General features: G+C 44.2%; 53 protein-coding genes (2 of these 53 only partly in view). 14 read left to right on the top strand and 39 right to left on the bottom strand.

Annotated elements, in window-relative coordinates:
- From IC229_RS08885 to IC229_RS08840, 10 genes are all read right to left on the bottom strand, one after another.
- Positions 1-65, bottom strand: partial view of a phage tail sheath family protein gene (locus IC229_RS08885; RefSeq protein ID WP_190886602.1) — the 5' portion only. The gene continues 1,351 nt to the left of window position 1, outside the view; only the first 65 of its 1,416 coding nucleotides appear in the window; the start codon lies at positions 63-65; its stop codon lies off the left edge, out of view.
- A 5-nt stretch (positions 66-70) separates the two neighbouring features.
- Positions 71-1,159, bottom strand: coding sequence for a hypothetical protein (locus IC229_RS08880; RefSeq protein WP_190886601.1), 1,089 nt, complete (start codon positions 1,157-1,159; stop codon positions 71-73).
- Entirely contained in the window at positions 1,156-1,737 is a 582-nt protein-coding gene (locus IC229_RS08875) for a DUF4255 domain-containing protein (protein ID WP_190886600.1), read from the bottom strand. Before IC229_RS08875 ends, IC229_RS08880 begins: the two co-directional genes overlap by 4 nt.
- An 11-nt stretch (positions 1,738-1,748) precedes the next feature.
- Complete coding sequence (locus tag IC229_RS08870) at positions 1,749-2,612, bottom strand: hypothetical protein (protein ID WP_190886599.1); 864 nt, start codon at positions 2,610-2,612, stop codon at positions 1,749-1,751.
- Between the two features lie 425 nt (positions 2,613-3,037).
- A complete protein-coding gene (locus tag IC229_RS08865) occupies positions 3,038-3,706 on the bottom strand; it encodes an alpha/beta hydrolase (RefSeq protein ID WP_190886598.1) in 669 nt (222 codons plus the stop codon).
- A gap of 6 nt (positions 3,707-3,712) precedes the next feature.
- The gene (locus IC229_RS08860) at positions 3,713-4,243 is read right to left on the bottom strand and encodes a DUF4442 domain-containing protein (protein WP_190886597.1); all 531 of its coding nucleotides are present in this window, start codon (positions 4,241-4,243) and stop codon (positions 3,713-3,715) included.
- A gap of 16 nt (positions 4,244-4,259) precedes the next feature.
- Positions 4,260-4,730, bottom strand: a complete 471-nt coding sequence (locus IC229_RS08855; RefSeq protein ID WP_190886596.1) for a DinB family protein — start codon at positions 4,728-4,730, stop codon at positions 4,260-4,262.
- Between the two features lie 19 nt (positions 4,731-4,749).
- The gene (locus tag IC229_RS08850; protein ID WP_190886595.1) at positions 4,750-5,157 is read right to left on the bottom strand and encodes a MarR family winged helix-turn-helix transcriptional regulator; all 408 of its coding nucleotides are present in this window, start codon (positions 5,155-5,157) and stop codon (positions 4,750-4,752) included.
- A 92-nt stretch (positions 5,158-5,249) separates the two neighbouring features.
- Entirely contained in the window at positions 5,250-6,236 is a 987-nt protein-coding gene (locus tag IC229_RS08845; protein WP_190886594.1) for a bile acid:sodium symporter family protein, read from the bottom strand.
- Between the two features lie 130 nt (positions 6,237-6,366).
- Positions 6,367-7,293 carry a Ppx/GppA phosphatase family protein gene (locus IC229_RS08840; RefSeq protein WP_190886593.1) on the bottom strand — a complete coding sequence of 309 codons (927 nt, stop codon included), beginning with the start codon at positions 7,291-7,293 and terminating at the stop codon, positions 6,367-6,369.
- Positions 7,294-7,349: 56 nt separating this feature from the next.
- Here IC229_RS08840 and rpsU point away from each other — a divergent pair, with 56 nt between their 5' ends.
- On the top strand, positions 7,350-7,547 hold the full coding sequence (gene rpsU, locus IC229_RS08835) for a 30S ribosomal protein S21 (RefSeq protein WP_012924721.1): 198 nt from the start codon (positions 7,350-7,352) through the stop codon (positions 7,545-7,547).
- Positions 7,548-7,830: 283 nt separating this feature from the next.
- Complete coding sequence (locus IC229_RS08830) at positions 7,831-8,724, top strand: tyrosine-type recombinase/integrase (protein ID WP_190886592.1); 894 nt, start codon at positions 7,831-7,833, stop codon at positions 8,722-8,724.
- Positions 8,725-8,780: 56 nt separating this feature from the next.
- On the opposite strand, the gene IC229_RS08825 is transcribed toward IC229_RS08830, so the two are convergent.
- Positions 8,781-10,589, bottom strand: a complete 1,809-nt coding sequence (locus IC229_RS08825; RefSeq protein WP_190886591.1) for an SGNH/GDSL hydrolase family protein — start codon at positions 10,587-10,589, stop codon at positions 8,781-8,783.
- 243 nt (positions 10,590-10,832) lie between these two features.
- Here IC229_RS08825 and IC229_RS08820 point away from each other — a divergent pair, with 243 nt between their 5' ends.
- The gene (locus tag IC229_RS08820) at positions 10,833-11,507 is read left to right on the top strand and encodes an EboA domain-containing protein (protein ID WP_190886590.1); all 675 of its coding nucleotides are present in this window, start codon (positions 10,833-10,835) and stop codon (positions 11,505-11,507) included.
- Between the two features lie 97 nt (positions 11,508-11,604).
- Here IC229_RS08820 and IC229_RS08815 read toward each other — a convergent pair whose 3' ends face one another.
- Positions 11,605-12,252, bottom strand: a complete 648-nt coding sequence (locus tag IC229_RS08815; protein WP_190886589.1) for a porin family protein — start codon at positions 12,250-12,252, stop codon at positions 11,605-11,607.
- A gap of 6 nt (positions 12,253-12,258) precedes the next feature.
- Positions 12,259-12,924 carry a DUF4136 domain-containing protein gene (locus tag IC229_RS08810; RefSeq protein WP_190886588.1) on the bottom strand — a complete coding sequence of 222 codons (666 nt, stop codon included), beginning with the start codon at positions 12,922-12,924 and terminating at the stop codon, positions 12,259-12,261.
- A gap of 166 nt (positions 12,925-13,090) precedes the next feature.
- Here IC229_RS08810 and IC229_RS08805 point away from each other — a divergent pair, with 166 nt between their 5' ends.
- The 8 genes from IC229_RS08805 to IC229_RS08770 all read left to right on the top strand — a co-directional run bounded on the left by IC229_RS08805 (position 13,091) and on the right by IC229_RS08770 (position 21,187).
- Positions 13,091-14,023 carry a TatD family hydrolase gene (locus IC229_RS08805; protein WP_190886587.1) on the top strand — a complete coding sequence of 311 codons (933 nt, stop codon included), beginning with the start codon at positions 13,091-13,093 and terminating at the stop codon, positions 14,021-14,023.
- 95 nt (positions 14,024-14,118) lie between these two features.
- Positions 14,119-14,994 carry a UbiA-like protein EboC gene (gene eboC, locus IC229_RS08800; protein ID WP_190886586.1) on the top strand — a complete coding sequence of 292 codons (876 nt, stop codon included), beginning with the start codon at positions 14,119-14,121 and terminating at the stop codon, positions 14,992-14,994.
- 271 nt (positions 14,995-15,265) lie between these two features.
- Positions 15,266-16,048: a ParA family protein gene (locus tag IC229_RS08795; protein ID WP_190886585.1), complete on the top strand. Its 783-nt coding sequence runs from the start codon at positions 15,266-15,268 to the stop codon at positions 16,046-16,048.
- A gap of 105 nt (positions 16,049-16,153) precedes the next feature.
- Complete coding sequence (locus IC229_RS08790; protein ID WP_190886584.1) at positions 16,154-17,074, top strand: ParB/RepB/Spo0J family partition protein; 921 nt, start codon at positions 16,154-16,156, stop codon at positions 17,072-17,074.
- A gap of 68 nt (positions 17,075-17,142) precedes the next feature.
- Entirely contained in the window at positions 17,143-17,985 is an 843-nt protein-coding gene (locus tag IC229_RS08785) for a DUF5683 domain-containing protein (RefSeq protein WP_190886583.1), read from the top strand.
- A 65-nt stretch (positions 17,986-18,050) separates the two neighbouring features.
- Positions 18,051-18,791, top strand: a complete 741-nt coding sequence (gene dapB, locus IC229_RS08780) for a 4-hydroxy-tetrahydrodipicolinate reductase (protein ID WP_190886582.1) — start codon at positions 18,051-18,053, stop codon at positions 18,789-18,791.
- A 127-nt stretch (positions 18,792-18,918) separates the two neighbouring features.
- A complete protein-coding gene (gene lepB / locus IC229_RS08775) occupies positions 18,919-20,094 on the top strand; it encodes a signal peptidase I (protein WP_190886581.1) in 1,176 nt (391 codons plus the stop codon).
- A gap of 118 nt (positions 20,095-20,212) precedes the next feature.
- Positions 20,213-21,187 (top strand): N-acetylmuramoyl-L-alanine amidase family protein, encoded by a 975-nt coding sequence (locus IC229_RS08770; RefSeq protein WP_190886580.1) that lies wholly within the window; start codon positions 20,213-20,215, stop codon positions 21,185-21,187.
- A gap of 67 nt (positions 21,188-21,254) precedes the next feature.
- On the opposite strand, the gene ung is transcribed toward IC229_RS08770, so the two are convergent.
- Entirely contained in the window at positions 21,255-21,920 is a 666-nt protein-coding gene (ung, locus tag IC229_RS08765) for a uracil-DNA glycosylase (protein WP_190886579.1), read from the bottom strand.
- Positions 21,921-22,064: 144 nt separating this feature from the next.
- Here ung and apaG point away from each other — a divergent pair, with 144 nt between their 5' ends.
- The 3 genes from apaG (at position 22,065) to IC229_RS08750 (ending at position 24,723) form a co-directional block, all read left to right on the top strand.
- The gene (gene apaG, locus IC229_RS08760) at positions 22,065-22,451 is read left to right on the top strand and encodes a Co2+/Mg2+ efflux protein ApaG (RefSeq protein ID WP_190886578.1); all 387 of its coding nucleotides are present in this window, start codon (positions 22,065-22,067) and stop codon (positions 22,449-22,451) included.
- Positions 22,452-22,515: 64 nt separating this feature from the next.
- Positions 22,516-23,295 (top strand): O-methyltransferase, encoded by a 780-nt coding sequence (locus tag IC229_RS08755; protein WP_190886577.1) that lies wholly within the window; start codon positions 22,516-22,518, stop codon positions 23,293-23,295.
- A 57-nt stretch (positions 23,296-23,352) separates the two neighbouring features.
- On the top strand, positions 23,353-24,723 hold the full coding sequence (locus IC229_RS08750; protein ID WP_190886576.1) for a monooxygenase: 1,371 nt from the start codon (positions 23,353-23,355) through the stop codon (positions 24,721-24,723).
- Positions 24,724-24,844: 121 nt separating this feature from the next.
- Here IC229_RS08750 and IC229_RS08745 read toward each other — a convergent pair whose 3' ends face one another.
- The 25 genes from IC229_RS08745 to hisH all read right to left on the bottom strand — a co-directional run.
- The gene (locus IC229_RS08745; protein WP_190886575.1) at positions 24,845-27,232 is read right to left on the bottom strand and encodes an ABC transporter permease; all 2,388 of its coding nucleotides are present in this window, start codon (positions 27,230-27,232) and stop codon (positions 24,845-24,847) included.
- Between the two features lie 42 nt (positions 27,233-27,274).
- Positions 27,275-29,680, bottom strand: coding sequence for an ABC transporter permease (locus IC229_RS08740; RefSeq protein WP_190886574.1), 2,406 nt, complete (start codon positions 29,678-29,680; stop codon positions 27,275-27,277).
- Positions 29,681-29,813: 133 nt separating this feature from the next.
- Positions 29,814-32,180 (bottom strand): ABC transporter permease, encoded by a 2,367-nt coding sequence (locus tag IC229_RS08735; RefSeq protein WP_190886573.1) that lies wholly within the window; start codon positions 32,178-32,180, stop codon positions 29,814-29,816.
- A gap of 173 nt (positions 32,181-32,353) precedes the next feature.
- On the bottom strand, positions 32,354-33,898 hold the full coding sequence (locus IC229_RS08730) for an FG-GAP-like repeat-containing protein (RefSeq protein ID WP_190886572.1): 1,545 nt from the start codon (positions 33,896-33,898) through the stop codon (positions 32,354-32,356).
- Positions 33,899-34,498: 600 nt separating this feature from the next.
- Positions 34,499-36,874, bottom strand: a complete 2,376-nt coding sequence (locus tag IC229_RS08725; RefSeq protein ID WP_190886571.1) for an ABC transporter permease — start codon at positions 36,872-36,874, stop codon at positions 34,499-34,501.
- Positions 36,875-37,070: 196 nt separating this feature from the next.
- On the bottom strand, positions 37,071-38,459 hold the full coding sequence (locus IC229_RS08720; RefSeq protein ID WP_190886570.1) for an FAD-binding oxidoreductase: 1,389 nt from the start codon (positions 38,457-38,459) through the stop codon (positions 37,071-37,073).
- 357 nt (positions 38,460-38,816) lie between these two features.
- Positions 38,817-39,578 (bottom strand): tyrosine-protein phosphatase, encoded by a 762-nt coding sequence (locus IC229_RS08715; protein WP_223833923.1) that lies wholly within the window; start codon positions 39,576-39,578, stop codon positions 38,817-38,819.
- Positions 39,579-39,597: 19 nt separating this feature from the next.
- Entirely contained in the window at positions 39,598-40,281 is a 684-nt protein-coding gene (locus IC229_RS08710; protein ID WP_190886569.1) for a hypothetical protein, read from the bottom strand.
- A 68-nt stretch (positions 40,282-40,349) separates the two neighbouring features.
- Positions 40,350-41,831, bottom strand: coding sequence for a capsule assembly Wzi family protein (locus IC229_RS08705; protein WP_190886568.1), 1,482 nt, complete (start codon positions 41,829-41,831; stop codon positions 40,350-40,352).
- Between the two features lie 37 nt (positions 41,832-41,868).
- Positions 41,869-42,375: a UpxY family transcription antiterminator gene (locus IC229_RS08700; RefSeq protein WP_190886567.1), complete on the bottom strand. Its 507-nt coding sequence runs from the start codon at positions 42,373-42,375 to the stop codon at positions 41,869-41,871.
- Between the two features lie 376 nt (positions 42,376-42,751).
- A complete protein-coding gene (locus IC229_RS08695; RefSeq protein ID WP_190886566.1) occupies positions 42,752-43,834 on the bottom strand; it encodes an acyltransferase family protein in 1,083 nt (360 codons plus the stop codon).
- The gene (locus IC229_RS08690; protein WP_190886565.1) at positions 43,816-45,147 is read right to left on the bottom strand and encodes an acyltransferase family protein; all 1,332 of its coding nucleotides are present in this window, start codon (positions 45,145-45,147) and stop codon (positions 43,816-43,818) included. Before IC229_RS08690 ends, IC229_RS08695 begins: the two co-directional genes overlap by 19 nt.
- A complete protein-coding gene (locus tag IC229_RS08685; protein ID WP_190886564.1) occupies positions 45,120-46,358 on the bottom strand; it encodes an acyltransferase family protein in 1,239 nt (412 codons plus the stop codon). The genes IC229_RS08690 and IC229_RS08685 overlap by 28 nt, the downstream gene beginning before the upstream one ends.
- A gap of 29 nt (positions 46,359-46,387) precedes the next feature.
- Positions 46,388-47,284: a class I SAM-dependent methyltransferase gene (locus IC229_RS08680; RefSeq protein ID WP_190886563.1), complete on the bottom strand. Its 897-nt coding sequence runs from the start codon at positions 47,282-47,284 to the stop codon at positions 46,388-46,390.
- A 110-nt stretch (positions 47,285-47,394) separates the two neighbouring features.
- Complete coding sequence (locus IC229_RS08675) at positions 47,395-48,396, bottom strand: hypothetical protein (RefSeq protein ID WP_190886562.1); 1,002 nt, start codon at positions 48,394-48,396, stop codon at positions 47,395-47,397.
- A gap of 105 nt (positions 48,397-48,501) precedes the next feature.
- Positions 48,502-49,638: an acyltransferase family protein gene (locus IC229_RS08670; protein ID WP_190886561.1), complete on the bottom strand. Its 1,137-nt coding sequence runs from the start codon at positions 49,636-49,638 to the stop codon at positions 48,502-48,504.
- A gap of 56 nt (positions 49,639-49,694) precedes the next feature.
- On the bottom strand, positions 49,695-50,837 hold the full coding sequence (gene wecB / locus IC229_RS08665) for a non-hydrolyzing UDP-N-acetylglucosamine 2-epimerase (protein ID WP_190886560.1): 1,143 nt from the start codon (positions 50,835-50,837) through the stop codon (positions 49,695-49,697).
- A 16-nt stretch (positions 50,838-50,853) separates the two neighbouring features.
- Positions 50,854-51,612, bottom strand: a complete 759-nt coding sequence (locus IC229_RS08660) for a polysaccharide deacetylase family protein (RefSeq protein WP_190886559.1) — start codon at positions 51,610-51,612, stop codon at positions 50,854-50,856.
- An 11-nt stretch (positions 51,613-51,623) separates the two neighbouring features.
- The gene (locus IC229_RS08655; protein ID WP_190886558.1) at positions 51,624-52,715 is read right to left on the bottom strand and encodes a DUF354 domain-containing protein; all 1,092 of its coding nucleotides are present in this window, start codon (positions 52,713-52,715) and stop codon (positions 51,624-51,626) included.
- A gap of 30 nt (positions 52,716-52,745) precedes the next feature.
- Complete coding sequence (locus tag IC229_RS08650) at positions 52,746-53,468, bottom strand: class I SAM-dependent methyltransferase (RefSeq protein ID WP_190886557.1); 723 nt, start codon at positions 53,466-53,468, stop codon at positions 52,746-52,748.
- A gap of 6 nt (positions 53,469-53,474) precedes the next feature.
- The gene (locus IC229_RS08645; protein WP_190886556.1) at positions 53,475-54,299 is read right to left on the bottom strand and encodes a lipid II:glycine glycyltransferase FemX; all 825 of its coding nucleotides are present in this window, start codon (positions 54,297-54,299) and stop codon (positions 53,475-53,477) included.
- A gap of 231 nt (positions 54,300-54,530) precedes the next feature.
- Positions 54,531-55,604 carry a DUF354 domain-containing protein gene (locus tag IC229_RS08640; protein ID WP_190886555.1) on the bottom strand — a complete coding sequence of 358 codons (1,074 nt, stop codon included), beginning with the start codon at positions 55,602-55,604 and terminating at the stop codon, positions 54,531-54,533.
- Entirely contained in the window at positions 55,601-56,758 is a 1,158-nt protein-coding gene (locus IC229_RS08635) for an N-acetyl sugar amidotransferase (protein ID WP_190886554.1), read from the bottom strand. Before IC229_RS08635 ends, IC229_RS08640 begins: the two co-directional genes overlap by 4 nt.
- Positions 56,755-57,522 carry an AglZ/HisF2 family acetamidino modification protein gene (locus IC229_RS08630; protein ID WP_190886553.1) on the bottom strand — a complete coding sequence of 256 codons (768 nt, stop codon included), beginning with the start codon at positions 57,520-57,522 and terminating at the stop codon, positions 56,755-56,757. The genes IC229_RS08635 and IC229_RS08630 overlap by 4 nt, the downstream gene beginning before the upstream one ends.
- A 40-nt stretch (positions 57,523-57,562) precedes the next feature.
- Positions 57,563-57,671, bottom strand: the end of a protein-coding gene (gene hisH / locus IC229_RS08625) for an imidazole glycerol phosphate synthase subunit HisH (RefSeq protein ID WP_190886552.1). 518 nt of this gene lie beyond the right edge of the window; only the last 109 of its 627 coding nucleotides appear in the window; its start codon lies off the right edge, out of view; it ends in the stop codon at positions 57,563-57,565.

Here is a 57,671-nt window from a genome sequence, read left to right as displayed (position 1 = left end):
GCCACCGAGGGAGGGAACTTGGGAACTTCCCTGACATACACACCGGGGGTGCTAAAATTTTCCATTGGCCTTAAAGAGTTTGGATAATGTCTGCTATTGATTGAGTTCCTTTGGGATTGGGCAGGGTACGCTGAACACCGTCCAGCGTCAGTTTTACGCTCACCTTCGATTCAGCGGTTCGAGGCATACCCCGGTTTGAGCGGAGCAGAAAAATGCGGGTGCCAGTATGTATATTCTTAAGCTGAGCGTATCGGCGTTGCTCGTAACTGTCCGCTTCTAAATCAGCTTCCTGAACCCAGGTTAGCGCCAGTCCGGCCAGCCCCGTTGTCGCGGTCGATACGTTGGTCAAGGTATTATTGTTGATAGTTACTTTATTGGCCGGATCGATCAAATAATACGACCACGGATTCGCTTTGGCAGTGATGGTATATTCGGTTTTTGCAGCATAATTAATTGTGTTATCTTTCATAATTTCGATCAAACCCCACGCATTAGATTTCCAAAGAGCTACATCGAAATAAATCTGCTCTGTTTTCGGCGAAGGCCCGCTAAAATCTAGAATATAATTCCCCTCTTTTAAGGCTAGTGGTGAGTTTAACGTATTGTCTATTTTCTGTAAATCAATAACTAACTTTTCTAATACTGCCGTCTGGAATGTTTTCAATATGGTCTTGCCACTTCCAGGCATTATTCTACTTAATGTTACCTGATTGAAATTTCCCCCTAATGGGATTTTTAAAATTGGATTTACTAGCCAATATAAATCGGTACTGTCAATTTTATTGCCTATTCCCTTAGGCAAGGTAGTTGATGCATCAATAACACCATTATTTGCTACGTTTGAGAAATAATAAATCTTTCTTCCGAGCTTTTTAGCTGGATATGATAGATTAGTGAAATTGTTAAACGTAGCATTACGTAGTATAATTAAAAATCTGAAACGTGATAATGCCTGAATTTTTCGATGAATTTCATTCTTTTCATTTAGTGAAAATAAAATTAAACCACCTCCAGATATAGATCTAAATAAAAGCCCATGATTACGTAATGTTTCTTCGCAATCCGCTGTAGGTACGATAGTCATATCCGACGTAGCGCCTTCATAATAATCATGCAAAAGCCGAATAGAGAATAATATATCGTAACCGAATTTAATCATAGTCGTTTACTATCTATTTCAACTGACGTAATGAGTGAACTTAATTCAGACGTGGCATCTTCAATCATTAATAATCTTACTTTGTACAAAACAGAGGGCATGTATTTTCCTCCAAGCATAGCCCATAAATGATTTAATTGTTCGAAATTTGGTGAGTATAATTCAATGATTAATTTTTCAATTTTAGGGTCAAGGGTAGGCGCATTGTCTTTTGAAATGACACGATTTTGTTGAAAGAAACTTAGTACGTTGGATAGTAATAATAGTGCGTTTAAATAATTCGTTTCCGTAGTTGAGTTGATGGCAAAGAGTACATAAAAATTCAGGAATAAAGTTGGGTTTACCCGCTCAATGGCTGTTATCGATTGCTGCCTGTACATCGACCCATTTTTTAACGTTGTTTCTTCCTCAATGTTGACTAAGGACATAATTACGTTGTCAGTAACAGCCTGCCCGTTGCTGTCTACGTTGGCAATGTTTAATAGCTTCACAACAGGTTCCGTAGAGCCATTGGCCAGAGCTGCCAGCAAATAGGTATTCAGCTCTGTTTTTATCCCTTCGAGCGCCTGTCGTAGCATTTTTGAACTTTTTAGATCGCAACGAAATCTTTTTTTGCCAGACTATATTTTCGTTTACCCAGCGTTCCCTCGTCTAGTAGACGATTGATTTCCCGCCTGATAACTAGTAATCGTTCATGGTATTTAGGTTCGCCAATTTCCAGTAACGCTTTTAGTGGATTTGAGCTTTGTAGCGCAGCTTTTATAACCGCACTTTTGGCACGTCCCTGGTGGCGGATATCACAAACGGCCAGGCAAATTGTATCGGGTTTCCCATCTAGTCCATAAGCCTGCGCATATTCTACGAGCTTACTCTTAAAATGCTTTATACCTACATCAATTTGTACTGAGCGATGCCTAGGATCATTTTGTGCCCAGTGAATTAATTTCGCAGCCTGAATAACTTCAGTGTCTTCAACCTCACGTAATGTTGGATTCAAATAATACATTAATCCTTCCGTCGATGTATCTGATTCGAGTACTACGTCGCCGTCGTCAGTAATTCGTATGATTCGGTTATTTTCTAATTTTAAATCAGGAAAATATTCTGCTGCCAATGGTAGTTTAAGTATGGATCGAAAATAAGCTACAAAATCTCCTTTCGGTACGTGAGCACCGTATTGAAGAAAAGAGAAAGTAAATCGCGCTTTATCGTATGTATTTAACGTGTGGAAAAAGCCACCTTCAGCCGCTGCTGTTGGATGAATAAAATCAGCCCAAAAACCATATTCATTACGGAAATCAAACCGGTTATATCGTTGCGTAGATTGACCGATTACATTCATCAATCCTTTAAAGCCTTCATATGGAACACGACTCCCAATATAAAATCTTGTGCCGTCTATTTTGCCGAAATATTTATTCGTTTGCTCTAATGAAAAACTTACAATTTTCATAGTCAGTAATTTTTTGATTTTGGCAACAAAAATTACCTGAACCCGATTGGCAGGCTCTGAGATAGCTTTCCAGAAAAATACTGTTATGTATTAACGACGTTTAATACGTCTTACTCGTTTGCGTATGGTTTAGTTAACGCTTACAGACTATATTAGAGTGGTATGACTATCTGCCGAAGAAAGGACAGACTAACTATTAATAAAGGTCAGGTATTGGTGTGTAATATGCTGTTAGGCTGATGTAAATATATTCCGAACAGAATTTCCTGCCTCGATCTGTTTATTTAACGGTAAAACTGAAGTAAATTTTAATGAAGAAAGGGACCACTCGATTAGATTTGACGTGACAGAGCCATACAGCCATATTACATTGCTTCATAATGACCTGAATTGTGTACCCAAAAGATTGCCAGTAAGCTAGTTGGTTATGCTTTGTGCGTAGTAGTGAGCAGAAGCTTGTGCAGTATTTCAGGTTCAACCCGATGGCCACCTACAAAGTCAGTGATTTGCAGATTGGGTACCTCTTCCTGCATTCGAAGTAAATAAGCGTCGACATCATCGAGCAGGTTAAAATACTCGTCCTGCTTGCCATAAACGTAGTGCATATCAACCGAAGTCAGTTTGGCCGAATCTATTACGTCGGTAAGGCCATTAGGGAAGAAGCCTGCCCAGAGAATGAGCCGGTTAGCGCGGATATGCCCGTCGTTGAGCCAGCGACAGGCCGTAGCACCTCCCTGCGAAAAACCCAATAACGTAATATGAAACTGTTTAGGGGCTTGGCCTTTCAGAATACGGTCGTACAACGTATTCAGATAGGCCAGGAAATCAGCAATTTCCTCGTCTTTGGCCTCGCGGGTAAGCCATGAAGCACCTACGCGCTGAAACTCGCCGTTCAGGTACAGCCGCGATAAACCTTCTGGAACTATCACAACGGTTTCCTCATTAACCAGGCTCTCGAATTTTCGGCTGAAGTATCGGGCTAATTGTCCGAAGCCATGCAGACAAAACCAGATATTTTTTGTCTGAGAAGTTAGTTCGCCCAGTGTGTAGTAACGGGCCGTCCGACGAACAGACAGGTGATGTTCCTGTAACATAAGCGTTTACCGATGAAAGCGTGATTGTTGATTGTCGCGCTTCCGTTGCTCGTAATGGTCTTTGTCGGCAACGTAGCATAAGCGTTCGAGTTCGGCATAGACCGTCCCGTTTTTGTCGATCCATTGCACGCGAAACGTTTTTTCAGTCTGGCCATTCAGTACTACGTCCTGACGTATCGTATCAAGTTGTTCGTCGGTGAGTTCGAAACGGGCGTAGAGTGTTTGACGACCTGGTTTACGAAATCGAATGTTGGCCGATTTATCCCAGACAACGTATTGATTGCCTAGATTGTGGAGAATAATGAGCATGTAAAACGGGTCTGAAGCTGCAAACAGGCTGCCGCCGAAAATGGTCCCGACGTAATTATACGTCCAGAGGTTCAGCCGAAGTCGAACGTGTACTTCCCGCCAATCACTCGACCAGAAGAGGATTTTTCCACCCGTGCCGAAATACATCGGATACCAGTTCATGAATGTCCGAAAGCGCCACGATTTAAACGATTCGCTACGTTGTGTTTGCAGAAAGGAAGGTTTCATAACGGTACTATTTTGCTCAAGGTTGCGGTTCTAATCGAGCAACTTCGGTCCCTTTTTTGGCTGCCTGCGCAATTTGACCAGCATGATAGGAATTGTGATGCATTAGAAAGATCAACACCTGCACACGCGGCCACTCACCGAAAGGCGATGGAATAGGTTCAGCCCATTGCTCGTCGGTAAGCTGGCCAATCTGTTCCGTAATCATGGCAAACGCGTCTTCCACAGATTGCTGAACAGCGACCAGATCAAAGGGCTGGCCTTCGTCAGAAACGCCACCCACGGTTTGAAGCGGAATACTGACGGGCCGTCCGAACAGCATGTAAGCAAAACGGTGCATCACCTCGGCCGTATGCAGGGCAATAAAACCTGCCGAAGCGGTTTCAGCGGTGAGTCGATGACGATACGTAGCAGGGGTGAGCTTGCGAGTAGCGCCCAATGAAGGAGCCTGGCTCATTTGCCACATTTGCCGAATGGATTCAGTTGTCATACGTAGTAAGAATGATTGGTTAGGAAATAAGTTTGGTGATTACGTTATCAGAGAAAACAGTCAGACCCAACGTAGCGTCGGGACCTAGTTCGGCCCAAACCTGCTGGTTCAATGCCTTCCAGATTTTGTGGCATCGTTTGGCTAAAAGTCGGCCTTCTTCGGTCAGATAAAGACCGCTACGTATATTATCGGTCAACCAGCCGTTTTTTTGTAGCAACTGCACATCGCGACTCATCGCCGATTTCTCAATCTGCAATCGTTTCGAAAGCTCCGCCTGACGAACGCCCGGCTGCGCGAATATGTGCATGAGCAAACCCGCCTGTGCGAACGTAACGCCTTCGCCCGTGAACGCTTCGTTGTAACGACCCGATATCACCCGCGCCAGCATCCGCAATCGACCCGCAATACAGTACGTTTCGGTGTTCATGTTGTAAAGATTATGAGTTAAAGTTGTATATGCAACTTTTTTTAAAAGTTTTACTGATGTAGAGCCAACTTTGCAACCCTACAACTTTACAACTAAACAGTTTGGGGCGACGTACTGGGTTGGGAGACTTCTTTGGGTGGGCGCTGGCTCCAGTACGTTGCCAGCAGCGAGCCAGTGGTGTTCATGATGGGGCCAAAGAGGGCAGGGGCTAGTCCAACAGTGGCCACTTTGCCCATTTGTACCGCAATGCCCGATGCCAGGCCCCCATTTTGCAGACCTACTTCAATGGCTACCGTACGGCAGCTTTGTTCATCCATGCCAAACAACCGGGCCGACCAGTACCCGAGTGTGAAACCGGTGAGGTTATGAATCAATACGCAGAATGCTAGTGTCCAGCCAACGGTTAGCAAGCTATCGCGGCCGGCAGCGGTGATGATGGCCACAATCAGAACGATACCACCCATCGAAATCAGCGGCATAATTCGGTTAATGACCACCGCTGATTTATGAAAAATCCGGTTCAGTGCAAGGCCGACGATTACCGGCAGAATCACAATCTGAATGATTTCAAGCATCATTTTTGTAAATGAAATCTCGATAAACTGACCGGCCAGTAATTTCATCAGTGCGGGCATCAGAAACGGAGCCAGCAGAGTCGAAATTGTCGTTACAGTGATGGAGAGCGGTACGTTGGCTTTGGCAATGAAGCACATTACGTTCGAGGCCAGCCCACTCGGAGAACAGCCGATGAGTACTACGCCAGCTGCAATTTCGGGAGGGAAATTGAACGTATTGGCCAACGTATAGCCCAGCAGCGGCATAATGATGAAATGACATACAACGCCAACTAATACGGCTCGTGGCTGCTGAATAACACCTTCAAAATCTTTAATCGACATGGTAGTACCCATTCCCAGCATAATGATTTGCAGCAAGGGCACAATCAACTTTTTGAGCGGAAAATCACCGATTTGCGTGAACGGCCCCGGAAAAACGAGGGCAATGGTTACAGCGCCAATGATGAAAGCGGTATAAATCAGGTTATTGTACGAGGAACGGGCGTTAGTTTCGGCTTTCATCGCTACGTAATAAAAAAGTAGAATGCAGAATAATGAATAGACTAGCTTGAGTTTAGAAAGAATATAAGACGCAAAACTTACCTGTTCCTGCTACGTTGCTCAATCTGGGCCGACCTGCGGTTCATTACCATTATGCATTAAACGAAGCCAACACCCCTTCTTTCAATGAATACGTTGACGTTCTAATCTCCGAAATGTCGTACGCCTTTAATACGTAGTCAATCAGACAAAAAGCTACTACAATCATATCGACACGTAGCGAAATCATACCGGGAAGTTCCATCCGTTCGTCACGATTACGGGCGATGAGCAATTGATAAGATCGATAAAATTCGGCCATCGGCACTGTAAATGTTGTCTGATTGGGGTCGGGCAGGTGGCCGTGTTCGTGCATGAACCACATATCGGCCAACGTATCGAACGAACCCGACGATCCCACCAAAACTGTTGGCTGGTATTGGTGAATGGCGTTGGCAAGCGGCAACAACTGTTCCTGAAAATAAGTACGTAGTCGCTGAACGCTTCCCGAACTAATCGGATCGGTGGTCATAAATCGTTCGAGCAGCCGTTGACCGCCAATTTCAAAGCTCTGCTTCCAGAAAATCCGATTTTGGTTTCCTAGAATAAACTCAACGCTTCCTCCGCCAATATCCATAACCAGCGACGTAGCATCATCAAGCGCACCAGCCGCGCGAATCCCCCGATAAATGTAATCGGCTTCCAGATCGCCCGAAATTACCTGAATCCGGATACCCGTCGCTTCCCAAACGCGCTCGATAAATTCAGCCTGATTTTTCGCCACTCGAATCGCACTGGTACCAATGGCCGTTACGTGTTCGGGTGCTACGTTGTGCTGGTCGAGTATGCTCCGGAAATACGTCAGTACGTTCAGCGCCCGACCTATGGCTTCTTCGGTAATAATTCCCTGATTTATACCGGCCATTCCGATCTTGGCTGGTCTACTTTCGCGAAACAATGTAGTGACTGCCGAGCCATTTTTTTCGGCGATAAATAAGTGGAAGGTATTGGTGCCTAAATCAATAATAGCTTGTTTCATAGTCGCAAAGCTATTATCTTTGCCGTCCAGTTTTAGCTAAAACACAATATTAAAACATGCTTATCATTAACGTAAAGGACAACGAGTCGATTGACAAGGCCCTCAAACGCTTCAAAAAGAAGTTTGAGAAAACGGGCGTGTTACGGCAGTTGCGGTCGCGGACGGCTTTTCAAAAACCGTCGGTAAAGCGTCGCACCGAGATTATCAAAGCAGCCTACAAAGAAAGAATGTACGGCAATCACACCGAGCAATAGACCGGTTGTGAGCGGAGTTTGGCCGCGTTGAATGCGCAGTCAGCGACGACCAACTCTTCAACAGAACGCAGAGCAGCAAGCAGGGATGTTTGCTGCTTTTTTTGTTGGAACTGGAATGTCTGAACCGGGATTTAGCAGATTCATGGATTTTCTGGATTTTGGACCGGGATTTAGCAGATTTAAGGATTAAAACAGATTTTGTTTTCTCTGCTTTAAAGCTATTATTTTGAAATTGACCAAGCAAAATCCAGAAAATCCCTAAATCTGCTAAATCCCGGTTCAGATGAGTTCAGACTTCCTCCAATACATCCGCTTCGAAAAACGGCTGAGCCATCATACGCTGACGGCTTATACCAAAGACCTGGAGCAATTCAGTACGTTTCTGGCGACGGAGTGCAACATCGACCAGCCCGAAAAAGCTGATTTTCGGCACATTCGGTCGTGGATTGTGAGTCTGGTGGAGGGCGAAATGGATAAATCGTCGGTGAATCGCAAGATTGCTACGTTACGAAGCTTTTATGGATTTCTGCTACGTCGGAAAGTGATTGACATTGATCCGATGATGAAAATTCAGGCGTTGAAAGCCAGCCGAAAACTGCCGGTTTACGTGGAAGAAAAACCCATGGAAACCCTGCTGACAGACATTGATTTTCCGGATACGTTTGCTGGAATTCGTGATAAGCTGGTGCTCGAATTACTTTATGGGACCGGCATCCGGTTGAGTGAATTAATTGGTCTGAAAATGGCCGACGTTAACCTGTACAATAAAACGATTACTGTATTGGGCAAACGAAACAAACATCGGATTGTGCCGCTGACACAGCCTCTTTTTGAGCTGATTCAGCAGTATACTCAACTGAAAGAAACAGAGTTTTCCGGGCAGGCCGATAATAGTGTTCTGATTGTGAGCGACAAAGGCGTTGCGGCCTACCCAGTGCTGATTCAACGTATCGTAAAACGCCATCTGGAGCTAATCACTACTCTCGAAAAGAAAAGTCCGCACGTGCTACGTCACAGCTTCGCCACGCACTTGCTCAACCGCGGAGCCGATCTGAACGCCATCAAGGATTTACTTGGTCACAGTAGTCTGGCTGCTACCCAGATTTACACGCATACCAGCCTGGAACAATTGAAAAAGACCTACGATCAGGCGCATCCAAAGGCGAAGAAAGAATAAAGCAGTTGATACGTAGCATGAGTGAAAGCCGCATTACTACGTTGTGCGAAATTCTCCTATTTCTTCCGTTTGGAGTCTGCTTCAACTGGCTTTAAGTAAGGCTGAAGTTTGGTCAGTAATTGTCGGTAACCTTCGGCGTTTGGGTGGAGCCCGTCGCTAAACATCGATTCGTCTATTTTTCCATCCGATTTTAAAAAAACCGTTCCGGGCTGGATGAACGTAACGTTTAACTCGCCGGCAGCCTGGGCGATACGTTGATTTAACTGGGCAATTCGCGCTTCTTCATTACGTCGGGGTAAAATGCCAATCAGCAGAATGTCGGCGTTGGGCTGGCGGGTTTGTATGGCACGTACCAGAAACGACAGGCCGTTACTGATTTCGGCATCGGAATTAAGTTGGAGGTTGTTGGTGCCAATCATCAGCGCAATCTGAATTGCCTGATAACCATCGAGTTCGCCGTGGTAAACGCGCCACAATACGTTTTCGATACGGTCCCAGCCGTAGCCCAGATTCAGTACGTCCAACGGCTTCATAACGGCATCCCAACTATCAGCACCACGTAGTGTCGCTCCCGTCGATTCGCCACCCCAGAAATGTGTGATTGAGTTTCCGATGAACAGAATTCGGGGTGGTTTACTCTGTACGCGAGCCATAATTTCGCGGTGGCGCGTTTCCCAGTCGTACACACGTGCATCACGATATTGTGTGCGCGGTTTCAAGGTTACTACGTCGCCGATGGGTTCGTTCAGGATTTTGCGAATGCTACGTTCGTAGGCGTCGGCGTATTCCTGCATGCCCAGATCGGTAGGATGTGTGCCATCAACCGTCGCGTCGGTATCCATATTAATGGCCGAATAAGGTAGAATGTACAGATTTTTGATGCCTTCGCCTTTCAATTGTGCAAAAGCCTGTTCCATCACTACGTTGGCATCGTTGTATTGCTGCCGCCGGATTGTATTCGTACCCCCGTCGCTATAGCCAGCATGTTCGACCAGTAAAATTGGTGTATCGGGTTTACGCTGACGTAGCGTTTTCACCGACGTAGTGATCTTTTCTTTCAACTCGTCGGGCTTTGTTCCGGCCGCTGCCACGAGGTTTGGTAGGCAATCCAGTACGTATATATTGGCGTCGATATCGGGTAAAATGTCAATAATTTCCTTTTCGAGACGGCCATTACCGGAGAACGCGAGATTAATTACTGGTCGATCGAGCTTACGACCTAGAATTGCAGGCCAGGCCATACCGGGTCGTGAGGCACAGGCGCCCTGAGCAATTGATGTACCGTAAACCACAATCGGTTTTTCGATACGAACGGGTAGGGGTGTTAACGTAACGCTGGTCGGTACGCCGATTTCGAGCCATTTAACGGAGTTGTAGAGTGGTAGATACAAGCGATATTCACGCCCTTTCTGGTGATACGTATCGTTGGGTTCGAGGCCGGTAAACTTGTATTGAATAGTATCGCCAAATGTATATTTTCCAGCACACCAAAGCGCATCGCCATCACTGTTGACGGCGTATAAATCGACACCACTGACACCGGTAGCGGGCATGTGAGGAAGTTCTTTTTTGCCGGTAACTACGTAGCGAACAACAACTTGATCGGTGCTGGCTCGGAAACGTATCAATAAGCCAGCTGCGTTATGCGATAGATTCCAGACGGGTGTCCGAACGCTTTTTTCGACCTTTGCTGGAAGCCGGTCGTAGGGATTCTGTAGCGCGCTGGCTGGCCATCCCTGCCCTTCTATTACCGGAAAACTACTCTGAATCGGGTTCCACCAGGTATACTCGGTAGTGGCTTGAGCGAACGTAGCATAGGGCAATAAACCGATAACCGCGAACGTAACAAGAAGCAGTTTTTTCATAGTCAAAAACAAACGTAGCGTTTGATTGAAATCTATTTTAAATTGATTAAATGAGTGCTTTTGTCATTCTGAGGAACGAGGAATCTTAAAACATCCTTACCTGAGTGTCAGGAGAATTTAAGATTCCTCGTTCCTCAGAATGACAAAAATCGCAATCTCAATTAGATTCTAAAGGTGAGTATGGCAGGCACCTAATGTGTTTTTGAAAAGAAGAGTAATGATTCCTTCAGGTACCTTTGCACCATGAATATCTCTCAGATGAGCCAAACGCTGTTCTACCTTATTGAACAGCAACCTGATTCCGAAAAAGCGGTCGATTATCTGCGTCAGCAAGCCGCTACGTTCCAGGCGAATCCGCAGACGTCGCAGTTTTACCGCGTTTTTACCGCCATTCCTCGTTATGTCGGAAAACATCCTGTCGACGTAGCACCGGACATGGCATTTGCTCTTGAGCGACAACGCCCCCGCTTTACGGCCGAAGGCTGGACGCTTGACCGATTGGCTCGCGTCTGGTGGCTTTTGCAACTTCCGGCCGATGATGAGACAACTTACGTAAAGACGATCAGCCAACTTTTCAAAGCTGCCGAACTCAACGAATTGGTCGCGCTTTACTCCGCACTGCCGGTATTGGCCTTTCCAGAAAGCTGGCGATTCCAGGCGACGGAGGGGATTCGGAATAACATCGCTGATGTGCAGTCGGCCATTATGCTACACAACCCCTACGCGATGGATTATTTCGATGAAGCGGCCTGGAATCAGATGATTTTGAAAGCGTTTTTTACTGATAAGGACGTAACGCAGATTACCGGTCTGCATGAACGCAAAAACGACCGACTGGCTCATACGCTGGCCGATTATGCCGCTGAACGTAGAGCCGCCGGCCGTAGCCTGCCACCGAATATTGAATTGCTGACGTAGCGTTTTAATTAGTAATGTAGGTCGTGTATCTTACCCCTAAATTCCCCTTCAGGGAATTTAGGGGTATATGAGCCTTAATTGAAGTAACTTCACTACGTTAATACCAACGATAACAAATGCCGACCGATAGCATTAGTGCCGGTGCGCTGTTTTTCAGCAAGTCATAGTTGAAAAATACGTTCTGATACTGGGCCTGTATTTCAGCTCCCAGACCCCGTTCGCGACCACTATAAAACTTTAGTCCAATGGCTGGTGCGATGGCTCCTTTAAAACCGGTTTGCTGGTCGGCGAGCGGCCCGTAGTAATTGGTGTAATCCACAAAAGCTCCTCCGCCGGCCATTTGAATATAAGGTCGAATCGCAGCTGCATTATCCGCGAAATAATACGATAAAGAAGCCATCGCCGGAATAATCGTGAGCGTACGGGTCTGCACGGCAGAAATAGACTGATCTTCATACTGATAGACCTGCCGACCAATACGTTGCTGCGAATACTGATAACCTGATTTCAGACCAAGCGAAAATCGCTGCGGAAACAACCATTCACCATCGAGGGCGAAATTGGTAGGAGATAGCTTGTTGATGTATCCCTTCTGTCCACCCATTGGAGCAACGACTCCGTAACGGGCTGATATATTGAACGTTACGTATCGGTCGTACATCGACGATTCGTAGTCGGTTCTGTTTTGTGCCCGGCCTACTGTTGTCAGGCTCACCAGGGCAATTAATGCAATAAGGCGTTTCATGACGAATTAGCGGGTTACTTGTAAATAAGGTGATTGACTGAAAATAGCCGACGTAGCAGCATCAACCGACTGCGTATCAATAATGTCGGCACCACGAATAGTGGCATCGTAAACGACGGATAGCTGTTGCTGCTGTCCTGCGCTGGTAGTCGGGCTATTCTTTAAGTCGACAATCTGAATTTCCCAGTAACGATCTGTGACTTCGTAGGTGTAATAGCTGGGAGAATACGGCGAATAGCCATAACCGCCCAAACCTCCATATCCCCAATAATTCGAATAATAAGAATAGGGGTTCGACGCAACGCCGGTATACTGATTATTAACCAGAATAACCGCTACGCCCAAATCGGCCTTTTGACCTCTATCGACCCGTTGAAATCCTCGGGAAGTCAGTGCGTTCGCTACGTTACTCACGAAGCGATCTGAGATAGAATTCTTCGCTGTTGCATAGCTATTGTTCGACTCAATGATAACTGAATCGGGTAAACTGAACGTTTTGTACTGCCCGAAGTTAATCGAACGGTCGTAGTTGGTAATATAAACCGGGCTATCTGCTGGACTCAAATCACTGATAGCGTTGTCGCGGCAGGCTGTCAGAGCCCCGCCTACAGTCAGGAGTAGTAATACCCATAGGCTTCCTTTTCCTGACCACTGTTGTTGAAGCATTTTCATGAGTGAATTTGTTGTATACTACTTATAGAACGAACGGATGAGGCCGAAGTTTGAAAAATGAAGCTTAAAATCATGTGAAAAAATGACCTGTCGGGCCCAAAATTTTTAAGAACTTTGTTACGTCTATCAACGGAATAATTATTCCGTTAACTTTTTAGCAGCGCGTATGGATTTTATGGATTCAATTCGGGGCATGTCGTTTTTCGATATGCACGTCCACATGACCTCCCGAACTACTGACGATTATCAGGCGATGGCCGATGCCGGCGTAGTAGCTATGATTGAACCAGCTTTCTGGCTGGGCCAGCCACGTACCGGCGTCGACTCATTTCGGGATTATTTCGCCAGTCTGGTGGGCTGGGAGCGGTTTCGGGCATCGCAGTTCGGTATTCGGCATTATTGCACCATTGGCTTAAACTCCAAGGAAGCTAATCAGCTAGAATTGGCCGAACAGGTTATGGAAATCCTGCCGCTTTTCATCTATAAGGAAGGCGTAGTAGGCGTGGGTGAAATCGGCTTTGACGATCAGACGCCCGCCGAAGACAAATATTACCGCGCCCAACTCGAACTGGCCAAAGAAGCCAATCTGCCTGTGCAGATTCATACCCCCCACCGCGATAAAAAGCAGGGAACGACACGTAGCATGGACATCGCCATCGAACATGGCATCGACCCCGGCATGGTGATTGTCGATCACAATAATGAGGAAACGGTTAAGGAAGTGCTCGACCGGGGCTTCTGGGCTGGTTTTACGATTTATCCGTTCACCAAAATGGGTAACGAACGTATGGTCGACATTGTGAAGCAATACGGTCCGGAACGTATCATGATCAATTCAGCCGCCGACTGGGGAATCAGTGACCCATTGGCCGTGCCTAAAACGGCAGCGCTGATGAAGCAGCGCGGCATTTCGGACGAATCAATACGTCTCGTTACGTTCACCAACGCCGTTACCGCCTTCGCGCAAAGCGGACAACTTAGTCTTGAAGAACTCACCCAACCCTTAAACATCGACCAGAGCAAACGTTACAATGGTAGCTCGGTGCTACGTGGTGGCCAAGCGCCACGGGTTGATAAGGAATCAACGATAATTAAATAAAGAGCGAAAAAGTGAATGAGTGAAAGAGTGCTGTTCCAGTAGTCAGGTTGGCGTATAAACTTTCGCTCTTTCACTCTTTCGCTCTTTCGCTCTTTATGCTAAAACCTCTTCTTTCCCTCACACGTCCGGCGAATCTGGTTACGGCGATTGCTGACGTACTGGCGGGGATGGCAATTGCCGGTTATTTTCTGGATATGAATCCCCCTCCGGCCCCAGTAGGTTGGCTTTGCTTGGCAACGGTTGGGTTGTATGGCGGTGGTATTGTTTTTAACGATGTATTTGATGCTGAATTAGACGCCATCGAGCGCCCCGAACGCCCGATTCCCAGTGGCGTAGTACATAAAAGTACGGCTGTGGCGTTAGGACTATTTCTACTCGCTGTAGGAATTGCCTGCTCGTTTCTGGTGAATCAGACAGCAGGTTTTCTGGCGATTGGCATTGCTATAGCCTCACTCGTTTACGATCGATTTGGCAAGCACCATAATCTGCTGGGGCCGCTGAATATGGGACTGTGTCGTGGCCTGAACTTACTCCTTGGTGTGAGTATTCTACCTGATCAGGTAATGCCCTGGGCCTGGGTTGGCCTGATTCCGATTGTATACATTGCCGCCATCACTATGATTAGTCGGGGCGAAGTGCACGGAGGACGTTCTACTACGTTGCAATTTGCGGGGTTGCTTTACGCGCTGGTCATTGGATGCGTAGCGGCTCTGGCTCAACGGCAGCATCAGTTGGGAACGGCTCTGCCTTTTCTGGCACTATTTGGCTATTATATTTTCCCTCCGCTCTGGCGGGCCGTCAAAGAACCCGTTGGACGTAACATTGGTATAGCGGTGAAGGCGGGCGTTTTGTCGCTGATTGTGATGAATGCGGCCTGGGTAGCTGCTTTTGCTTCATTTCCACTGGCTCTTCTGGTGTTTTGTCTTCTGCCTTTATCTCGGCTGCTGGCAAAACTGTTTGCCGTTACGTAAGAGGGCGTTCTGCATGATCTGTATGCCATTACTCAGAGTAATGGCATACAGATCATGCAGAACGCCCTCTTACGTTTGTGCTCCGGTTTGGTACGTTAGTTGCTTTACGTAGTTGGGCGGTTTCCGGAAATCTATTTAAACAAATCTTTATGACTCAGCCGACTGGCTCAATTGGGGCAGAGGGTTCATTTATATTTGTGAAACATTCCGTGGAACATTCTTGGATTCGTGGAAACATTCCGGCATATTTGAAACTGCAACGTACAGACCCATGGGTAAAGTGATTGCTATCGCCAACCAAAAAGGTGGCGTCGGTAAAACTACGACAACGATCAATTTAGCAGCCAGTTTGGCCGCTCTCGAATTTCAGACGCTCATTGTTGATGCAGATCCGCAGGCGAATTCCACCTCGGGTCTGGGTTACAATCCTAAAGAAATCGAAAACAGCATTTACGAATGTATGGTAGAAGGCGTACGTCCGCACGATGCCATTATTCAGACGGATTTTCCGAATCTTGATTTATTGCCCTCACACATTGATCTGGTTGGGGCCGAAATTGAGATGATTAACCTCCAGAATCGGGAGGACAAGATGAAAAGCACACTCGACGGATTGCGCGAAGAATACGACTTCATCATCATCGACTGTTCGCCCTCGTTAGGCCTGATTACCATCAATAGCCTGACGGCTGCGGATTCGGTTATCATTCCGGTACAGTGTGAGTATTTCGCTCTCGAAGGGTTGGGTAAACTGCTGAATACCATCAAAATTATTCAGTCGCGGCTCAATACGCACCTGGCCATTGAGGGGATATTGCTTACCATGTATGATCTGCGCGTTCGGTTGTCGAATCAGGTTGTGAGTGAAGTAACGACCCATTTTCAACAGATGGTTTTCAATACCATCATCCCGCGTAATATCAGGCTGAGTGAATCGCCCAGCTTTGGCGTACCCGCGCTGGCGCAGGACGCCGATAGCAAAGGAGCTGTTAGCTACCTCAATCTAGCCCGTGAAATTCTGATTAAGAACGGCATGATGCCGCAGGAAGCTTAAAACGTGTATGATGTATGAGGTATAATCGGGGCCGCCCGTGCGGTATAATTGCCGCCGAGTGGTTGTACATCATATATCCTACATCCTATATCATACATCTTTACCATGGATAACGCAAAAGCACCGAGTAAGAAGATGATAGGACTGGGCCGAGGGCTAGGTGCCTTGCTGCACGATAACGAATCGGTCAGCCGGCAGTCGAAACCCTCTCCATATGAGTCGATTAGTACGATGACGGAAATTGGTTTGTCGCAAATAGAAGCAAACCCGTTTCAGCCCCGTACGCGTTTCGACGAGGAAGCTCTTCAGGAACTTGCCGACTCCATCCGAACACAAGGTATCATTCAGCCTATTACGGTACGTCAGTTAGGTAAAGAGCGTTATCAGTTAATTGCGGGTGAACGTCGTTTGCAGGCGTCGAAAATTGCCGGTCTGACGCATATTCCTGCTTACGTACGTACCGCCAACGACCAGCAGATGCTGGAAATGGCGCTGATCGAGAACATTCAGCGCGAAAACCTAAACGCCATCGAAATTGCTCTCAGCTACCAGCGGCTCATTACCGAGTGTAGCTTGAAACAGGAAGAACTGGGCGAGCGCGTTGGAAAGAACCGTACCACCGTTAACAACTACATCCGCCTGCTGAAACTGCCGCCTGTGATTCAGGCGTCTCTACGTGACAACAAGATTTCGATGGGTCATGCTCGTGCCATCATCAACATTGAAAATCCTGATACTCAGATTCGGCTTTTCAATAAAGTAGTGGATGAAGAATGGTCTGTGCGGAAAGTTGAGGAAGCGGTTCGAAATCTTTCTGACGACGCACAGGATCTAACGATGACGACCTCCCGTCGTGTTACGTTGCCGAAACAGGAAATGCGCAGCCTTCAATTTAAATTATCATCCTTGTTCGGTACGCGCGTTTCCATTAAAGCCGACGAAAAACACAAGGGCGAAATCAAAATTCCGTTTACCTCGCAGGAAGAATTGACTAAAATTCTGGAGGTACTGAACTCCCAGGCATAACCGTGTTAAATTACCTTAAAAGGGTGGATAACCGGGGCAAAGCCTGGATGTTCGGGCGTTGTTTATGCATGAACCCAATTTTGAGATTTCTGGGAGCACTGCTGCTGGTTGTTACGTCGGTTAACTCGCTGATGGCGCAAAACCCGATTTTGGTACCAGCTCCCACACCAGCCCCCATCGATTCGACCCGACTGATACGTTCGATTTCTGATACGTTGCCCGCCGTGATACGTCGGAACGGGATAATGGTACCAACTGAACCAGCTGGTATTCGAACGGCCGTCGTTCCCGGCGATTCGACTTCGCTGGATCATCCTGATACAAGTCGGGTTGCAAAAAAAGTAAGCAAGCATAAGATTATCCCGAAACAGGCTACCATTCGCTCGTTGATTTTGCCGGGAATGGGGCAGGCTTATAATCGTCAGTATTACAAAATACCCTTCATTTACGCTGGTTTTGGCGTAATGGGTTATTTGTTTTTTAAATACAATGGACTGGCTAACGAGGCCGCCAATGGATACCGGCAATTGTTGTTCGCTCCAGTACTACAAGCGGCTCAATCTGTAAGTTTAGCGGCTGGTACGATACCTGCAAACCTGATTGGAAACAATACGTTTACTATTCCACCTGTTTATGGTGCCAAGCCAGAATCAGTGACTATCAGCGGTTTTAAAGTGTATTCGGTGGCTACGGCTAAAAATGCCTATGATACGTACCGTCGTTATCGCGATTTGAATGTAATTCTGTCGGTCGTGCTTTATGCACTGAATGCAGTGGAAGCTAACGTAGCGGCCCACCTGAAAACTTTCGATTTATCGGACGATATTTCAATGCGCATCGAACCTAACGTACTGCCCATTCCTGGAACAGGGCCAGTACCGGGGGTAAGAATTGCATTAACTTTTAAATGAAACGATGTATGATGTAGGATATAAGATCTATACCCACATACATCATATATTACCACTGCTTGCTTATGAATATTCTTCTTCTTGGCTACGGTAAAATGGGTAAAACCATCGAGCAAATTGCGCTTGAGCGGGGGCACCAGATTGCCGGACGTATTGATGTGAACAATCAGACGGATTTAGCCAACCTCGAACCTGACGATGTGGATGTCGTCATTGAATTCAGTTCGCCTGAATCGGCAGTTACGAACATTAAATACTGTCTGGAACGTAGCTGGCCTATAGTTTGTGGTACGACCGGCTGGCTAGGCCACCGTACCGAAATTGAGCAGCTTTGTGAGGAGCGAAAAGGCGCTTTTTTCTACGCATCGAACTACAGCATCGGCGTCAATCTGTTTTTTCGCCTGAACAAAGTGCTGGCCAAGTTCATGCGCGATTACCCATCGTACCACGTATCGATGACCGAAATTCACCATACCGAAAAGAAAGACGCGCCCAGCGGAACAGCCATTACGTTGGCGGAAGGTGTTATGGAGCATCTGCCAAACAAACGTCGTTGGGTGACCAATGAAGCAGGAAATGAGCCGGTTGAGGTCAGTGATGACGCCATCGAAATTGAAGCGCTACGGGAAGGAGCTGTGCCGGGTATTCACACGGTACGTTACGAATCGGATGTTGACCGAATTGAGATCAAGCACGTAGCAAATAGCCGGCAGGGATTTGCGCTCGGAGCCGTGATTGCTGCCGAGTGGCTTGCTGGTCGTCAGGGTGTATTTGGTATGGATGACCTGCTGGGAAGTGGCGAATGATGAATTATGAATGATAAGTGGGTCAATAAAACCGCTACATCTTCGTAATTTCGTATTTTATTAGGCAGAATTCAGTGCTTCGGCATCTTGTTCATAAATTATCGTTCATAATTCATCATTAATCCACGTGTCTGAAGTAAAAACCAAAGCCGAAGAAAGGTCGTCGGCCAAGCCTAAGAAGTCGCCCCTTCGCGAGTGGTTCGATTCGATTCTGTTTGCCGTAGTGGCTGCTACGCTCATCCGGTGGCTGTTCATGGAAGCGTTCACCATTCCAACGCCTTCGATGGAAAACAGCCTGATGGTGGGCGATTTTCTGTTTGTGAGCAAACTGCACTACGGCACGCGTACACCGCGCACACCTTTGCAGGTACCGCTCACGCACCAGAAAATCTGGGGTACCGATATTCCATCTTACAGCACGGCCATTCAGTTGCCATCGTACCGCCTTCCTGGTTTTACACATGTGAAAAATGGCGACGTAGTGGTTTTCAACGTACCGCCTAAGTACCTGAACGACAACATCGATTACCCGGTCGATCTGAAAACCAACTATATTAAACGGTGCGTTGGCATTCCGGGCGACGTATTGGAAGTTCGTCAGCGCGAAGTGATTGTAAATGGAAAACCGTTTGCAAAACCAGCTCGTTCAGAGCAGAAATATTTCGTGAAAACAACCGAAATTTTGGATGCTACGTTCTTCCGCAAATACGAAATCGTCAACGATTACCGCGATCCGAATCAGCCAACTGAAAACTGGAAACCGCTCGAAGAATACAACGATTCGACGAAAACCTCGAAACTGGTTGGGTATAGCGTAAATACGACAGAAGCCGTTATTGCTCAATTCAAAGGGTTCGACTGGGTAAAAGGCATCGAACCCATGACCGACAAGCCTGGTGAGATGATGCCGTCGGTCTATGGTACGCCAACGTTTAAATGGAATCACGATAATTTTGGCCCTATCACGATTCCGAAAAAAGGGGCGACCATTCAAATCAATCCGCAGACAATTGCAATCTACGGTCCGGTGATTGAGCTCTATGAAGGCAACGAAAAAGTAGAACTGACGCCGAACGCCGTTAAAATTGGTGGGCAGCCAGTTACGGTATATACCTTCAAACAGGATTACTATTTCATGATGGGCGATAACCGCGATAACTCGCTGGATTCGCGTTTCTGGGGCTTTGTGCCTGAAGATCACATCGTGGGGAAAGCGGTATTTGTCTGGATGTCGATTGATCCAAACCCGGCCAATATCTGGAATAAAATCCGCTGGAATCGACTGTTCAGAACGATTGACTAACAAACCTGAATAGACAATATAGCCCCCAAATTTGTGCCGTTGGTCGCAAGTTTGGGGGTTTTCATTACGTAATTTTATTGGCTGTCCAGCCGTTTTAAGCGTGTATCCGAAGATGTGTATGGCTAGGAATAACGTAATAGAGTTCTTGCGGGAACGGCTTATAAGTCGTTACGTTGGCTTGCTGTTTGGCCTGACTCTGCTTTTGATTTCCGGGGAAGAATGTCAGGTAATTGCCCGCGGGAAAGAGAAAATTATTTCCACAATCAAAAAACCAGGTAAGAAACGTATCAATAATGTATCCCGTAAGACGAAGGCGACAATCCCGAACGTAGCAAATGCGAAGAAAGACGTTTTAACCGTTTCAGTGCCGTTATTCGGAAAAAAATATACTCGTGTTACGCTCAAAGACAGATCGTTACGTGGTGCGGTTTATTATCTGGCTTCTGGCCACGGTGGCCCTGACCCTGGCGCTATCGGTTATTATGGAAAACAACCATTGGCCGAAGATGAATACGCCTACGACGTAACGATTCGGCTTGCCCGCGCGCTGATGGAACATGGAGCAGCCGTGTACATGATGGTACGTGATCCGAACGATGGCATACGAGATGATAAAATTCTGAAGATGGATCATGATGAGGTCGCTTACGGAGATCAGACTATTCCGCTGGATCAGGTTAAGCGTCTACGCCAGTGTACCGACGCCGTTAATCGACTACACAGCAGGCTCAAAGCTAAATATCAGCGGCTGGTAACCATTCACGTTGATAGTCGGAGCCAGGGAGAGAAAATCGATGTCTTTTTCTATCACCACGAGAATAGCAAACCGGGCAAACGTCTGGCAAAACATATTCACAAGAGTTTTAAATCAGGCTATAAACGCAGCCAGCCGGGGCGTGATTATTCGGGAACCGTGTCGGACAGGAGCAGTCTATACGTAGTGAAAAATAGCCATCCGCCCACCGTTTTTATTGAACTGGGAAATATTCAAAACGACAAGGACCAACGGCGCTTCCTGATAGCTGATAATCGACAAGCCCTGGCCAACTGGATTTGCGCCGGGTTGCAAACGGATTTGAAGCGTGCGAGATAATGTACCATCCCAACCCCCTCCTGTTTTAGGAGGGGGTTGGGATGGTCAAAACATGCTATTGAAAAAACTACCACTCTATAGGCGCTAATCCTTTGCTTTCCAGATACGTATTGGCCTGACTGAAATGTTTGGTGCCAAACCAGCCACCCCATTGTGCGGCCATAGGCGATGGGTGTTTGGCTTTCAGGATCAGGTGTTTTTTTCCGTCGATAACTGCTCCTTTCTTTTGGGCGTAAGCACCCCAGAGCATGAATACTACGTTCTGTTTTTCGTCGGAAATGAGCTTGATAACGGCATCTGTAAATGTTTCCCAACCTTTCCCCTGATGCGAACCGGCCTGCCCCGCCCGAACCGTTAACGTTGAATTGAGAAGCATAACGCCCTGACTCGCCCATCGTTCCAAATTACCGGATTTAGGTACAGGTTTGCCGAGATCGTCCTGGATTTCCTTGAAAATATTGATTAGCGAGGGCGGCTTGGTAATGCCATCAGCCACCGAAAATGCGAGTCCATTGGCTTGTCCTTCCCCATGATATGGATCCTGACCCAGAATAACTACGCGTGCATCGTCGAAACTGCATTTGTCAAATGCATTGAACATCAGCTTACCGGGTGGATACACACGCTGGGTACTGTATTCGTGGCGCAGAAACTCAGCCAACGTAGCAAAATAAGGTTTATCGAACTCGGGTTGCAGGTGATTTTTCCACGATTCAGCGATGGATACGTTCATGAGTTGGGAACTGATAAGGGTGATTCGGCATTATGGGACTACGTGCACAGAAAGCGATTATCGGAAATTTTTTGAGAACGGTTCTTGCGTAACAAAACTAATCAACTTAATTTTCGTTCTAAGGTTGCAAACGATAGGAATTTTATGGTTTCGTCCGTAACAGAAGGCGTGAAAGTTAGTGTAAAGACAGAGTATCAGGCCGATTACTCCAGTCCGCTCCAGTCGCACTACGTATTCACCTACCGTATTACCATCGAAAATGCCAGCGACTGCACCATCCAGTTGCTTCGGCGTCATTGGTTAATTTACGACTCGAACGGCACAGTTCGCGAAGTAGAGGGTGAAGGGGTAGTGGGTTTACAGCCAGTACTCGAACCCGGCGAAGTGCATGAATACGTATCGGGTTGTAATCTTCGGTCGAGCATCGGCAAGATGGTCGGTACGTACCTCGTCGAACGTATCATCGATGGCAAACAACTCCGCGTAAACATCCCGGAGTTTACGATGGTGGTGCCTTATAAATTGAATTAATCCAAAATGTATAATGGTTAATGCGTAATGATTGGCATTCATTATACATTAACCATTATACATTTTGATTGCCGCTTACTTCCGCTATTTGAGTCGCGCCCGCGACGAACATTCGCTTCATTCTCCCTTTCTTTTTTCGCTGTATACGCAGATAATTCGAGCCAAACAGGCTCCGCACCCCTTTTTTGCGTCTGTTCAACAATTACGAAAAATACTGCGTAACAGCCGCCAGTTTATAACTGTAACCGATTTGGGAGCTGGTTCGCGCGTCAATACGTCCCGGCAACGTAGCATCGGCGATATCGCCCGTAATTCCCAGAAACCAGACCGTTTTGGACGGCTGCTGTTCCGGTTAATTCAGCGGTTCGAAGCAAAAATCATTCTTGATTTAGGTACGTCGTTTGGCCTTACAACGGCTTATCTGGCCGAAGCTACCAAATCGTCTGGCGGACAGGTTACTACGTTCGAAGGTTGTCCTGAAATAGCCTCCATCGCCCGGCAGAATTTTGAGCAGTTGAGTATTGAAAATGTAAACGTTGTAATTGGTAATCTGGACGAAACCCTGACAAGTCACGTAGCAGCTACCCAACCTGTCGATTTTGTATTTTTCGATGCTAATCACCGCTACGAACCGACCGTCCGTTATTTCGAAACCTGCCTGACGAAAATCCATAACGATACGGTTTTTGTCTTCGACGATATTCATTGGTCGGACGAGATGGAACAGGCGTGGGCCTACATAAAAGCGCACCCGTCGGTCAGCGTTACCATCGATTTATTCTGGGTAGGGCTCGTTTTCTTCAGGCGCGAGCAGCCCAGGCAGGATTTCGTGTTACGTTTCTAACAGAAAAGTCGCGGAATTACGTTATCTTTCGTGATGCTTTTTGGCATTCTGTAACCTATGAACTTCCTGACTTATACTCGATTAGCCCTATCTATTGGAACTACGGCATTGCTGCTGAATCTAGGCGCGTGTAGCAAAACCGCTATGGATTCGCCAGATCCATCGGAGACGGCAACTTTCGATCTGATTCAACAGAAAATCCTCACCCCCTCCTGTGCTACGTCAGGCTGCCACTCGTCGGATAAAGACGCTACGTTCGTTCAACATGGTTTGGTGCTGGCTGCCGGCGTTGCGTATGCTAATCTGGTCAATGTCGATCCAAAGAATACGAACGCCAAAGCCGATGCACTGAAGCGCGTGAAACCGTTTGCCTCGCTGGAAAGCTTACTCTATCACAAACTGAATCTGTCGGCCAGTCACCACAGCGGTAAGTCGTATGGTAGTTTGATGCCGCTGGGAAGTAGTAATCCGTTGCCCGACGGCCAGATCGAATTCATTCGTCGATGGATTGAAGCGGGGGCTCCAAAAACGGGCAACGTAGCGGATGCTACGTTAGTGACGGATAATACGTCGACAGCAACGCCGTATAATTCATTAACAGTTCCGGCTGCGGGTACGGGCTATCAGATGGCCATTCCAGCCTTCGATATTCAGCCAAATTTTGAACGGGAACTGTTTACGCGCCGGACAGTGGGTAACTCGACCGATATCTACGTGAATCGTTACGAAACCAAAATGCGTAATGGAAGCCATCACTTCGTGGTGTACGATTTTCAGAATAAAAACCTGCTGCCCAATCTGAACGACATTCGCGACCTACGTAACCCCGATAATTCGCTCAATCTGGCAACGGCGCTGTCGATGTCTAACCACGTTTATTTCGCAGGTTCGCAGGCACAGTATCAGGATTATGTTTTTCCAGAAGGGGCAGCTTTGTTGATTCCGGCTGGTGCATCGCTCGACCTGAACTCTCATTTTGTGAATAAAACGAGTTCGGTGATGAAAGGCGAAGCGCAGGTGAATTTTTACACAATCGATAAATCGAAAGTGCAGAAAGTGGTGAAAACGCTGAATCTGAGTAATACAAGTCTGGCGATTGATCCCGGAAAAACGCAGATGTTTACCAAATCGTTTACGTTCGATAAACCGCGTAAAATCCTGACGCTGACCTCGCACATGCATAAGCTCGGTACGTTGTTTACCATAAAAATAAAAGGTGGAACCCGTGATGGCGAAGTGATATACACCTCAACCGACTGGGAACATCCGGATATTATTACGCTCAAAACACCAATCTCGCTGCAAAAAGGGGAGGGGCTTACGTCCGAAATTACCTACAAGAACACGACGACGAAAACCGTCAATTTTGGCCTGACCAGCGAAGACGAAATGGGCATCATCTTCGGGTATTATTACGAAGAGCAGTGATTATCTGAACCGGGATTTAACAGATTTAGGGATTTACTGGATTTTGTTTCGCTTCTTCGAAGCGCTTTATCAATAACAAAATCCGGTAAATCCCTAAATCTGTTAAATCCCGGTTCAGCTATTACTCTGAACGTAAACTCTTTACCGGATTCATCAGCGCAGCTTTTATGCTTTGATAACTGACAGTGAGCAAGGCGATCGCTAGAGAGGTAATTCCAGCCAGTACAAATGCCCACCAGGGAACGGCGATGTGATACGCAAAGTCGGCAAGCCAGCGATTCATGGCGTACCAGGCCAGAGGTGAAGCCAATATAATTGAAATCACAACCAATTTCAGGAAATCTCTCGACAGTAATCGGATTAGACTTGGAACAGTGGCTCCAAGCACTTTACGGATGCCGATTTCCTTGGTACGTTGTTTGGCAATGAACGTAGCAAGGGCAAACAGACCCAAGCAGGCGATAAAAATGGCCAGACCCGCAAACAAAGTACAAACCTTGCCAAATTGCTGTTCGGCTTTGTACTGCTCGTTAAAAAACGTATCCAGAAAGAAATATTCGAATGGGTTTCCTGGGAAAACCTTGTCGTATACGGCTTTGACACCGGCCAGTTTCGCTGGCAGATCATCGGCCGAACTTAACTGTAACGAGAAGAATCTGTCGGCAGCAGGAAGAAAACGTAGCAGCATGGGCCAGTGGCCTTTCTGGAGGCCCTGCTGATGATAATCTTTTACTACACCTACAATAGTTAACGTATCACCACTACGAATGCGTTTGCCCAGGGCGTCGGCGGGATTGTCGAAGCCGAGCAGTTTAACGGCTGTTTCATTCAGCAATACGTTACGTCGTTCGGTGCCGAAGGTTTTGTCGAAATTGCGGCCTGCTGCCAGTTTAATATCGTAGGCTTCCAGGAAATTATAGTCGATGGCGGTGTTGTACAACGTATTGGACGCCATATCCGACCGGTCTAATCGCCGGAAACCGTTGGTCCATAGGATTTCGATACCCGGCACATAAGCCGATGCTGTAGCTTTTTCGACCAGATTGGCACGCTCTAGTTCCTGTTTAAAGGCATTCGCTTTGGCTTCATACGTAGAGTCTCCGCTTTCTACACCTCGAACGATGAGCTTGTTACTGGTGCTGAAGCCTAAATCCTGATTCTGCATGTAGCGCAGTTGCTGGTAAACGGTGATGGTCCCAATAATGAGAATAACCGAAGCCGCAAATTGGAAAACAATCAATCCCTGACGTAGCGAAAGTCCGCCTGTTACGTTGCTCAGTTTTCCTTTCAGGACAGTAATCGGCTGGAATCCAGATAGCATAAATGCCGGATATAGCCCCGACAGTAACGTACCGCCGAAGAATACAGCCACCGCCGGGAGCCAGAGGTCACGTTGTAACCATTGGGTCAATGATAGTGGACGGCCAGTCAATTCGTTAAAGGACGGCGCACTGATTTGGATAATAACCAGCGCAACCAGAACTGCTAGTATATTGAGAATGAGCGACTCCATCAGAAACTGAACAACCAACTGAAACCGTTCCGCACCGGCTACTTTTCGGATACCTACCTCTTTGGCACGATCCATGGCGCGGGCAGTCGCCAGATTGATGTAGTTAATCCAGGCGATAACCAGAATAAAGAGCGCGATGATGGATAGAACAGCCACAGATTTGCCGTTCCCGTTCACTTCGGCTTCCTGATTCAGGTTTGAAGTCAGGTGAATATCACGTAGTGGCTGGAGTAGTAAATCGCTGTGATTACCAGGGGTTTTGGCGCGATCTGGATTGTATTTCTGAACCAGATTAAGAATTTTCGCCTGGAATAGATCAGGATTGGTGCCCGGCTTCAGTTTTACGTACGTAAAGAAATCGTACCAACCCCAGCTAGTTTGTGCGTCTGGCTCGGTCCGATAGGAGAAAATCAGGTCGAGCTCGAGGTGGGAATTTTTGGGATAGTCTTTGTAAACGCCTTTAACCAGATACGGATTGCGGCCGAGTTTGACGGTTTTTCCAAGCGGATTCTGATTGCCAAAATATTTTCGGGCAATCGTTTCCGACATCACTACGGTGTTCTTATCCTTCAGGGCCGTAGCTGGATCGCCACTTAGGAAATCAATCTTGAAGATGTTGAAAATAGAGTTATCTGCAAAGTAATAGTTGTTTTCCCGATAGTGGATGTTATCGTACGTCACTACGTTAGCGTCAGCGTCGTAAAGACGCGCCGTTTCTTCCACTTCAGGAAAATCTTTTTTCAGCGTGGGTGCGATAGCAGGAAAGGACGTAGCAGATTTGTAAGCCAGTTTTCCATTCTGATAACTGTCATATTCAATACGGTAAATATTCTGGACGTTGGGATGAAAATCATCGTAGCTACGTTCGAACGTAACGTACTGCAAAATAAGCAGGCAGGCAGCCATACCAACGGCCAGACCGAGCGTATTGATGAGGAAAAACGGCTTGTTTTTCAGCAGATTCCTCCAGGCAATTTTGATGTAATTACGTAGCATAAGGTTAAGGGTTTGGGAAATTATCTGAATCCCGGTTCAGATTTATTCGGAACGTAGTGATTTCACGGGGTCCATCAGAGCGGCTTTGATGCTTTGGAAACTAACCGTTAATAAAGCAATGGCAACGGCTACTACTCCAGCCAGGGCGAAAATCCACCAGTCCATGCCAATACGGTAGGCGAAATCATTTAGCCAGGTATGAACAGCGTACCAGGCAAGGGGCGTAGCAATGAGTATGGCAATCAGAACCAGGCGTAGGAAATCTCTGGAAAGCAGGGCAACGACACCGGTTACCGATGCGCCCAATACTTTCCGGATACCGATTTCCTTAACACGTTTTTCGGCGGAGTAAGAAGCCAGGCCAAACAGCCCCAGGCACGAAATGAAAATCGCCAGCGAAGCCAGAATACCCACGATTTCGCTCACCTGGAGGTCGGCCCGATAGAGACCCGCGAAATGTTCGTCCAGAAAGGTGTATTCGAAAGGAAATTCCGGCGCGATTTTTTTCCAGACAGCTTCTATCTGCCCAATGGCTTCCTTTGCTTTACCGCTAGTTATCCGAACCGACATTTCGCTGTATCCCCAGTCTTTTTGGTTGAAAATGCAGAGCGTTTCAATTTTATGATGGAGCGAATTAAAGTTGAAATCTTTGGCCACACCAACCAGCGTACCCAGCGAATCCATTCCACCAAAACCAAAGCGTCGGCCAATTAACGACTGGATTGGCTTACCGGGATGATCTTTCAGGAGCTCTTTAGCCAGCGATTCATTGATGATATACGTTCGCCCGCTTTCTGCTTTGCCAGGTAAGAAATTTCGACCGGCTACCAGTGGAATTTTATAGAGCGTCAGATAGTCAGGGTCTACGATGACCTGCGAGGAGGTCAACTCGCGTACCGGACCGTCGCCCTGAAATTTTACGCCTGTTTGGTGCAGGTTATTGCCAAGTCGCTGCTGCGAGGCTGTTACACCCAGAACGAGTGAGTTATTCACCAACTCCTGTTTAAGCGCATCGTATTTCGGATTCGTTTTTGAGTTAAGTGGAATAACCACTACTTGTTCCCGATTAAATCCTGTGTCATGGTTACGCATAAACCGAAGCTGCTTAACGGCAAAAATGGTGGCAATGATCAGGAAAATAGCGCTTGCAAACTGACCAATTACCAGTACGTTGCGAAATGTTACCTTACTACGTCCCCCCTCAGTTGAGCCCTTCAACACTTTTGCCGGTTGAAAAGACGACAGAAAAGCCGCCGGATAAAGTCCCGAAAGAGCGCCGATGACAACCGTACCCGCCAGAATAATAAGCAGTAACAGGGGGTTGCTGAACAGCGGCAAATCAAGGTTCCGTTGGCTTAAGTCGCGGGCAAACGGTAGCGTTAGTTTGACAATTAGAATAGCCAGTACCAACGCCAAAAAAGCCACCAGCACAGATTCGCCAATGAACTGCCCGGCCAACTGCATACGTATCGCGCCAACCGATTTCCGGATACCTACCTCACGCGCGCGACCAGCCGAGCGGGCCGTTGACAAGTTCATGAAATTGATACAGGCAATGACCAGCACGATCAGGGCAATAACCGAGAAAACGTAGGTATAACTGGAGTCGAATTTCTGATAGTTGATGTAATCGTGGGTAATCTGAACGGAATTGGCGTGAACTTCTTTCAGGGGTTGTAGAAAAAGCTCATAAAACTTCCAGCTGTCTTCACGCATGTGCTTTTTCAGATAGGCAGGAAATTTGCGCTCTAGTGCCGCTACGTCTGTATTTTTCGCCAGTTCCAAGTACGTAACAAGCCAGTTGCCTCCCCAGTTATTGGCGTCTTCCGGACTAACAAACGTTTTGAGGGAAAATAAACCCTCGAACTGAAGATGCGAGTTTTTGGGCGTGTTTGCCAGAATACCCGTAACCGCAAACGTAAGCGTATCGCGTCCATAATAAACGACTGATTTGCCAATAGGGTCCTGGGTAGCAAATAGTTTTGCCGCACCTTCCTCTGTTAAAACCACGCTGCCGGGCTTTTGTAGCGCGGTACTACGGTCGCCCTTTAGCAATTCAAAGTCGAACAGTTGCAGGAAGGTCGAATCGACCCGGAGCATGTTCGGGTAAACCACTTTTTGGTCCTGATACGTCAGCGTTACTTTATTAAATTGGGTGATCCGGGTAAAGTTCTGGACTTCAGGGAATTCGTCATTTAGGGTTGAACCCATCGGATACATGGATAATGCTACGTTCTGTGGGGCCACCATCCCTGGAAATTTCTGGACTTCATCGAGCCGGTAAATGTTTTTATGATGAAGGCTATCGAAACTTCGCTCATAAAACACAAATACTGTAATCAGCAGACAGGCGGCCATGCCAATAGCCAGACCAAGAATGTTGATCGCTGAAAAACCTTTGTTTTTCAATAAGCTGCGCCAGGCGATTTTGAGGTAGTTACGTAACATAAGGGTAGGAAATTATCTGAACCGGGATTTAACAGATTTAGGGATTTACTGGATTTTGCTATCGATAAAATGCTTCGAAGAAGCGAAACAAAATCCTGCCAATCCCTAAATCTGTTAAATCCCGGTTCAGAATTTACTCAGAACGTAGTGATTTCACTGGGTTTAACAATGCCGCTTTGATGCTTTGGAAACTGATTGTGAATAGAGCGATCATCGCGGCCAGTACCAGCGATGCGACGAAGTACCACCATTCCAGTTCGATGCGGTAGGCGTATTTTTCGAGCCAGCCGCTCAGGAAGTACCAACCTAGCGGGAAGGCGATGAAGGCTGCCAGTAACACCAGCAATATAAATTCCTTCGACAGCATGCCTACAAGATTAGTAACACTGGCTCCCAGTACTTTACGGATACCGATTTCTTTGGTACGTTGCTCAGCCGTGAAAGCTGCAAGCCCGAACAGACCCAGACACGAAATGAAAATCGCCAGGAAAGCGAAGTAACTCGCTAGCTTGCTAACCGTGTTTTCGGCTTTATAGAGATTCGCGAATTCCAGATCGGTAAACAAATATTTGAACGGGAAATGCGGATTGAATTTCTTGCTAACCGATTCCATACTACCGAGGGCCTGTTTAGTCTGACCGGCTTCGGTACGTACCAGCACCGTACCCCAGTTACGGGTGGAATCGCTGCCGCGCTGCAAATGCAGAATGAGCGGATCAATGGCCGTATGAAGCGAGTTGAAATGGAAATCCTTCATCAGGCCAATGATTTTCCCTTTACGCCCCCACATGGTCAGTTCTTTACCAACAGGGTCTTTGTAGCCGATTTTCCGGGCCGACGTTTCATTGATAATGTAGTTGCTGGTATCGGTTGTATAATCCATCGAGAAATCGCGCCCACCAATGAGTTTGATGCCCATCGTTTTGATGTAATCATACGAAACGGCATTCTGACTGAACAGAATCAGTTGGGTAGTGTCTTTGCCCGGCCACCGTACGCCCTGTGTCGAACTGCCTACTTCGAGCGGGTCAGATTGGGCACACGTAACAGATTTAATACCCGGCTGACGGGCCAGTTCCTGCCGGAATGTAGGAAAGCTCCGCTGTAAATCGCCTTCTAAAGGCATGTAAAGCAGGTTTTCGCGGTCGTATCCCAGATTTTTGTTCTGGATATATTGAATCTGACGATAAACGACCAGCGTTCCCAAAATCAGCATGATCGACAGGCCAAATTGCAGGACGACCAAACCCTTACGGAAATAAGTAGAACTTGCTCTGAATTTCAGCGAACCTTTCAGAATGACCACCGGATTCAGCGACGACATGAACAGAGCCGGATAGCTTCCCGACAAAAGTCCGGTAACGACTGATAAGCCAAGCAACAGCAGTAAAAAGGTGGGATCGGTAAAATTAAGCGATAACTTCTTGGTGGTCAATTCATTAAAAACAGGTAAGAACAGCAGTACGATCAATACCGAAAATACCAGCGACAACAACGTAATAAGCATCGACTCGCCCAGGAACTGCCCGATCAGGCTGTTTTTATAAGCGCCAACCACTTTTCGAACACCCACTTCTCTGGCTCGTTTGACAGAGCGGGCCGTAGCCAGGTTCATGAAGTTGATGCAGGCAATCGCCAGAATGAAAATGGCAACAATAGAGAAAATGCGAACGTATTCAATTCGGCCACCGTCCTGCTTACCGCTCTCCCATTTCGAATAGAGATACGACTCGCCGTAGTTTTGCAGAAACAATTCGACGTTACTGTCTTTGTTCTTGGTCTTTATGTAGTTTTTGATTTTAGCGTTTACCTTATCGACGGATGCATTCGGGGCCAGCATCACGTAACAACGCGGGCCGTTATTACCCCATTCTTTCGACCATTGATTGGTTTTCTGCCATCGGTCGTAGCTCATCAGGTAATCGAACTTTAGCGACGAAGCCTCCGGCATGTCGGCCAGGATACCCGTCACCATCAGGTCATCCTTATTGTCGACCCGAATGATTTTGCCCATTGGGTCTTGCCCTTTGAAGTACTTGTCAGCGATTTTCTGCGAAATCACTAATCCGTCAGGGCGTTTAAGTGCGGTTTTTGGGTCGCCTTCTTTGAGCGGGAATGAAAACATGGTCAGGAAATCACCCTGTACCGAACGCCCTTTTTCTTTCTCGAACGTATTGCCGACCGTAAACAGCGTCTGCTCTTCCCACAGCGCTTGGCTCGCCATCTGGATTTCGGGAAAGTCTTTGACTATGTTTTCGGCCAGAATACCGGGCGTTGAGGCAAACGTATTGATTACACCTACGTAGTGCTGGTTCTCCATGACCCGGTAAAGCCGGCTGTCGTTGGCGTGGAACCGATCCATATGCTGTTCATCCTGTACCCACAACATAATGAGCAGGCTACAGGCCATTCCCAGCGCTAGTCCTAGAATGTTGATAAACGAGAACGTTTTGTTCTTCCAGAGATTTCTCCAGGCTATTTTGAAGTAGTTACGTAGCATTGACGGGTAGTTGTTCGTTAGCTTCGCTAACGGATTCAACTACCATGCCACACCTAAAAACCAGCTTAGCGCTCAGATTGAACGTATCGACAGCTATATACCTGTCCGAAACCGTACAAAAGCTGTCCGCTAATGAACGACAGAAATTTTAGATTTGTCGACAACGTAGTGCGCTACTGACTGCTTATCCTAAGCTGGCCCCCCGATTGATAAGTAACTTTACTAGCAGCGTTACCACCCCCGCCAGGACCGGGAGCAGGATTGTCAAAATTTACTTTATAAGCATAGGCAACGTAGCTGGTCGGAATTGTTACAGTATGCTTTATCCGTACCCTATCCGTTGTTAAAGGAACCCGAGAACAGCTCCACACCGTCGCATCCGACCACTGGCCATTTTTGAGAGTAAATAAGTCTACGATATTGGTTGCTGTAAGTGACGTAGTGGCAGTAGATGCACAGAACCCCGACTTATTAGCAGTGACGGAATAAGTACCCGTTTGTGTTGCAGTGGCTGAACTTGCGCCACCAGACTGACTCAATCCGGGGCCGTTGAAGGTGAATAGGGTACCATTGTTCGGACCATATCCACTGGCGTTAGCTGTAAGTGTAAAACTAGAGCCGCTACAGGCAGTGCCACTTAAGGCCGAGAGGCTTACACTGACTGATTGACCCGTTAGACCTATCGTTCGGGTAGTAGCCCCCGAAGAGAACACCTGTAAATTCCCTGTGGTAGTACCTGTAGAGGTGGGTACGAAACGAGTATAAACATTTGTGTTTGCTATCGTACCATTAATCGGTACTAAATCTATACTAGTCCCGAAACCGCTCGTGGCACTCAGAGATACTTCAAAACCTGCCGGAGCCGTTACCGTTACGTTGGTTGTCAAACATTTGCTACTCCAGATTTGTACCGATTGAGCAGATGTTGAAGAGGCCGGAGTGCAAAAAGATGTTAAGTTGGCGCTACCTTGTTGAAAATACCGAACTTCACCATCTTCAGTTCCAACTAGTAAATCCAGGCGACCATTATCATCCAGGTCTGCAAATGTTGGGGTGGTATAACCACTACCACTAGCCACTATGGTAGTGCTTACCGGCGTGAAGGACGTAGAATTAGGAGCAGTTTGTTGATAATGATGGATATTACCTCCGAGTGAACCGATTAATAGATCAAGTCGGCCATCCCCATCAATATCTACAACGGTCGGTGCAGAATTAGAACCTACATCAATCGAATTAAAACTGGCATTAACTAGCGTAAAGCTGGTGGAATTGGCTGTACTCTGTTGGAAATGGCTGATTGTGCCTATTGATTGACCCACCAGTAAATCGAGCAGGCCATTGCCGTCTAAGTCTGTTACTGTTGGAGTAGAGTTTGTGCCGACATCAATGCTATTAAAATTAGCGGTCACTAAGGTAAAACTGGTGTTATTGGAAGACACCTGTTGCCAATGATTAATATTACCATCTTCTTCGCCAATCAATAAATCAAGTCGGCCATTGCCGTCAAGATCCGTAAAAGTAGGCATAGCGTAATTGCCTACATCGATACTATTGAACGTATTAGTAACCTGGGTAAAACTGGTAGAGTTTGTTGCTGTCTGCTGATAACGTAAAATTGTACCATTAGAAATAGGACCTTCGGTGCGGCTCACAAATAAATCGAGTCGACCGTTCCCATCAATATCGGCTATGACTGGCGCACTACGCTCATTCATACTGTTACCAACGAGATTGCTACTTACTAAACTAAAACTGAGTGGATTAGTGCTAACAAACAGCTTTGGCGTACAAGTTTGAGCGATAACTAACCTGGGTGAATAAAGTAAGAAAAATAGTATCAAAAACTGTGTAGTAGACAATGAACGTCTATTCGGCAATAAAGTAAAATTGATAGTTTGCATAATTGGTAAAGGATTAGGAGATAAGAAGCCATATTTATTGACAAATTATTACATAGAGTGGCTTAAGCAAGCTACGTATATTTTTAATGAAACCTAATATAAGTATCAGTAAATGAGGGACTTTTGAGCGTACGGTATTATCTGGAGTCCTTATTTGTTACTGCTAATAAGTTAAAACTAAATTAAAATAATCGAACAAGTAATAAAAGGCTATTTGTATATAGGAAGTCATGCTTCGGATACTTACTAAATAGTTTGCGGATTATAATTGATAATTACGTCTGTTGATTAATATAGATTTATTGGAAGGAACGTAGCGAATATCTTGTTAACGTCGCCATTGTTATAATGAAAATGGTCTGGCTACAGGATTTATTTATCTGCAACCAGACCATTATTTTTCCTCGTACTATGCTATTCCGAACGTAGTGATTTTACTGGATTCACTAATGCAGCCCGTATGGCCTGATAACTCACGGTCAGGAGCGTAATGACGGTTGCACCCAGGCCCGATAGCACAAAAATCGTCCATGAGATCGTCGTGCGGTAATCGTAGTGCTGAAGCCAGTCGTCCAGAAAATACCAGGCAATGGGCGTAGCGATCAGGAATGAAAGGATTACCAGTCGGACGAACTCTTTGGAGAGTAGCCCCCATAGGCTGAATACCGATGCGCCCAGCACTTTCCGAACACCAATTTCTTTGATACGTTGCTCGGCCATAAACGACGCTAAGCCAAACAGACCCAGGCAACTGATGAAAATAGCAAGTACGGCAAATACACGCGCCAGTTTACCTACGCGCTCTTCCGTGCGGAACTTAGCATCGTATTCCTGATCCGTAAACTTGAAATCGAAAGGGGTATCCGGGTCGTATTTCTTGAAAACAGCTTTAAGTTTCTGAAGCGCTTCATCGACCGGCGTATTGGGCTTTAGCCTGATATTGATGACGTTCGACCAGTCATAGCGAACCAGAAAAATCGTTGGTTTAATGGGCTCATACGGCGATTCCATTACCATATCTTTTATAACACCAACCACCTGCATCGGCTTTTCATTGTAGCGAATGGTTTTGCCGACAATATTTTTCAGACCCGTCAATTTGACCGCAGCTTCGTTCAAAACAAATGCCGACGTATCAGTCGAAAAGTCTTTCGAAAAATCACGACCTTCCAGAATTTTCCAGTCGATGGACTTCCCAAAATGATGTGTACATCCCACGATCCCAAACAAAGGCAATGATTTAGGGTCTTTCCCTTCCCACTCGAAACCAATCTGATTCGACCAAACCCCTGTGGTAGGGCTGGATGACTGGCTCATTTCATAAACGACACCCGTTTTTAGCAGATCGTCGCGAAGAGGCTCGTATTTCCCATTAGTACCTGGACTGGTAAACGTTTGTAACAGATTCGATCGGTCGTAGCCAACGGGGCGGTTTTTAGCGTGCTGAATCTGCTGAAACACAATGATTGTTCCGATAATGAGCGTAATGGATACGGTGAACTGAACTACCACGAGTACTTTTCGCGGGATGGCTGCCCAACGTCCAACTTTGAAGGTACCTTTCAATACGCTTAACGGATTGAAAGAAGATAAATAAAGTGCAGGATAACTGCCTGACAGAAAGCCGGTTATCAGTGAAAAACCTAAAACAATTATCCAGAAAACCGGATTAGTGTAGGGGAATTCTACTTTTTTGCCCGACAGGTCGTTGAAGGCTGGTAAAGCAATCAAAACAATAAGCAGAGCAAGAACCAGAGACATAGCAACCACCAGCATCGACTCGCTCATGAACTGCGTAATAAGCTGCTGACGTAGTGAACCTACAGCTTTTCGAATACCAACTTCTTTGGCGCGTTTCTCACTACGTGCCGTACTCAAATTCATGAAGTTGATGCAGGCCAGCAACAGCACAAAAACACCAATCAGACTGAACAGCCAGACAAACTGAATACCTCCGCCGATATTTTTCCCGTCTTTATAATCGGAATACAAATGCCACATGCTCATCGGATGCAGAAAGTATTCCGGCTTCTCACTGACGGAAGCGTGTTTTTTCTCTATATCCCGAATCTTCGTGGAAATCGTTTTCATGTCGCCCTTCTCTGTAATCTGGGCAAAGCATTGAAACGAGTGATTTCCCCATTGTTGCAACGACTCTTTCACCCAGCCCTCATTGGCGAGATAGGCGCTCCAGGGCAGGTAATAATTTACATCATAGAAGTTTGAATTATAGGGTAAATCTTCAAAAACACCTGTAACTTTTACGTTGTTTTTAGCATCGATTTTGAGGATTTTGTTCAGAGGGTTAGCGCTGCCGAATAACGTCTTCGCCAGCGATTCTGACAACAGAATAGAGGCCGGTTCTTTAAGAGCTGTGGCATAATCGCCTTTCAGCATATTGAGCGAAAGCATTTCGGGCAGCTCTGGCTCGGCATACATCCCTTCTTTGTTGACTTTCTTGTCGCCATTCACCAGCAGGTGCCCGAAATTCCAGGAACACAAAGCCACCGCTTTAAAATCGCTCGGGTATTTGGTTTTGACTTCGTTTGCCGACGGCAGCGATACGGCCCGACTAGTGCCCTCAATACCATTAAACGTTTGATTGATATAGAGTTGGGCCAGGTGGTTGTAGTTCTTATGGAATTTGTTGAACGATAATTCGTCATAAATCCACAGGCCAATCAGCATGGCGACAGACATACCTACCGCCAGTCCAATGATGTTGATGGCCGAATAGGCTTTGTTTTTTGCAAGATTTCGGAATGCAATTTTCAGATAGTTGCGGAGCATAAAGATGAGGGTCTAAGGGTGATAGGGCCACCCATTCAAAAGATGAGAAAATAGGTGTAAACGTTGCTTTCATCTTTGCTACGTTAACAAGAATCAGGGCTTGCCGGGTGAATCTAATTCTTTGCACACCCGGACGTGGACGTCCAGATTACGTGTTAAGCTGAAAGCCAGTTTTTCCTAAGACTACGCTTATGGATTATTCAGGCAATAGCTTTCCAGGGTTTAGAATGCCCCTTGGATCTAGCGCTTTTTTTATCGTTCGCATCAGGGCTATTTCTTCAGAAGTACGGCTTAGATAGAGCCACGGTTTTTTCTCCAGACCAATACCATGTTCGCCGGTTATTGAGCCACCGATGGGTTGTAATGGTTTATACAGAAGTTCTTCTATTCTATGTTTCGTTGGTTGGTCATCTTCCCCACAACTGACAAATAAATGCAAATTTCCATCGCCCATATGCCCAAACACGTAGAGGTGAACGTCTGGCCAGACGCTCTGCAATTCCGAACGTATCGTTTTTATGTAGGCATCCATGTCGGAAATAGCCAGACTGATATCGAACAGAAAAACAGGGCGATGAATGGAAAAAATGAATTCTACATTTTCGCGGATACCCCAAAACCAATCCAGCTCTTTTTTTGCCTGCGCCATAGCTGCATCGTCAATCAACTCAGTAATCAGGCAGTGTTCTAAAAATTCTTCGAACTGGGTTTTGTCTTTTTCGGCATCGTACCCAAGCGATTCCAGCAATACGTAAAAGGGATATGTTTGAGGCAGAGGGGGCGAAAAAAGGGAAGGCTTCGACGTCATTAACTGGTAGTAATCCTGCCACAACAGTTCAAAACTGGTAAGGCCATTTTTTAAAGAAGCTTTGGCCGCCAGTAACAGGTCATTGGCTTTCTCGAAACTATCTACGGCTATAAAAGCAGTGTTTCGTGTTTTGGGACGTTCTTCAAGCTTCAGAACGGCTCTTGTGATAATGCCCAGCGTACCTTCTGAACCTATAAAAAGCTGCTTCAAATCATAGCCGGCATTATTCTTCATCAACTTGTTCAGCGAAGAAACGACCGTACCATCGGCTAGAACAACCTCCAGACCCAGCACCAGATTTCGCATAACTCCGTAACGTAACGCCTGTAAACCACCGGCGTTGGAAGCAATGTTTCCGCCGATCATGCAACTTCCTTTTGCGCCCAGATCGAGCGAAAATAGTTGCCCATGCGTTGCTACGTTGTCCTGCAATTGTTGAAGAATAACCCCCGCCTGAACAGTTACCGTTTTGTTTACTACGTCGATTTGCTCCACCTGATTCATGCGCTCAAGGCTTAACGCAATTTCGTTCGGATGCGTATCGGCAGCGCCTACTACGTTGGTTAATCCTCCGTGCGGTACGACGGGCTGATGAAATTCATGGCAGATTTGAAGCATTTTTGATACGTCCTCGGTCGTTTCTGGCAGAAGCAACGCCAGGCAATTGAGACCACCTGACTGCTTCCAATGACTGGCAACCCGCGTACTGGCTTCTTCAGGTGTGAGCACGCAACTTTTTCCAAACGTATCAATCAACCGCTCGACTATATCTGACATGGTACGTATCGCTGTGAAGCCATTTTTGTCATTCTTCCTTCGTCAGAATGACAAAAAGCTCATTTTTAGTAAATTGAAATAACTACAAATCAGACGATTTATTAGTGGCGTAATGAGTAGAAGAATTGCTCCAAATCCAACGTAACGTTTCGGGAACATGGCTCCTCCGTTTTTAAGGCTTTTTTGTAATCCAAAGGTTAGACGCTGGATTCACTACTGTGCGGCCCGACTTAGACTAAAGCGAATACCATCTGCTACGTTGTCTCATAAACTCGCAAGGGACGTAGCAACGTAATGGCAGAAAACAAAAAACGCCAGACTGAGCCTGGCGTTTGTAATGAACAACCTGAACTATGGTTACAGCAACGTATCGTTTAGCAGCGTTTGTTGCTGAAGCAGTTTTATATCGTCGCTACTAAATAGGCGGGCCATGTCTTTGAGATCGCGGGGATGGTGTAAATCGCTACCGATGAAATCGATAAGATCTTCCTGTAGCAGGTAACGGGCCTGTTTCTGAATATCGGCTCCGTATCTCCCTACAAGCGACATCCAGTTCAGTTGAAACAGGCAATCGTTCTTGTGCAGTTGATGTAGAATTCTTTTGTCGTCATGGTAGTATTTGTACCGTTCAGGGTGAGCCAGAATGGGTGTATATCCCTGCGTTTGAATCCGAAATATCAAATCAAGAAAATTATTCGGTCCCCAGGCCCAGCCTGCTTCAATGAGCAGGTAGCGTTTATCGCCAAACGTGAGTAAATCGTCGGCCTGAAGCAGATCGAAAAAGAAATCGTCAATTAGATATTCGGCTGCTACGTCGATACTAAGGGGCAGTTGATGCTCGTCTATAAGCGATTGCAACGTAGCACGCATCTGCCGGATGCTATCCGACGAATTCGGATACCAGTCGCCACTGACGTGTGGTGTGGTAATAATTTTCTGGATACCCCACTCCGATAATTGCGTTAAACAAGCCAAAGCCTGCTCAGTATCCTTAACCCCATCATCGAGTCCGGGTAGTAAATGTGAGTGAATATCGACCGACCAAAAGCACGATCCATCGGTGGGTTGCGAGGTTCCTTTGAACGGAGAAACAAAGCGTTCCCAAATAGATGAAGACATAGGCCAGGATGACATAGTATTAAAAACGGGCGTATAAACCGATGTTGCCATCGGGAGTTATACCAAATTTAGCATTATTAAGTATCGCAACTCGTCGGGGGCGTGAAAGTTTCGAATTGTAATTTTTAGCTGACTTCGCCACCAACTCGTTGGAAAACTCTATCACGGCAATTCCCCCAATAACCATGCCTATTCCGGCCAGTAACCGAGGTAAATTACGAACTGTATACTCAGCCGGTACGTCCGGGACCACCGGATTAAGATACGTACCACCCGTTCCCCGAACCATGGCCGTTGCTGGTTTGCCTTTGATAGCCAGATAGCCAATATACACGCCGGTTACGACCATCAATGGCCCAACTGGCTTTAAAAAGCTACCCAACTGGTACAAATTCAACGACTTAGGCATAGATTTTGGCGCCTTCTGATACGTATACAGTACACTCGAAGTCGACAAACGCTTTCCATTCATATAAAGCCCTGTCGTTAAAAAATGTCGTTTAGACGCTATAGAGTCGGCCGGGGCTTCCGGAGCTGTCAATAACGATTCGATGGGCAGCGTTGAAGCAACTTGCGCCGTGTGTAGATCTACCGAATTCGTTAAATCAATACGTTCTATTTGAGCAATCTGGGCTGGTTCCGGCGACTGTGCCAGCAGTGTCAGTTGCACAAGCAGAAAACAACTAAGTAGTGCTAATTTCATACGTTTACAGAGGTATGTAAGCTGAGAAATGTATAATTTAAACCGTTACGTAGCTAAACCGAATGTGCTTAAAATGTGCGCTTTATCAGGAAATTTAGCCCATAATTTTCCTGTAAAACGCCTTCGCTGTCGTAAGCAAGATTGACCGTGAACGTGTATTTATTAACGGGAACGATAAACTGCTGCTGAAACGATTTTTGGGAGATGCTGAAAGGCGGATAATAATAGTTACCGAAGTTCTGGCTCGACGTAAATCGGGTTAACAGATCAACGTTCCCAATACGGCTCATTATACCCAGTGTATAAACCTCTACCCGGTTGTTGACAATTCGGTTCGGGTTGGAGTCCAAATTCTGCGGCAAACCGCTTGTGTAACGTAACGGCATGATATAGGGCGTACCGATGGTTTGCCCTTTGTATACCCAGCCATCAATGTACCGCCCGTTATTGAAGTAGTCTTCGGCGCCCCGTAGCTGCGAAATACTCGTTCGTCCCGACGAAATAGAACCACCCTGACTGGACGTTTGCAGGTATTCAAAAACAACGCGTATAATACCAAATTGAGCGTTTTTGCGAACGAAAGATATGCCATTCAGGCCGTCTGCTACGTTGTTCAGATAGAATAAAGCACCGGCCTCGTAAAACGACTGACGATAGAATAACCATCTGGAATTCTCACTCTCGTATTCGAGTCCCAGATCAAGTGAGCCCAGGTGGTTCCCAACCCGGTTACCCCCTTCGGCTGACGCTGCGCCGTTCTGTACCACCAACGTATCGAGCGTGTACAGCGATTTTCCATTCACTACGTATAGATACGTTTCCCAGTCGGTGCCGTAGCGAGTAATTTTAACTCCATTATCGACGCGGTTGTATAATAACCTACCACCCCATTGTACCTGGTGATTGAACCCGCCATAAACTTTAAACCGCCAGGAAGGTTTTCCCAGACGGATATACAGGCTTTTCTGATGCAGATACGAATTATCAAGCGAATCGTTTCGACCAAACCAACCATGTGCATAGTTGCCTTTTACGGCGATAAGGCCGTTTTTAAATAAAGGCATATAATTTGGTATCGAAATCTCCACTTTTGGCATGGGCAAAGCATTGCCCGACCAGATGTAAGAACCCGAACTTAACGTAGAATCGACAAGACCTATAATCCCGCGTCTTCGCCCTGCCGACAGTTCCACAGCCCCATACCGTAGCTTACCGTACAGTTCCGAAATGAGAACCTGATTAATCCGACCGGCATTTAGTACGGCTCGTGCGCCATAGCCATACGAAAATTTTCCTTTGCCTTTTTTCGAAGAAAGGTACGGATCATATTCTTTCTGGATTTGCGCACGTAGTGTAAATCCCTGCGATTCCAGGGGAATTTCGCCGTATTGATTGGAACGTATCCAGAATGGATTTGTCGACGTAGAGGATAGATACGTACCGGCTTCTACTTCATAGCGTATTTTTCTGGAAGTAGTCTGTGCATACGTAGCAGTATAACATAAAACGCACAGTATCACCGAATAAATTTTATGTAAATAATTAGGCATATTATAACGGTAGGTTCTAATCGTAGCAGATATGTATCTAATAATATCGTTTCGGTTTTTTCACTTTCTCGACTTTATTTTTACTCATGTCGACTGATACACAGATGTTTAGTGATTCGAGCCGGACAAAGATTTTTTTTCCCTGTGTAGCGAGTACTTCGCCCTCCTGATCCATAAAAGCCCCGGATGTGATGCGTAGCCGATCACTGGCTGAAAAATCGATGATTTCGAGGGAATCATGGTCGAAATCATTTAGCATCGTTTTGATCAGGTCAATCTCGCGCTGTTTTACGATAGCTGGTTTTTTCAACCAGTGAAGGTATCCTACTACGCCGGGGACACCGAAAACAGTACTACGTAGGTGCTCTTCCAGGTTGACAAAACAATATGACCGGAACAAGGGCTCTTCAACCATCTTGATACGGTCTGACCATTTTCGTTTAACTTTTCGAAGCGGGCAGTATACTTCGATACCTTTCTGGCGTAGCTTTTCAGCCGCCAGTTTTTCTGATCTGGATTTGGTATAGAGGACAAACCAAGGCATGGCCAATAGCTGATAAACATTGGGCAATAGACATATGCGCCTGGAAGTTATCACCACCGAGTTGTAGGTACTTTATATGGGAATCCGTCTATGTTATAGAAAATAGAGGTTTTACATCAAATTCCTGACGTAGGTGATTACTAGGCTGCAATGACTCAAAAAATCAAAAATTGAGCCAATCTCAGATTTCGATGCACCTCATATATTTACTTTTCGGTACACGTATCTGATTATTAGGAATTTGTTGTCAAAAAAAACTTTATGGTAGCAAATGAAGGCAATACAATCAGGGAAGCAGGTATATCAGTAAACATATTGAAGAGTGGTAAGGTTGGCCAAAACCTTGCAAATCATGAACGACTCTTATCTGCTTCTATCAGACAGGCTTTGTTTCTAAATTCTGTATAAATCGTGGAGAATGGAAATATTTCTTTAGGCTTAATGCTGGCTTCTCAATGAAATGCCACGACAAAGAAGCCAGCAAAACAGTGATGATAAAACTATAAATAATCATCTCTTTCAGGCTGATAGTTGTGTAAAGTGCGGCTATCGACTGCTGAACAGGGAACCCATAAATATAAACACCATACGAATAATCGGGTAATTTATTGAATTTGCGTATAAATCCTTTTGGGATGAACGCAAGGTAAATAACAAGATAACATATTGATAGAGCGTATGGAATTAATAGCCAATCTTTTTTGAATAAAAAAGCTATAAGAAGTAAAAGTAAACATATAAATAACGATTGTGATAAAATAATTCGATCACGATAAATGTAAAAAAGAGCCCCTGAAGAGAACATAGCTGTAAAACGTGACGGGTTATCAAAGTTATTTGTCTTAAAATACCTATAAATGGTTAGAGATACCGAAAAGATAAATATTGTTATAATGATAACTTTAATAATCCGAAGAGAAAAAAGAGCATTAATAAACAGCCTAAAAGCCCCTAGAATTAATAATCCTATATACATTTTAATTTCCCATGGTAATGTCCAAAGGGATACGTTTACACATGACTTAAAATGATTATTTTCGAAAACACCTGGTAAGGAGCACTCAGTTGTAGAGAATAAATTTAAATTATGATACAAATAAGTAGAAATTTGTAGATTAGTTAAATATGCTTTTAAAGGTAGTGTAGTGAATAATGCTCCTATAATAAACACACTAAATAGTAGGCAAACAAATAACCCAGGAAATATCCTAAGAAAGCGAGATACTATAAAAAAGTTTATATTGTTACGCTTTAATAAGCTGCCAGTTACAAGGAAACCACTTGTAATGAAAAACACATCTACAGCCACAAATCCAGAGTAATAATTAATAGCTGTTATACTTTTGCCCGCTGCTGGTTGAGCATGGCAAAATATAACCGCACATGCCGCTATAAGTCGTAATAAATTGAAATTGTTATTACGATTACTATTGACCTCACTCAATAATTTTGATTCCATTTCTCAGATAGGAATTTACTATTTAAAATTTTATGCCAGACAATTGTTATTTTTTGCTCAATGGTATTTAGAAGATCACGTATTGTTTTATAGACTATTGGCGTAAGTTGAATAACTGGTAATTCAATATTAACATGCAAAATAAAAGCTACCAGTACAATTATCGGTGTTATCATTACTACTAATGACCAATGCTCTAGACTCGTTAGCTTAGCTGCTTTTTCAAAGCCTAATCCAAATCTAAAAAGACAGAATAATAGTAGACCATGAAACATATAGATTCCATAAGAAAGCTGACCTAATAGTCGTGCTCCCTTGTTTGATAAAAAACCGAAAAGTGTGTTGCCACCTGTAATTATACAAAATATTACGGAAAATATAATAAGAGGCAATAGCTGGTAAGGTTTAATAACTGCTACTATAAGTGCCAAAATAAAAATGATACCGGAAAATACCCAGTGCGTGGTTCTTTGTGAGAATTTTCCAAAATTAACTAGTAAAGCGGCTATGATTCCACCAACAAAATAAGTGAAGTACATGTATAAATAATCTTTATAAGGTATTATAAAAAAAAGAATACATATAGTAATTAGTATTGCAGAAATACTAGGCTTATTTCTGAAAAGTAAAAAACTTAATACCGGTAATGTTAGATAAAAAAACCATTCATACCGCAACGTCCATGGGACGTAACAGATAATAACTCCTGTATTTTGAAAATTATTAATATTAGGCGCATCTTTTATGGTAAATAATATCCACTTGCTAAATTGGCTAATTAATGTTAAAAAAGACTCTTTATCACTAAATGAAAATTTGCTTAAAAAGCCAATGATAACAAATAAGAAAATTATAGCTAGCGCATAAATAGGAACTAAACGTAATATTCGAGATATATATAAGTTTAACCAGTTAATTTCGCCTTTTATCATTTTATTGAAGAATAAGAGACCTGACATCATAAAAAACATTGAAACACTCAAATTTGTCATTTGAATGTATAAATTAGACGGTGGGGCCCACCAGTTGCCTGTACGTAAATAAAAATACCAAGTAGCGCTATGTGAGATAAATACGATAACCGCTAAATACCCCTTTAATCCATCTAAATTTTCGTATTTTACTGGCTGTAAGGTTAAATATTTACTTTTGCTGATTGCGGTCGTAGTTAGTAGTGAGACTGCAATTACGCAAATTGCAGGAAGTAAGGCTACTGGCCCTAATAATATTTTATTTATAATATAATTCATATTATTAGGGTAATTTTGATTATTAAAACTATCTTTTATTTGAATGATACCACCTGATGCCAATAAATTCTGGCTTTATGTTTTGTTGCTGATGTTATTTCATGTATTTTCTGATAAATTAAAGGCGTCAACTGCATAGCTGGAAATTCAATGTAAATATGTATAAGGGATGCTATTAGTATAATCAATGGAGTTAGTAATATTATACAAACCCAATGTTGCGCACTCGACAAGGTTGCTGCCTTCTCGTACCCCAGTATAAATCTAAAAAAAATAAAAAAAACTATACCATGAAATAAATATATCCCATATGAAACTTGGCCCAATGCTCGCGCGTATTTATTTAATAGTACACCGAAAATTGTATTTCCACAGGCAATTATGATAAATATAGCGGCTGTAATAGCGATATGAAATAACTGCTGACCTTCGATAGTTACTAATAATAATATAAGAAGAAAAATTATTATAGAAAACGGCCAGCTGTATGTAAAATGTGAAAATTTGCCGAATCTAATTAATAATGAAGCTAATATGCCTCCACCAAAATGTATGAAGTTTATGTATGAGTAATCTTTATATGGCAATACTACAAATAAGATATATAATGAAATAGATATTATCAATAAATTAGGTTTTTCATTGAAAAATAAAATACTAATAACAGGTAAAGCTAAATAAAAAAGCCATTCATACCGTAACGTCCAAGTAATGTGGGCGATGATAATCCAGGTTTTTTGAATACCATTTACGTTGGGCCAGTCCTTCATAGTAAATAATATCCATTTTTTAAATTGGCTAGTTATAGTTAATATGGATTCATTTTCATTTAATGAAAAATTACTTAAATAGCCTATAATTAAGAATAAGCAAAATATTGATAAAAAATAAACTGGAAATAGACGAAATATACGACCAATATACAGTTTCAACCAATTAGTTTGCCCTTTTAGTAGTTTATTGCAAAATAAAAAACTGGTCATCATGAAAAACATCGAAATACTTGCTTGCCCAATTTGATGGTATGCATTTGATGGTGGAGGAAACCAATTTCTTGTGCGTAAATAATAATACCAAGTTATGCTATGGCAAATAAATACTATGATTGATAAGTACCCTTTTAGCGCGTCAAAACTTTCATATTTTACAGACTGTAAAATAATACGATTACTTTTATAAAGTACCGTTATTGATAATAGGGCACTTATTAAAACGAATATGGCTGGTAAAATGCCTACTGGCCCCAAAAGTGTATTTTGAATAAATTGATTCATATTTGCTAAAACTATATATAGATAAATTTTTACTTTTTACGTAGCCATATACTTCCACCTTTGTTCTCCAGACATAAGGGCATATATTCTTCAAACCATCTTAAATGAAAGTTTTCCATAAATGTATTGAATAATACAATCTCGTAATCAGAATTGTTCATTAAGAAAGCTCTTAAAATATAGGCTTCGTTCCAGCCAAATCCAGTACTATTTATCACCCAGTCTTTAGGGTATTCGAATGGGTAAAAAATATCATGGAAGTGAATTAATACACCTTTCTGTAATCGAGGTAGAATGTTGAAAATAACCTGGTTAACATCACTCCCCGTTTTAGAAACATGCGTAGAATCTATAAATAGTATGTCGTTTTCGGCAAGTTTATCGAATTCTTTTAAGTCAATTTCCTGTAAGCCTTTTTCATACGTAACAGTACGTTTGTGATCCTCGTCACGTAGCAAGCCGTAGAGTCGCTCTGGATAAGGCTCTATAAAGGTGAATTGAATAGTATTGTTGAAAAACAGTTGATTGGTATCCAGCATTACAGCCGACGAAAAGCCCGAACCTACTTCAATTATTTGCTGAGGATTGAATGTTCGCATTATGCAGTGGAGCATAATTGCGTCGGAATAGCAATACTGGTTACCAAGAGCATCGTAGTGATACCGATGGTCAGGATTATATGCTTTGGAAAAAGGAATTGTTGGATAAAGCTTGCTGAATTGCTCCAACAACTTCATTTGCTGGGCTTCCCTTAAGTCAATATTTGGAATTTGCCGAGGAAAATTTTCAAATAGCTCATCCCGATTAAGTAATTCGCTTTTATTGACAATGGGGCTATAGTAGTGGCCGGGGGGAAAGCCCAGACCTGTTTGATGATAGAGAAGGTTATATACGTAACGAAAGCGATTAATACGTTGGAGAAGCATAAATCAGGGATTGTCTAATACTGTAAATGAGTTAGAAAACGATTGTGGAAATACGTAACAGATATGATAAAACTCCCTTCAATTACTTTGCCGAATTATATTGGAAATAATTAAATGCGCAGTTTCTGCTGCACTAGTTTGAGCCATGTAGCATGACCTTCACAATTCCAATGTGTGTCACCTTTAAGGTAGAGTGATCTGGAAGATTGCTTGAACACATTATAAGTGTTTACAATCGGTATTGCTAAGTTTGGGCTATTCTGAATACGTTCAATTAGATGGTTATAGTCAGTTCGATTAGTATCCAGAATACTGGCTTTATTCGGTATCAGTGACAGATAAATTTCATCGAATCCCTGATGTCGGTAATAATCAGCGGTCTTGTTCAAATTTTGTATCAACGAATCCACTTCGGCGTCTTCGAGCGGAGAAAAAGAAGAATTCTGTGGTAACCGATTGTCAGCTTCCATGAAATAAAATAGATGCTTTTTGTCTTTCGATAGACTTACCTGAGCATCTGTCCGGCCGAACCAGTTGAGAGTCAATTGTGCTTTAATTTCTTTAAACCAGAATGCCCAGTCATGGTTAAACAGGGCAGCTTCGAGCCTGGTTTCGACACGATTTCGATGAAAGCCTTTTCCAAATCGTTCGCTTAATTGCCCTAACCAGTTGGGCTCCTGATACGTAGTGATTGAAGAAATATCTTGATGATGGGGCATCGCAAAATTCTGGCGAATGTTACGTTCAACCGATTCAATTAATAATACGTTGCGTTTGGTGGAGTCGGATAGAACAAAATTTAATGGCCCCATTCCCCATCGCTCATAATGACTTACCCGAAAATCTGATTTATTCAAAAATAACGGCAGCGTGAAACTATCGCCAATAATGTACAGATGCGTAGCGGCTGTATCACTGAAGCGATTTGGATGTGCGTATTCTGGCCATGGCTGCTTGAACTGAGGCAGAGCCGAAAATTGATATAAATCTCCAAATCGTACCTGATCTGTAATTACTCCTAAAGCTGAAAGCCTGTAGGCTATTCCAGTCGAAAGTCCACTTGCCCAAAAAACTATGGTTATTAGTAAAATGCTCCAACGAAATATGCGCATTTGTAGACAGTAATAGCCTATAATTAAGTTATTTACAATTATTCGCCAACGTGTTTAATTCTATCAGGCTGATAAAAGTTACTCGACATTTGAAAAACTATAGAATCAAGTAGTTAGTACGTCTGGATGTAATACAGCAGGAATAGCTTTGTTTTTTTGTAATTTCTTAATAATACGAGATCCTAATTTTTGGAATGGAATCTCAATGATATGATGTAGCGCATAGGAAAAAATAATATTTAATACTAAAAATAATGAAAATGAAAATATATACCCTAAGGCCGATGAATAATAAAAAAAAGATTCTATTTTCTTTACTATATCGAATTTAAGCATTAAACCTAGTACGGGATAATGAAATAAATAAATTCCATAATTTATCTTTCCAATCATTTGCGTAGCGGAATTGATTACTATTTTGTAATTCCTTTGCGCTATTAAATAGACAATTGCAATAAGACTGAGTGAATAGATCGTGAATTCAGAATACAATAATTTTTTTTCTGATGCTAAATCTATGAATATGGCTAAGGCTGCAATTGCAAAAATTAATGGATTAACGTTCCATTCAGGTTTAGGCGTTGTGATAAGAAAATACAAAACTATCCCAGACGCAAAAGCGGGCAATTGGTTTGGTAGCCAGAATTGAGCAAAGGTTTCGCGAGGGAGGTCACCTACAAGTAGTTGCGTTTTAGCTAGAATAATATTTAAAATGGTATTTAATAGTATTGCGCAAAAAAGAAATATGACTGCCCGATTTAAATTCTTTATTCTCCTAACTAATATGGGTAAAATAAAATAAAACTGCACCTCGATGCCGACAGACCATCCTACAGGTACAATAGCATGAATCCAATATGGATTAAAACCGTGAAGTAAAAGAAAGTTTGCAACAATTGATTGATTGCTTATGGCCTCCGTATCGGCTAAAGTAAGATTATGTTGAATGAGATAATAAATACAGGCAAAATAATACAGTGGTGCAATCCTGAAAAATCGTCTAATAAAAAAATTTCTTATATAATTACGCTCCGACTCTCTTCTTATATTATAGGAAACGAATAAAGTAAATGCACTTATCATGTATAACAACTGAATACAACCTTGACCATTATTTACAGCAATAGTTTCTAAAGTTGTCGGATTAGGGTTGAATTCTCCGTATGGTCTGAAGTGATTCAGCAAAACACCAATCATAGCCAGGCCTCTTAGAGCGTCGATGTATTCTAATTTTTTAACCATGTTTTAAGAAATTGTATTAGAACTTTTCGAGGGTACAGGAATTGAAATAATTGGCATTACTTTCCTGATAAAATATTCAGAATACTTTCGGCGGTTTTTCCGTCGCCGTATATTTTTCTAAATTGAATAGCATTCGATTTTGTAATCGAATTATAAGCGTCAAGAATTAAGCCAGGATTTGCATCGCATAAAAAAGCTGCTCCGTTCTCAACGATTTCTACCCACTCTGTTTCCGAACGTAGTACAATACAAGGTTTTTGATAGTAATAAGCTTCCTTCTGTACGCCACCTGAATCCGTTATAATCAGACTGGCCTGTTGTTCGAGGGTTATCATTTCCAAAAATGATACCGGAGGTAAGAAGCTGATTTTTGAACTGGAAAACAGAGCTTTATACAAATTTTCCTTTAGCAAGGCAATCATTTGTTTAGCAGTACGTGGATGCAGCGGTATAATTAATTTAGTCGAATACGTTGTTGCGATGGTTAGCAATGTATCGAAGATGGCGTTGAGTCGCATAGCATCGTCAGTATTTGCATTTCGGTGAATGGTAACCAACGCATAGGGTGACTCTTGAAGCTGGAGCCGTTCTGTAATATCCGTTCTCGAAGCTGCTACGTCGCAGAAATACAGGCTGTTATCATACGTAATGTCGCCAACATTAAATATGCCTGGATTATCCATTGTGTAAGGCGGCTGGTTGTTCAGCGTAAAACCTTCTTTTTGCAGGTTTTCGACGCCCGTTTGCGTAGGTGGGAACAAGTAAGTCGATACGTGATCCGTTAAGATTCGATTGACCTCTTCGGGCATTTTCTTGTTGTAAGAGCGCAGACCAGCCTCGATATGAACAATGGGTACGTGCTGTTTAGAGGCCGCAATGGCACCCGCCAGCGTAGAGTTGGTGTCGCCATATAGAATGAGATAATCTGGCTGTTCCAATTCAAGAATCGACTCTACTTCGACTATCATTTTGGCGGTTTGCTCGCCATGTTTTCCAGAGCCTACCCTAAGATTATAGGCAGGAGCCGGAATAGCTAACTCATCAAAAAATACGGCCGACATATTTTCATCGTAATGTTGGCCTGTATGCACAATGACTTCCGAGATTTGCCCCGAAAAATTCAAACGTATCGCTCTGCTTAGTGCTGATGCCTTGATAATTTGTGGTCGGGCGCCAATCAACGTAAGAAGTTTTAACATTATTCAGATTCAAAAATTATTCAACATAGAAGTACCGCTTTACTACGTTCTTCACACTTTGCAGGGCGAATTCACTTGCCCAGAAAAATGGATTAGAGTGCCATCGCTGCGGATGGAACGTGAACATAATCTGCTCGGGAAGTTCGTTTTCAGCCAACGTAGCAATGATGTTGCAGGTGCTTTTGAACGAGTAGGGCAATGATGTTTCCACTTTATCCCTAACGCTAACTTTGCTGCCATTCCAACGGCGACCGGTGTCGGTGAGGTAAGCTACTTTGCTGAAGTCGAGATCAAAATAAGGCTCGCCAATAATCCCAAATTCCCGATACGAATAGACGCGCCATAGGTCTCTGGAGTCATATTTCGACAATGGACTCCCATGCATACAAATCGTTGAGACGGGCGCAAGCCGACGTAGTGCGGTTAGGTTTTGATTAAAGTCTTTGATGGCCAGCGAAAGATCTCCTTTGCAGGTCGTCAGGCATTCATAATGATAGCCAATCTCGTGACCCATATCGGCAATTTCCCGAATTACCCGCTCACTCCAACCTGACTGATTAGCTCTGAAATAATATACGCCTGCTATGCCACGCTCATGCTGAATCCTGGCAAATTCCAGCGAATGTTCAGGTTTTGAGTCAACATCATGACGCAGAATAACACTTCTGGGCGGATTGGTAAAAAGGAACTTTTCGAACGTAAAAAAACTGTAGCCTGATTCTTCAAGCTTGTTTAACAGGTTGATATACATCGATATAGTAAAATCCGTTTTCATATCGGCTGTTACTACAGCGATGATTCATTGGCCGAAAAAATAGGCTTCTGATTCGCTATACTTTTCGGATAATGGAGAATCAACTGGATCAAAAAAGAGGTTAGATCAATTTTTTCGTTTAACATGACTGCTTTACGATGAGCCCATCTTTCCTTTACGTCACTTCCTATCAGCAATTCTTTAATTTTTGCGATCATCCCATCGAATTCGTCCGGAGAAAACGAATAGCATAGCCGGTATTGATGTTCCAGCTCATTCGGAATAGAGAGCCTGCCAGCAAACGAATTCATTTTTAGAGCGGGCGTTCCCAGTATAGCGGCTTCGGTTGTCATGGTCTGACTATCACCAATAAACAACGTAGCGAAATGCAAAAGCGAATGTATTTTGTCGGCAGAAACGGGCAATTGGTACGGTTCCAGTTCCGACTCGATGCTACGTTCAGACGTAATGAAAACTTGTCCAAAGGCACTGAGCAGTTTCACCAGTTCAAGCTTTTGAGCGAGTGAAAAACCACGTATTCCTGCATCATGGTGCGCCTTAAACGCATTGAAACGTAACACAAAAAAAGTCTCGCCTTCCTGAATTCCTGCCTCATTTAACACGGTTGGGTCAGGTACGAATCGGTTTGGATGTAAATAAGCCAGTTCATGGTAGCTCGGATAGCATACTTGCTGATGCCCTCGTTTCTCATGTGCCAACGCGTCAGGATTGAGGATAACATCTGCCCACGAAATGAATTTGCCCGAAATAGGTGCAGCTGTTAAATCATCATCATCGAGTACGAACGACTTCATTGGTGTTAATTTGGAGACAAGCGGTAACACCAGCGAAACACCAATACCGTAGTTTATTTTTCGGCTACGTACCAGCAGAAGAACCTTTATAAAATGAACGAACTCATAAATATATTTAAGTAGAATATGGTCTTTGCGGTTACCAATGTTTATGAATTTTATCTGATAAAGACGTAGCAGATCCGTAACTGAGTCGATATTTTTGGCAGTCACAACGACCTCATGTCCAGCACTTTGTGCGTCCTGAATGAAGTATTTAAAGAGATGGACATGCGCCGGATGGTTAATATCGACTAGTATTCTTTTCATAGGTGAAGTGTGAAAGAAATGCGGGTTTATTTAGCGCCGTATATCGCCCGTTTTTCTGGCAGAAATTAATAACCAGGGGCTTTGAGACTGCCAGTTTTTGAGATTAAGTTTCTGTTCAAGAAAGACAAAAAAATCGACCAGAATAGTATTAGATGTAAGCGGCAAAGGAATCCAGTTCATACCCTCCACTGCTTCAATTTCAAATTGACAGTCGTTGAGTATTTTTTTTAATGCTGACAGATTTACATCGTAATAAGAACTTTCACCACCGGCCAGCGCTTTTAATTTTCGAAGCCAGTAACGCCAGCTATCAGTATTTGTGTACGTGAAAATGATATTTCCCCTATCATCAAGAAGTTTGTTCATCTTTGAAATAACATCCTGAATATTGGAGAAATAGCATAAGGCTTCAATACAAACAATAGTCGAATACGTTTTATTTAATTCGGTCGCCAGGAAATCACCACAAATTGCTGATATTTTTTGATTTCTGTATTTTAAAATATCGATTGCACTCTGATTAATATCAATAACTGTAATATCATTAGAATACTCTAGTAGTGGAATAGCAAAACGCCCTGAACCACCTGCTACATCAAGAATACGTAGTGCGTTCCGATTTAGATTTTTTATGATGAAATTTAATTGTGTTTTCGATTTATAGCGTCCAGTCCGGTTATTATAAGCGTTAGAGAATATATAATCCCAATTGTAGCTCGTATCCGACTGGTTCCCAATAGTAATAGCCTGCATAATTTTTCAGTTAACCGTAAATGATACGTTCCCCAAGGCACGTATCAACCTGAATCCAACACTCGCAACCGTGTATAGAACCGGGAGTTCAATACGTTCGTATCGGCCATAATTCACTAGCTGGCCCCCGAATTTTTTCTTATACTCTCTCACCCCATAGTGAACATCGGGTTTGCCCGCACCACCGAAATCAAATTGAGTAAACCCATTATTTTTTGCCCATTTCATTATCTCCCAGGGCAGTAAATCATTCGGATATTTGTTGTAAAACTTACTGTAAGCGCCTGCATAATAATCATATAACGTACCGTTATGAGCCAGGCACAGCATGCAGCCGATTATTTTACCCTCCCATTTTGCGGTGAACAGCCGAAGGCCAGCCGTTTCGCTTGTTTGTTCATGCAGGGCGCTGAAATGTTCGAAGCCGGGAAGTGGTAATCGAGCTCGCTGATAAACTTCTTTTAAAATGGCATAAGCCGATTTTAGTGAATCGAGTGACGTTTCGAGATGGATGGTACAACCTTCGTTTAAGGCGCGCCGAATTTCGTTACGTCGTTTTGAATATATTTTCTTCCACAATACGTCCTCAGTTTTGCGTAAATCGATAATAAAATTCAAATGCTCTTCATACGTAAAATTGTTACGTTGAAACGCTTCTTTGTACGCTAACGTATCATGTAAATTTCGCACCTGCGAGTATAGTGTTTTTACATTTACTTCTTTATGCTTTGCCAATAAACCATTAATAATCTCTTTGTTATTATCTTTTGCGACAGGTCCCCCAGCAATTACACCTCTACTTGTTACTACGTTTAAAACTGCTACGTTCATAATTATCTGTCTATAGAATAATAAAACCCCGACAATATCTCCATGACATATAGCGATTATATAAAATGGTAATACATTTTTAGTTGCTTGACATACGTGTAAAAAAGCAGGCGATTGAAAATAAGCAAACTCAGCGTATGACTCTAAAAATTCATTAATCTTTCTTTCTTCTTTATCAGTTAGTTGGCTTAATACCTGATAGTCGTACATCTTATTACTACGTTAATTGTACTATACAGCTGTGTTAACCCGATTATGTCTACTGACAGGGTAATTTTCAAAAAAATCGACCCAGAAACTAGTGACATCTATTTTGTCGTCTAGCATCTTCTGTCGTTTTCGTTGAAAGCGATCATATAAATCTGGAGTTGACAGTAATTCATCAATTGTTGACAGCAGTCGCTCTGTTTCTCCAATTTGTATGCCAAACGTCAGGCTGTATTTTATTTCAAGTTCGCTGAGTACAGATATTTTATTGACTAAACTGCTATACCGGATAGACGGAATACCTAACATAGAGGCTTCAACACTCATACTCTGGCTATCTGAAATAAGCAGTTTGGCATTGGCTAAAACATGGTGTATATCGGCTGGGGCGATTTGGAGTTGATACGATTTGTATTTGTCAGCAATGATGCCTTCGGCGGTAATCAATACGTCATAATCCCTTTTTTGGGCAGATTGAATAATCGTATCGAGCAGGTTTTCATCCAAACCTCGTACACCAATATCATGATGAGCCGCTAACCGCGACAGTCGGATTAGTAGGTAATCTTTAGGAATGCGGTATTTAGCTAAAACCGTTTTATCGGGTGTAAAAATAGTAGGATGCAGATAGCCGAGTTTCATGTAGCCTCTGTAGCCAACTTTCTTGGATTGCCAGCTTCCTACGTTACAGACATCCGGGCATAGTATCGTTTGTGTAAACGGGAATGTTAAATCTGCCAGGTTTTTAATAACGTCGTAGTCGTCTTCCAGAATTGTAATCCGGTGAATGTTCATTAATTTACCCAATTGGGCTAAAGCAGCATCCGTGCCAATCAGAACATCTGGTTTCTTTTTCAGGATGATGGGAAAAATAATGACCATCCGCTTCAGTAAACTCAGCAGTATCGCCAATCGGGAAGCTCCTCGTTCTTTGGGCAATACGTTCGTGTAGGGCAGGCCGTCATTCTTCAGCAAATCCTCGAGTACGTCTTTGGTTTTGATCAGTATGGTTATTCCATGCTTCTCCGAAAGACGTAGCATTGTTTCACGCAGGGCCAGGTACTGGGCTGGATGACCGAAATAAAACAGAAATTTCATTTTTTGATTTTTGTATCCAGTACCTGATTCGCCGTGATTGTCATGGGCGTAAATCCATAAAGCCGCTTTAAGAGAGGCTTGAAACGGCTTGATAATTTGAGCGTCAGTTCATAGTTAGATGGATAATCGAAGGTATTTTTGGCAGGCGCTGCCCAGATTCTTCCAAACTCCTCGTCAGTTAGAGCCAGTTTTTTCTGAATATAAGCCCGCATCAACTCCAGCTCGCTCTCGGGGGCAAACGGCTGGCTTAATTGTTCCAGGGCTTCATCGCGGGTGATTGCATTGCTCAGAACCTGCGCCGATAGATTGATTTTTCGTTTATCGATGCCAAACTTTTTAGGTAGCCAGTAAGCCATTGAAAATTTAGTGAACAGGTTTTCGTGATGGTGGCCGCCGTAATCTTTCCAGCCATATAACTCGGTCATCAACTGTTTGGCTTCCTGTTTATTATAATCCAGATAGTAGTAGGGGCGGATATCTTTAATGCCTCTCAGCAACCCCGAAAAAATCATTTTAGGCAGAGTCAGCAACGGGTACGTTGTCAGCGGAATATCTGAACCGAATGTCTGGTGGATATGTAACAACTGACGGTCATCGGCATACGTCCACTCTTTGGGTTGCTTACCCTCCGATCGAAAGTCATTACCACGTAGCATAAAGGAAATGCCTTCGGCCTGTGCTACGTGATACATCGTTGCCTTGATGGCCAGATCAGTAGGCGTATCAATCCAGGGCATTCCGGCTTTCATGTAGGCACGTAGCAGATCCTGAATCTCTTCGTAATTGATTACGTAGGTTTCCAGATCAATGTTGAGTTTTGAGGTTACCTTGTAGATATTCTGTACGGCAATGTCACTGTTGAAGCCATTGTCGAGGTTAACGGCCAGTGGGCGCAAACCATGCTGAACCGCCAGATGTAGCAAATAGGAGCTATCGACACCCCCACTCACGCCAATCAGGCAATCGTAAGGCTTATGCTGACCAATCTTCTTGATGGCCGCAACAAGTTTCTGCCAATCGGCCAATCCCTTTTCGCCCCTGGGGTAGTTGGCCATCATCGTTTCCTGAAGCTTGCAGAAATTTGAAACGCCATGCTCGTCGAACGTAATGCCTGGAATACTCTCATCCCACACGCCTTTTGCGCATATTTTCATGGCTGACTGAATAAGGTTAGTAATTCATTACGTTGGGGATAATTGACCAAAACCGCTTTTCGAGGGCCGTGGTACACAAACATAGAACCGGCGGCTACGGCAGAGGCATGGGCTGTGTGGATAGCTGCTTTTAAATCAGGTAAACTTCCGGCCCCGCCAGCGGCTACTACCGGAATATCGACAGCGGCTGATATGGCTCGAATAAGGGCTAAATCGTATCCCTGCATCATGCCGTCGTGCTCAATAGAGGTGATTATCAACTCACCGGCTCCGTAGGCTTCCATTTGCTGGGCCCAACGTATCGGATTGAGGCCGGTTGATTGGCTCCCGCCCAGCGTATAAACTTGTTGTTTACCCCAAAATTTCTTTTTGACATCGATGGAAACGACGATGGTGGAACTACCAAATTCGTCGGACGCAGCCTTAATAAAACTGGGGTCCTTTACTGCAAACGAGTTGATGACTACCTTTTCGGCACCGGCGTTGATACGTTCCTTAATCTGCTGAAGTGAGCGAATGCCGCCCCCAACCGCGAAAGGCATATTGGCTTCGTCGCCGATGGCACGTATCAATTCCAGGTCGATGCAGCGATTTTCCTTTGTTGCCAGAATGTCCAGCAACATCAACTCATCGGCCTTCAAATCGTTAAAAATTTTGACGGCGTTGATTGGGTCACCGATATAGGTATAGTCGTTGAATTTTACGGACTTGACCAGACCTTTATTTTTTAGGAGAAGAACCGGAATAACGCGAGGACGGAACATACACTACTGATACGTAATAGTTTATTCAGATAGTAGAAGTTTATAGAGCAATAAAATTGGCAATCATCTGTTCTCCCCAGTCGTGGCTTTTTTCGGGGTGAAACTGCGTACCATAGATATTCCCTTTCTCGATGGCCGATACGAACGGA

This window comes from Spirosoma profusum, from assembly GCF_014699005.1.
Taxonomy (GTDB): Bacteria; Bacteroidota; Bacteroidia; order Cytophagales; family Spirosomataceae; genus Spirosoma; species Spirosoma profusum.
This window is presented reverse-complemented; position numbering and strand designations above follow the sequence as displayed.

Bases quoted from the DNA above. Each gene is read 5' to 3' on its own strand.
- IC229_RS08880 (WP_190886601.1), bottom strand. From the start codon at position 1,159: ATGATTAAATTCGGTTACGATATATTATTCTCTATTCGGCTTTTGCAT.
- IC229_RS08875 (WP_190886600.1), bottom strand. From the start codon at position 1,737: ATGCTACGACAGGCGCTCGAAGGGATAAAAACAGAGCTGAATACCTAT.
- IC229_RS08870 (WP_190886599.1), bottom strand. From the start codon at position 2,612: ATGAAAATTGTAAGTTTTTCATTAGAGCAAACGAATAAATATTTCGGC.
- IC229_RS08865 (WP_190886598.1), bottom strand. From the start codon at position 3,706: ATGTTACAGGAACATCACCTGTCTGTTCGTCGGACGGCCCGTTACTAC.
- IC229_RS08860 (WP_190886597.1), bottom strand. From the start codon at position 4,243: ATGAAACCTTCCTTTCTGCAAACACAACGTAGCGAATCGTTTAAATCG.
- IC229_RS08855 (WP_190886596.1), bottom strand. From the start codon at position 4,730: ATGACAACTGAATCCATTCGGCAAATGTGGCAAATGAGCCAGGCTCCT.
- IC229_RS08850 (WP_190886595.1), bottom strand. From the start codon at position 5,157: ATGAACACCGAAACGTACTGTATTGCGGGTCGATTGCGGATGCTGGCG.
- IC229_RS08845 (WP_190886594.1), bottom strand. From the start codon at position 6,236: ATGAAAGCCGAAACTAACGCCCGTTCCTCGTACAATAACCTGATTTAT.
- IC229_RS08840 (WP_190886593.1), bottom strand. From the start codon at position 7,293: ATGAAACAAGCTATTATTGATTTAGGCACCAATACCTTCCACTTATTT.
- rpsU (WP_012924721.1), top strand. From the start codon at position 7,350: ATGCTTATCATTAACGTAAAGGACAACGAGTCGATTGACAAGGCCCTC.
- IC229_RS08830 (WP_190886592.1), top strand. From the start codon at position 7,831: ATGAGTTCAGACTTCCTCCAATACATCCGCTTCGAAAAACGGCTGAGC.
- IC229_RS08825 (WP_190886591.1), bottom strand. From the start codon at position 10,589: ATGAAAAAACTGCTTCTTGTTACGTTCGCGGTTATCGGTTTATTGCCC.
- IC229_RS08820 (WP_190886590.1), top strand. From the start codon at position 10,833: ATGAATATCTCTCAGATGAGCCAAACGCTGTTCTACCTTATTGAACAG.
- IC229_RS08815 (WP_190886589.1), bottom strand. From the start codon at position 12,252: ATGAAACGCCTTATTGCATTAATTGCCCTGGTGAGCCTGACAACAGTA.
- IC229_RS08810 (WP_190886588.1), bottom strand. From the start codon at position 12,924: ATGAAAATGCTTCAACAACAGTGGTCAGGAAAAGGAAGCCTATGGGTA.
- IC229_RS08805 (WP_190886587.1), top strand. From the start codon at position 13,091: ATGGATTTTATGGATTCAATTCGGGGCATGTCGTTTTTCGATATGCAC.
- eboC (WP_190886586.1), top strand. From the start codon at position 14,119: ATGCTAAAACCTCTTCTTTCCCTCACACGTCCGGCGAATCTGGTTACG.
- IC229_RS08795 (WP_190886585.1), top strand. From the start codon at position 15,266: ATGGGTAAAGTGATTGCTATCGCCAACCAAAAAGGTGGCGTCGGTAAA.
- IC229_RS08790 (WP_190886584.1), top strand. From the start codon at position 16,154: ATGGATAACGCAAAAGCACCGAGTAAGAAGATGATAGGACTGGGCCGA.
- IC229_RS08785 (WP_190886583.1), top strand. From the start codon at position 17,143: ATGAACCCAATTTTGAGATTTCTGGGAGCACTGCTGCTGGTTGTTACG.
- dapB (WP_190886582.1), top strand. From the start codon at position 18,051: ATGAATATTCTTCTTCTTGGCTACGGTAAAATGGGTAAAACCATCGAG.
- IC229_RS08770 (WP_190886580.1), top strand. From the start codon at position 20,213: ATGGCTAGGAATAACGTAATAGAGTTCTTGCGGGAACGGCTTATAAGT.
- ung (WP_190886579.1), bottom strand. From the start codon at position 21,920: ATGAACGTATCCATCGCTGAATCGTGGAAAAATCACCTGCAACCCGAG.
- apaG (WP_190886578.1), top strand. From the start codon at position 22,065: ATGGTTTCGTCCGTAACAGAAGGCGTGAAAGTTAGTGTAAAGACAGAG.
- IC229_RS08750 (WP_190886576.1), top strand. From the start codon at position 23,353: ATGAACTTCCTGACTTATACTCGATTAGCCCTATCTATTGGAACTACG.
- IC229_RS08745 (WP_190886575.1), bottom strand. From the start codon at position 27,232: ATGCTACGTAATTACATCAAAATTGCCTGGAGGAATCTGCTGAAAAAC.
- IC229_RS08740 (WP_190886574.1), bottom strand. From the start codon at position 29,680: ATGTTACGTAACTACCTCAAAATCGCCTGGCGCAGCTTATTGAAAAAC.
- IC229_RS08735 (WP_190886573.1), bottom strand. From the start codon at position 32,180: ATGCTACGTAACTACTTCAAAATAGCCTGGAGAAATCTCTGGAAGAAC.
- IC229_RS08730 (WP_190886572.1), bottom strand. From the start codon at position 33,898: ATGAATGAGCGTAGTGCGCCAGTCATAGCCGATATTGATGGGAACGGT.
- IC229_RS08725 (WP_190886571.1), bottom strand. From the start codon at position 36,874: ATGCTCCGCAACTATCTGAAAATTGCATTCCGAAATCTTGCAAAAAAC.
- IC229_RS08720 (WP_190886570.1), bottom strand. From the start codon at position 38,459: ATGTCAGATATAGTCGAGCGGTTGATTGATACGTTTGGAAAAAGTTGC.
- IC229_RS08715 (WP_223833923.1), bottom strand. From the start codon at position 39,578: ATGTCTTCATCTATTTGGGAACGCTTTGTTTCTCCGTTCAAAGGAACC.
- IC229_RS08710 (WP_190886569.1), bottom strand. From the start codon at position 40,281: ATGAAATTAGCACTACTTAGTTGTTTTCTGCTTGTGCAACTGACACTG.
- IC229_RS08705 (WP_190886568.1), bottom strand. From the start codon at position 41,831: ATGCCTAATTATTTACATAAAATTTATTCGGTGATACTGTGCGTTTTA.
- IC229_RS08700 (WP_190886567.1), bottom strand. From the start codon at position 42,375: ATGCCTTGGTTTGTCCTCTATACCAAATCCAGATCAGAAAAACTGGCG.
- IC229_RS08695 (WP_190886566.1), bottom strand. From the start codon at position 43,834: ATGGAATCAAAATTATTGAGTGAGGTCAATAGTAATCGTAATAACAAT.
- IC229_RS08685 (WP_190886564.1), bottom strand. From the start codon at position 46,358: ATGAATCAATTTATTCAAAATACACTTTTGGGGCCAGTAGGCATTTTA.
- IC229_RS08680 (WP_190886563.1), bottom strand. From the start codon at position 47,284: ATGCTTCTCCAACGTATTAATCGCTTTCGTTACGTATATAACCTTCTC.
- IC229_RS08675 (WP_190886562.1), bottom strand. From the start codon at position 48,396: ATGCGCATATTTCGTTGGAGCATTTTACTAATAACCATAGTTTTTTGG.
- IC229_RS08670 (WP_190886561.1), bottom strand. From the start codon at position 49,638: ATGGTTAAAAAATTAGAATACATCGACGCTCTAAGAGGCCTGGCTATG.
- wecB (WP_190886560.1), bottom strand. From the start codon at position 50,837: ATGTTAAAACTTCTTACGTTGATTGGCGCCCGACCACAAATTATCAAG.
- IC229_RS08660 (WP_190886559.1), bottom strand. From the start codon at position 51,612: ATGAAAACGGATTTTACTATATCGATGTATATCAACCTGTTAAACAAG.
- IC229_RS08655 (WP_190886558.1), bottom strand. From the start codon at position 52,715: ATGAAAAGAATACTAGTCGATATTAACCATCCGGCGCATGTCCATCTC.
- IC229_RS08650 (WP_190886557.1), bottom strand. From the start codon at position 53,468: ATGCAGGCTATTACTATTGGGAACCAGTCGGATACGAGCTACAATTGG.
- IC229_RS08645 (WP_190886556.1), bottom strand. From the start codon at position 54,299: ATGAACGTAGCAGTTTTAAACGTAGTAACAAGTAGAGGTGTAATTGCT.
- IC229_RS08640 (WP_190886555.1), bottom strand. From the start codon at position 55,604: ATGAAATTTCTGTTTTATTTCGGTCATCCAGCCCAGTACCTGGCCCTG.
- IC229_RS08635 (WP_190886554.1), bottom strand. From the start codon at position 56,758: ATGAAAATATGCGCAAAAGGCGTGTGGGATGAGAGTATTCCAGGCATT.
- IC229_RS08630 (WP_190886553.1), bottom strand. From the start codon at position 57,522: ATGTTCCGTCCTCGCGTTATTCCGGTTCTTCTCCTAAAAAATAAAGGT.